The sequence below is a fragment of the Hyphomicrobiales bacterium genome, assembly GCA_039973685.1.
In the GTDB taxonomy this organism is placed as follows: Bacteria; Pseudomonadota; Alphaproteobacteria; order Rhizobiales; family JACESI01; genus JACESI01.
In genome coordinates this window covers 57,672-112,517 of record JBDWKL010000016.1, presented here as the reverse complement: position 1 = coordinate 112,517, position 54,846 = coordinate 57,672, and the positions used below count along the sequence as shown (strand labels likewise).

Annotated in this window: 66 protein-coding genes (2 of these 66 running past the window's edge); 39 read left to right on the top strand and 27 right to left on the bottom strand. The window is 46.3% G+C overall.

The features are described from left to right. The 4 genes from mnmE to hemE all read right to left on the bottom strand — a co-directional run. Positions 1-268, bottom strand: the 5' portion of a protein-coding gene (gene mnmE / locus ABJO30_04570) for a tRNA uridine-5-carboxymethylaminomethyl(34) synthesis GTPase MnmE (protein MEP3232081.1). It extends 1,091 nt beyond the left edge of the window; 268 of the gene's 1,359 nt are visible here — the first part of the coding sequence; its start codon is at positions 266-268; the stop codon falls past the left edge of the window. Positions 269-329: 61 nt separating this feature from the next. Continuing rightward, positions 330-1,595, bottom strand: a complete 1,266-nt coding sequence (gene rho, locus ABJO30_04565) for a transcription termination factor Rho (protein MEP3232080.1) — start codon at positions 1,593-1,595, stop codon at positions 330-332. Between the two features lie 152 nt (positions 1,596-1,747). Further along, positions 1,748-2,170, bottom strand: coding sequence for a protoporphyrinogen oxidase HemJ (hemJ, locus tag ABJO30_04560; protein ID MEP3232079.1), 423 nt, complete (start codon positions 2,168-2,170; stop codon positions 1,748-1,750). A 12-nt stretch (positions 2,171-2,182) separates the two neighbouring features. Continuing rightward, positions 2,183-3,211 carry a uroporphyrinogen decarboxylase gene (gene hemE / locus ABJO30_04555; protein MEP3232078.1) on the bottom strand — a complete coding sequence of 343 codons (1,029 nt, stop codon included), beginning with the start codon at positions 3,209-3,211 and terminating at the stop codon, positions 2,183-2,185. Positions 3,212-3,752: 541 nt separating this feature from the next. On the opposite strand from hemE, the gene ABJO30_04550 reads away from it, so the two are divergent. The 4 genes from ABJO30_04550 (at position 3,753) to dnaQ (ending at position 6,557) form a co-directional block, all read left to right on the top strand. Next, entirely contained in the window at positions 3,753-4,355 is a 603-nt protein-coding gene (locus ABJO30_04550) for a Maf family protein (protein ID MEP3232077.1), read from the top strand. Next, on the top strand, positions 4,355-5,194 hold the full coding sequence (locus ABJO30_04545) for a shikimate dehydrogenase (protein MEP3232076.1): 840 nt from the start codon (positions 4,355-4,357) through the stop codon (positions 5,192-5,194). Before ABJO30_04550 ends, ABJO30_04545 begins: the two co-directional genes overlap by 1 nt. Position 5,195: 1 nt before the next feature. After that, entirely contained in the window at positions 5,196-5,780 is a 585-nt protein-coding gene (gene coaE, locus ABJO30_04540) for a dephospho-CoA kinase (GenBank protein ID MEP3232075.1), read from the top strand. 72 nt (positions 5,781-5,852) lie between these two features. Further along, a complete protein-coding gene (gene dnaQ / locus ABJO30_04535) occupies positions 5,853-6,557 on the top strand; it encodes a DNA polymerase III subunit epsilon (protein ID MEP3232074.1) in 705 nt (234 codons plus the stop codon). A 53-nt stretch (positions 6,558-6,610) separates the two neighbouring features. Here the strand turns inward: dnaQ and secB are convergent, their stop codons facing one another. Both secB and ABJO30_04525 read right to left on the bottom strand, forming a co-directional pair. After that, positions 6,611-7,117, bottom strand: a complete 507-nt coding sequence (gene secB, locus ABJO30_04530) for a protein-export chaperone SecB (GenBank protein ID MEP3232073.1) — start codon at positions 7,115-7,117, stop codon at positions 6,611-6,613. Between the two features lie 80 nt (positions 7,118-7,197). After that, entirely contained in the window at positions 7,198-7,713 is a 516-nt protein-coding gene (locus tag ABJO30_04525; GenBank protein MEP3232072.1) for an FxsA family protein, read from the bottom strand. 240 nt (positions 7,714-7,953) lie between these two features. On the opposite strand from ABJO30_04525, the gene ABJO30_04520 reads away from it, so the two are divergent. From ABJO30_04520 to ABJO30_04505, 4 genes are all read left to right on the top strand, one after another. Next, complete coding sequence (locus ABJO30_04520) at positions 7,954-8,679, top strand: Tim44/TimA family putative adaptor protein (protein MEP3232071.1); 726 nt, start codon at positions 7,954-7,956, stop codon at positions 8,677-8,679. Between the two features lie 8 nt (positions 8,680-8,687). After that, a complete protein-coding gene (locus ABJO30_04515) occupies positions 8,688-9,794 on the top strand; it encodes an MltA domain-containing protein (GenBank protein MEP3232070.1) in 1,107 nt (368 codons plus the stop codon). Between the two features lie 15 nt (positions 9,795-9,809). Next, positions 9,810-10,430 carry a Smr/MutS family protein gene (locus tag ABJO30_04510; protein ID MEP3232069.1) on the top strand — a complete coding sequence of 207 codons (621 nt, stop codon included), beginning with the start codon at positions 9,810-9,812 and terminating at the stop codon, positions 10,428-10,430. 79 nt (positions 10,431-10,509) lie between these two features. Next, positions 10,510-10,881 (top strand): helix-turn-helix transcriptional regulator, encoded by a 372-nt coding sequence (locus ABJO30_04505; protein ID MEP3232068.1) that lies wholly within the window; start codon positions 10,510-10,512, stop codon positions 10,879-10,881. A gap of 16 nt (positions 10,882-10,897) precedes the next feature. On the opposite strand, the gene hslU is transcribed toward ABJO30_04505, so the two are convergent. From hslU to hslV, 3 genes are read right to left on the bottom strand one after another with little or no spacing between them, the layout of a single operon-like run. Next, positions 10,898-12,205: an ATP-dependent protease ATPase subunit HslU gene (gene hslU / locus ABJO30_04500; GenBank protein MEP3232067.1), complete on the bottom strand. Its 1,308-nt coding sequence runs from the start codon at positions 12,203-12,205 to the stop codon at positions 10,898-10,900. Then, on the bottom strand, positions 12,202-13,347 hold the full coding sequence (locus ABJO30_04495) for a hypothetical protein (GenBank protein MEP3232066.1): 1,146 nt from the start codon (positions 13,345-13,347) through the stop codon (positions 12,202-12,204). Before ABJO30_04495 ends, hslU begins: the two co-directional genes overlap by 4 nt. Beyond that, positions 13,337-13,912 carry an ATP-dependent protease subunit HslV gene (hslV, locus tag ABJO30_04490; protein MEP3232065.1) on the bottom strand — a complete coding sequence of 192 codons (576 nt, stop codon included), beginning with the start codon at positions 13,910-13,912 and terminating at the stop codon, positions 13,337-13,339. Before hslV ends, ABJO30_04495 begins: the two co-directional genes overlap by 11 nt. Positions 13,913-14,032: 120 nt before the next feature. Between hslV and ABJO30_04485 the strand changes: the two genes are divergently transcribed. The 9 genes from ABJO30_04485 (at position 14,033) to grpE (ending at position 20,756) form a co-directional block, all read left to right on the top strand. Next, positions 14,033-15,022 (top strand): NAD(P)-dependent oxidoreductase, encoded by a 990-nt coding sequence (locus tag ABJO30_04485; GenBank protein MEP3232064.1) that lies wholly within the window; start codon positions 14,033-14,035, stop codon positions 15,020-15,022. Positions 15,023-15,153: 131 nt separating this feature from the next. Beyond that, a complete protein-coding gene (hisB, locus tag ABJO30_04480) occupies positions 15,154-15,747 on the top strand; it encodes an imidazoleglycerol-phosphate dehydratase HisB (protein ID MEP3232063.1) in 594 nt (197 codons plus the stop codon). Positions 15,748-15,849: 102 nt separating this feature from the next. Next, positions 15,850-16,362 carry a DUF2628 domain-containing protein gene (locus tag ABJO30_04475; GenBank protein MEP3232062.1) on the top strand — a complete coding sequence of 171 codons (513 nt, stop codon included), beginning with the start codon at positions 15,850-15,852 and terminating at the stop codon, positions 16,360-16,362. Continuing rightward, positions 16,359-17,009: an imidazole glycerol phosphate synthase subunit HisH gene (hisH, locus tag ABJO30_04470; GenBank protein MEP3232061.1), complete on the top strand. Its 651-nt coding sequence runs from the start codon at positions 16,359-16,361 to the stop codon at positions 17,007-17,009. Before ABJO30_04475 ends, hisH begins: the two co-directional genes overlap by 4 nt. A 1-nt stretch (position 17,010) precedes the next feature. Further along, positions 17,011-17,745 (top strand): 1-(5-phosphoribosyl)-5-[(5-phosphoribosylamino)methylideneamino]imidazole-4-carboxamide isomerase, encoded by a 735-nt coding sequence (gene hisA / locus ABJO30_04465; protein ID MEP3232060.1) that lies wholly within the window; start codon positions 17,011-17,013, stop codon positions 17,743-17,745. Between the two features lie 115 nt (positions 17,746-17,860). Further along, on the top strand, positions 17,861-18,631 hold the full coding sequence (gene hisF, locus ABJO30_04460; protein ID MEP3232059.1) for an imidazole glycerol phosphate synthase subunit HisF: 771 nt from the start codon (positions 17,861-17,863) through the stop codon (positions 18,629-18,631). A 10-nt stretch (positions 18,632-18,641) separates the two neighbouring features. Then, on the top strand, positions 18,642-18,962 hold the full coding sequence (locus ABJO30_04455; GenBank protein ID MEP3232058.1) for a phosphoribosyl-ATP diphosphatase: 321 nt from the start codon (positions 18,642-18,644) through the stop codon (positions 18,960-18,962). A gap of 29 nt (positions 18,963-18,991) precedes the next feature. Continuing rightward, positions 18,992-19,948, top strand: coding sequence for a type I pantothenate kinase (gene coaA, locus ABJO30_04450; protein MEP3232057.1), 957 nt, complete (start codon positions 18,992-18,994; stop codon positions 19,946-19,948). A gap of 106 nt (positions 19,949-20,054) precedes the next feature. After that, on the top strand, positions 20,055-20,756 hold the full coding sequence (gene grpE, locus ABJO30_04445) for a nucleotide exchange factor GrpE (GenBank protein MEP3232056.1): 702 nt from the start codon (positions 20,055-20,057) through the stop codon (positions 20,754-20,756). A gap of 54 nt (positions 20,757-20,810) precedes the next feature. Here the strand turns inward: grpE and ABJO30_04440 are convergent, their stop codons facing one another. Next, a complete protein-coding gene (locus ABJO30_04440) occupies positions 20,811-21,251 on the bottom strand; it encodes a hypothetical protein (GenBank protein MEP3232055.1) in 441 nt (146 codons plus the stop codon). Between the two features lie 218 nt (positions 21,252-21,469). On the opposite strand from ABJO30_04440, the gene ABJO30_04435 reads away from it, so the two are divergent. Beyond that, the gene (locus tag ABJO30_04435) at positions 21,470-22,090 is read left to right on the top strand and encodes a TetR-like C-terminal domain-containing protein (protein ID MEP3232054.1); all 621 of its coding nucleotides are present in this window, start codon (positions 21,470-21,472) and stop codon (positions 22,088-22,090) included. 5 nt (positions 22,091-22,095) lie between these two features. Here the strand turns inward: ABJO30_04435 and ABJO30_04430 are convergent, their stop codons facing one another. Then, entirely contained in the window at positions 22,096-22,713 is a 618-nt protein-coding gene (locus tag ABJO30_04430) for an alpha-ketoglutarate-dependent dioxygenase AlkB (protein ID MEP3232053.1), read from the bottom strand. Between the two features lie 248 nt (positions 22,714-22,961). Here ABJO30_04430 and dnaK point away from each other — a divergent pair, with 248 nt between their 5' ends. The 12 genes from dnaK to ABJO30_04370 all read left to right on the top strand — a co-directional run bounded on the left by dnaK (position 22,962) and on the right by ABJO30_04370 (position 33,780). Then, complete coding sequence (gene dnaK, locus ABJO30_04425) at positions 22,962-24,890, top strand: molecular chaperone DnaK (protein ID MEP3232052.1); 1,929 nt, start codon at positions 22,962-22,964, stop codon at positions 24,888-24,890. 75 nt (positions 24,891-24,965) lie between these two features. Further along, a complete protein-coding gene (locus ABJO30_04420; protein MEP3232051.1) occupies positions 24,966-26,078 on the top strand; it encodes a glycosyltransferase family 4 protein in 1,113 nt (370 codons plus the stop codon). A gap of 127 nt (positions 26,079-26,205) precedes the next feature. Next, positions 26,206-26,970 carry a glycosyltransferase family 2 protein gene (locus tag ABJO30_04415; GenBank protein ID MEP3232050.1) on the top strand — a complete coding sequence of 255 codons (765 nt, stop codon included), beginning with the start codon at positions 26,206-26,208 and terminating at the stop codon, positions 26,968-26,970. 147 nt (positions 26,971-27,117) lie between these two features. Beyond that, on the top strand, positions 27,118-28,254 hold the full coding sequence (dnaJ, locus tag ABJO30_04410) for a molecular chaperone DnaJ (protein MEP3232049.1): 1,137 nt from the start codon (positions 27,118-27,120) through the stop codon (positions 28,252-28,254). 83 nt (positions 28,255-28,337) lie between these two features. Continuing rightward, positions 28,338-28,991: a methyltransferase domain-containing protein gene (locus ABJO30_04405; GenBank protein MEP3232048.1), complete on the top strand. Its 654-nt coding sequence runs from the start codon at positions 28,338-28,340 to the stop codon at positions 28,989-28,991. A 63-nt stretch (positions 28,992-29,054) separates the two neighbouring features. Then, positions 29,055-29,633: an NAD(P)H-dependent oxidoreductase gene (locus tag ABJO30_04400; GenBank protein ID MEP3232047.1), complete on the top strand. Its 579-nt coding sequence runs from the start codon at positions 29,055-29,057 to the stop codon at positions 29,631-29,633. Positions 29,634-29,654: 21 nt separating this feature from the next. Next, entirely contained in the window at positions 29,655-30,371 is a 717-nt protein-coding gene (pyrF, locus tag ABJO30_04395; GenBank protein ID MEP3232046.1) for an orotidine-5'-phosphate decarboxylase, read from the top strand. 21 nt (positions 30,372-30,392) lie between these two features. Beyond that, the gene (locus ABJO30_04390; protein MEP3232045.1) at positions 30,393-30,686 is read left to right on the top strand and encodes a DUF1330 domain-containing protein; all 294 of its coding nucleotides are present in this window, start codon (positions 30,393-30,395) and stop codon (positions 30,684-30,686) included. Positions 30,687-30,723: 37 nt separating this feature from the next. Then, positions 30,724-31,536, top strand: coding sequence for a 4-hydroxy-tetrahydrodipicolinate reductase (gene dapB / locus ABJO30_04385; GenBank protein MEP3232044.1), 813 nt, complete (start codon positions 30,724-30,726; stop codon positions 31,534-31,536). Between the two features lie 10 nt (positions 31,537-31,546). Beyond that, the gene (locus ABJO30_04380) at positions 31,547-32,164 is read left to right on the top strand and encodes a 2,3-bisphosphoglycerate-dependent phosphoglycerate mutase (protein ID MEP3232043.1); all 618 of its coding nucleotides are present in this window, start codon (positions 31,547-31,549) and stop codon (positions 32,162-32,164) included. Between the two features lie 17 nt (positions 32,165-32,181). Continuing rightward, the gene (locus tag ABJO30_04375) at positions 32,182-32,886 is read left to right on the top strand and encodes a M50 family metallopeptidase (GenBank protein MEP3232042.1); all 705 of its coding nucleotides are present in this window, start codon (positions 32,182-32,184) and stop codon (positions 32,884-32,886) included. A 234-nt stretch (positions 32,887-33,120) separates the two neighbouring features. Further along, a complete protein-coding gene (locus ABJO30_04370; protein ID MEP3232041.1) occupies positions 33,121-33,780 on the top strand; it encodes a hypothetical protein in 660 nt (219 codons plus the stop codon). On the opposite strand, the gene ABJO30_04365 is transcribed toward ABJO30_04370, so the two are convergent. After that, positions 33,777-34,634, bottom strand: coding sequence for a bifunctional helix-turn-helix domain-containing protein/methylated-DNA--[protein]-cysteine S-methyltransferase (locus ABJO30_04365; GenBank protein ID MEP3232040.1), 858 nt, complete (start codon positions 34,632-34,634; stop codon positions 33,777-33,779). The two genes, ABJO30_04370 and ABJO30_04365, sit on opposite strands and share 4 nt — an antisense overlap. A 110-nt stretch (positions 34,635-34,744) precedes the next feature. Then, positions 34,745-35,257, bottom strand: a complete 513-nt coding sequence (locus tag ABJO30_04360) for a DUF2244 domain-containing protein (GenBank protein ID MEP3232039.1) — start codon at positions 35,255-35,257, stop codon at positions 34,745-34,747. Positions 35,258-35,281: 24 nt separating this feature from the next. On the opposite strand from ABJO30_04360, the gene nth reads away from it, so the two are divergent. Together nth and ABJO30_04350 are read left to right on the top strand one after the other, a co-directional pair. Further along, the gene (gene nth, locus ABJO30_04355) at positions 35,282-36,028 is read left to right on the top strand and encodes an endonuclease III (GenBank protein ID MEP3232038.1); all 747 of its coding nucleotides are present in this window, start codon (positions 35,282-35,284) and stop codon (positions 36,026-36,028) included. Between the two features lie 22 nt (positions 36,029-36,050). Beyond that, complete coding sequence (locus ABJO30_04350) at positions 36,051-37,154, top strand: cis-3-hydroxy-L-proline dehydratase (protein ID MEP3232037.1); 1,104 nt, start codon at positions 36,051-36,053, stop codon at positions 37,152-37,154. On the opposite strand, the gene ABJO30_04345 is transcribed toward ABJO30_04350, so the two are convergent. After that, positions 37,151-37,345, bottom strand: coding sequence for a 2-hydroxymuconate tautomerase (locus tag ABJO30_04345; GenBank protein ID MEP3232036.1), 195 nt, complete (start codon positions 37,343-37,345; stop codon positions 37,151-37,153). The two genes, ABJO30_04350 and ABJO30_04345, sit on opposite strands and share 4 nt — an antisense overlap. A gap of 248 nt (positions 37,346-37,593) precedes the next feature. Between ABJO30_04345 and ABJO30_04340 the strand changes: the two genes are divergently transcribed. Next, the gene (locus ABJO30_04340; GenBank protein ID MEP3232035.1) at positions 37,594-38,526 is read left to right on the top strand and encodes a sulfite exporter TauE/SafE family protein; all 933 of its coding nucleotides are present in this window, start codon (positions 37,594-37,596) and stop codon (positions 38,524-38,526) included. Continuing rightward, complete coding sequence (locus tag ABJO30_04335; GenBank protein ID MEP3232034.1) at positions 38,526-39,311, top strand: TIGR02186 family protein; 786 nt, start codon at positions 38,526-38,528, stop codon at positions 39,309-39,311. Before ABJO30_04340 ends, ABJO30_04335 begins: the two co-directional genes overlap by 1 nt. A gap of 39 nt (positions 39,312-39,350) precedes the next feature. Here the strand turns inward: ABJO30_04335 and ABJO30_04330 are convergent, their stop codons facing one another. Genes ABJO30_04330 through ABJO30_04310 form a run of 5 tightly spaced genes read right to left on the bottom strand, consistent with a single transcriptional unit; the run spans position 39,351 to position 43,311 of the window. Beyond that, on the bottom strand, positions 39,351-40,028 hold the full coding sequence (locus ABJO30_04330) for a class I SAM-dependent methyltransferase (GenBank protein MEP3232033.1): 678 nt from the start codon (positions 40,026-40,028) through the stop codon (positions 39,351-39,353). An 8-nt stretch (positions 40,029-40,036) separates the two neighbouring features. Then, entirely contained in the window at positions 40,037-40,909 is an 873-nt protein-coding gene (locus tag ABJO30_04325; protein MEP3232032.1) for a hypothetical protein, read from the bottom strand. 5 nt (positions 40,910-40,914) lie between these two features. Continuing rightward, positions 40,915-41,592, bottom strand: a complete 678-nt coding sequence (locus ABJO30_04320) for a class I SAM-dependent methyltransferase (protein ID MEP3232031.1) — start codon at positions 41,590-41,592, stop codon at positions 40,915-40,917. Between the two features lies 1 nt (position 41,593). Beyond that, complete coding sequence (locus ABJO30_04315; GenBank protein MEP3232030.1) at positions 41,594-42,514, bottom strand: nicotianamine synthase family protein; 921 nt, start codon at positions 42,512-42,514, stop codon at positions 41,594-41,596. Beyond that, positions 42,511-43,311, bottom strand: coding sequence for a nicotianamine synthase family protein (locus ABJO30_04310; GenBank protein MEP3232029.1), 801 nt, complete (start codon positions 43,309-43,311; stop codon positions 42,511-42,513). Before ABJO30_04310 ends, ABJO30_04315 begins: the two co-directional genes overlap by 4 nt. A gap of 209 nt (positions 43,312-43,520) precedes the next feature. On the opposite strand from ABJO30_04310, the gene ABJO30_04305 reads away from it, so the two are divergent. Beyond that, positions 43,521-44,006, top strand: coding sequence for a pilus assembly protein N-terminal domain-containing protein (locus tag ABJO30_04305; GenBank protein ID MEP3232028.1), 486 nt, complete (start codon positions 43,521-43,523; stop codon positions 44,004-44,006). A 10-nt stretch (positions 44,007-44,016) separates the two neighbouring features. Here ABJO30_04305 and nudC read toward each other — a convergent pair whose 3' ends face one another. The 6 genes from nudC to ABJO30_04275 form a co-directional block, all read right to left on the bottom strand. After that, positions 44,017-44,955 carry an NAD(+) diphosphatase gene (gene nudC, locus ABJO30_04300; protein MEP3232027.1) on the bottom strand — a complete coding sequence of 313 codons (939 nt, stop codon included), beginning with the start codon at positions 44,953-44,955 and terminating at the stop codon, positions 44,017-44,019. A gap of 25 nt (positions 44,956-44,980) precedes the next feature. Continuing rightward, entirely contained in the window at positions 44,981-45,250 is a 270-nt protein-coding gene (locus ABJO30_04295; GenBank protein ID MEP3232026.1) for an HPr family phosphocarrier protein, read from the bottom strand. A 10-nt stretch (positions 45,251-45,260) separates the two neighbouring features. Next, positions 45,261-45,662, bottom strand: a complete 402-nt coding sequence (locus ABJO30_04290) for a PTS sugar transporter subunit IIA (GenBank protein ID MEP3232025.1) — start codon at positions 45,660-45,662, stop codon at positions 45,261-45,263. 119 nt (positions 45,663-45,781) lie between these two features. After that, positions 45,782-46,252 (bottom strand): HPr kinase/phosphatase C-terminal domain-containing protein, encoded by a 471-nt coding sequence (locus ABJO30_04285; protein MEP3232024.1) that lies wholly within the window; start codon positions 46,250-46,252, stop codon positions 45,782-45,784. 17 nt (positions 46,253-46,269) lie between these two features. After that, on the bottom strand, positions 46,270-48,138 hold the full coding sequence (locus tag ABJO30_04280; protein ID MEP3232023.1) for a sensor histidine kinase: 1,869 nt from the start codon (positions 48,136-48,138) through the stop codon (positions 46,270-46,272). A gap of 76 nt (positions 48,139-48,214) precedes the next feature. Then, positions 48,215-48,919, bottom strand: a complete 705-nt coding sequence (locus tag ABJO30_04275; GenBank protein MEP3232022.1) for a response regulator transcription factor — start codon at positions 48,917-48,919, stop codon at positions 48,215-48,217. Positions 48,920-49,654: 735 nt separating this feature from the next. Here ABJO30_04275 and ABJO30_04270 point away from each other — a divergent pair. Further along, complete coding sequence (locus ABJO30_04270; protein MEP3232021.1) at positions 49,655-51,277, top strand: phosphoenolpyruvate carboxykinase; 1,623 nt, start codon at positions 49,655-49,657, stop codon at positions 51,275-51,277. A 64-nt stretch (positions 51,278-51,341) separates the two neighbouring features. Here ABJO30_04270 and ABJO30_04265 read toward each other — a convergent pair whose 3' ends face one another. Then, positions 51,342-51,596, bottom strand: coding sequence for a hypothetical protein (locus ABJO30_04265; protein MEP3232020.1), 255 nt, complete (start codon positions 51,594-51,596; stop codon positions 51,342-51,344). A gap of 75 nt (positions 51,597-51,671) precedes the next feature. On the opposite strand from ABJO30_04265, the gene ABJO30_04260 reads away from it, so the two are divergent. The 3 genes from ABJO30_04260 (at position 51,672) to ABJO30_04250 (ending at position 53,863) form a co-directional block, all read left to right on the top strand. Further along, positions 51,672-52,196 carry a hypothetical protein gene (locus ABJO30_04260; protein ID MEP3232019.1) on the top strand — a complete coding sequence of 175 codons (525 nt, stop codon included), beginning with the start codon at positions 51,672-51,674 and terminating at the stop codon, positions 52,194-52,196. Positions 52,197-52,340: 144 nt separating this feature from the next. Continuing rightward, positions 52,341-53,171 (top strand): acetylglutamate kinase, encoded by an 831-nt coding sequence (gene argB, locus ABJO30_04255; GenBank protein ID MEP3232018.1) that lies wholly within the window; start codon positions 52,341-52,343, stop codon positions 53,169-53,171. Beyond that, complete coding sequence (locus ABJO30_04250) at positions 53,168-53,863, top strand: pyrimidine 5'-nucleotidase (protein ID MEP3232017.1); 696 nt, start codon at positions 53,168-53,170, stop codon at positions 53,861-53,863. The genes argB and ABJO30_04250 overlap by 4 nt, the downstream gene beginning before the upstream one ends. Here the strand turns inward: ABJO30_04250 and flhA are convergent. Then, positions 53,860-54,846, bottom strand: the final stretch of a protein-coding gene (gene flhA, locus ABJO30_04245; GenBank protein MEP3232016.1) for a flagellar biosynthesis protein FlhA. The gene runs 1,134 nt beyond the window's last position; only the last 987 of its 2,121 coding nucleotides appear in the window; the start codon falls outside the window, past its right edge; the stop codon is at positions 53,860-53,862. The two genes, ABJO30_04250 and flhA, sit on opposite strands and share 4 nt — an antisense overlap.

The following is a 54,846-nucleotide window of genomic DNA, read 5'->3' as shown; positions in this document are numbered from 1 at the left end:
CTCCATGACAATGCAATTCTATAACATCCTCACCAGTAAAACTGGCAGGCGCCTTGAAATACAAGACCAGTGCTTCATCTAAAAGCGATCCATTGCGTGCACTGAAGAGTTTACGGACAACAGCTTTGCGCGGATCCGGTATGGATACTTTCATTGTTTCGAGAGCGAATCGACAATGTGGGCCAGAAAGGCGAATTACAGCAACTCCAGCGGGAGGTAACCCACTAGATAAAGCATATATGGTATCTGATGAACCAAGGTCATACATAATATGGAAACTCGGTTAGTTTTAGATATTCCGGATACGAATCGAATTTACGTTCCGATGATTACGTGTTCATTGATTCAAAGAATTCGTCATTGTCTTTTGTCTGACGCAGCTTATCAATCAAGAATTCGATAGCATCGACAGACCCCATAGGATTCAAGATACGGCGCAACACATACATTTTCTTCAGCTGATCTTTATCAACCAACAGTTCCTCTTTACGAGTACCAGAGCGTTGAATATCAATTGCTGGGAAAATCCGTTTATCAGAAGCTTTACGATCGAGGATGATCTCTGAGTTACCAGTCCCTTTGAACTCTTCAAAGATCACTTCATCCATCCGGCTACCAGTCTCAATAAGAGCTGTCGCGATAATGGTAAGTGAACCACCTTCTTCAATATTCCGAGCTGCACCAAAGAAACGCTTAGGACGTTGCAAAGCATTCGCGTCAACACCACCCGTTAGAACTTTACCAGATGACGGAACCACTGTGTTGTAAGCACGACCAAGGCGCGTAATTGAATCGAGCAAGATCACCACATCGCGACCATGTTCCACCAAGCGTTTCGCTTTCTCAATCACCATTTCAGCAACTTGCACATGGCGTTGTGCTGGTTCGTCAAAGGTCGAAGAGACAACCTCGCCTTTCACCGTGCGCTGCATATCCGTTACTTCTTCCGGCCGTTCATCGATCAGAAGAACGATCAGATAGCATTCTGGATGATTAGCCGTGATCGACTTTGCAACATTCTGCAAGAAAACTGTTTTACCTGTTCTCGGCGGCGCCGTGATCAAACCACGCTGGCCTTTACCAAGAGGAGCCGCAATATCGATAACACGAGCAGAAAGATCTTTTCCTGTTGGATCGATCACTTCCATCTTCAAACGCTCTTCAGGATAAAGCGGCGTCAAATTATCGAAATGAACTTTGTGGCGGGTTTTTTCAGGGTCTTCGAAATTAAGCGTATTTACTTTCAACAAAGCAAAATAGCGTTCACCCTCTTTTGGGCTTCTAATTTCACCTTCTACCGTATCACCTGTTCTCAAAGAGAATTTGCGAATTTGCGTCGGAGATACGTAGATATCATCAGGGCCCGGTAGATAATTAGCATCTGGTGATCTCAAGAAAGCAAAGCCGTCTTGAAGCACTTCAACAACGCCTTGACCGATAATATCGATGTCTTCTTCAGCAAGCTGTTTTAATATTGCAAACATCAGCTCCTGCTTACGCATTGTGCTGGCACCTTCAACATTATGCTCTTCAGCAAATGACAAAAGTTCTGTTGGCGACTTTTCTTTAAGCTCTTGAAGCTTCATCTCGCGCATGGCGGACACCTATTTTTTAAATTGAGATTGCTCAAAACGAGCAAGAAAGACGGCGAATTTTCGCTCATCTTCGAAAGGAGAGGTCTATCGGCTACATCATGATTGTGAGAATTTCAAGGAAAAACTAAAGTCTTGAATTTCATCAGTCGCACTTAAAACGGTTTCACAACCACTAAAATGACAATCACAATCATCAAAATAGTTGGCATCTCATTCGCAAATCGAAAGAACTTCGCTGGTCTATTGTTTTGATCGCTAGCGAAATCTTTCATCCATTTTGCACAAAACATATGAAAAGCTGACATTAAGATAACGAGGAAGATCTTTGCATGGATCCAACCTTGTTCATGATGACTACCCAAAATCATCAACCAGATCCCAAAACCCCAAGTCGCAATCATCGCCGGTGTCATGATCGCTTTCAAAAGTCGTCGTTCCATTACTTTGAAAGTCTCTGATTGAATTGATCCAACCTCAGCATCCACGTGATAAACAAACAAACGCGGCAAATAAAAGATCGCAGCCATCCAACAAATTACTGAAATGATGTGACCAACAAGAACCCATTGATACATTCGTGAACTTCCTTATGCCTTGAACGAACGAACCGTTTCAATCATCAATTCTACATTTGCAATTGGTGTCGGCGGGGTGATGCCATGACCCAAATTGAAAATATGTGGACCCGATTTAAGCTCTTCGCAAATCATTTGCGTTTGATCTTTCAGCTTAGAACCACCACCAATAAGGAGCAAAGGATCTAGATTTCCTTGAACGCAAGTCTTCGTCTGAATTTCTTCGCGCACATAAGACAAGGGCACAGTCCAATCCACACCAATGCCATTGATATCCGTTTCATCAATGAACTTGGGTAATTTCACGCCAGCGCCTTTTGGAAATCCAATAAATCTCGTCCCAGGCTTCTCTCGTCTCACATTCTCAATGATCTTTTGAAGCGGGCGAATGCTAAATTGCTCAAAATCTTTTTCACCCAAGACGCCAGCCCAAGTATCAAAAACTTGTAAGCAATTAGCGCCAGCATTCACTTGTTCGATCAAATAACGGCTAGAAGCCTCTATGAGGATGTCTATCAGTTTTTGAAACGCTTCTGGTTCCTTCATGGCGAAAATACGCGCAGGCGCTTGATCTGGTGTTCCATGACCCGCAATCATATAGGTTGCGACCGTCCAAGGCGCACCACAGAACCCGATAAGAGCTGTTTCTGTTGGAAGCTCCGAGCGTAAACCAGAAACAGTCTGAAAAACGGGCTGAAGATGTTCAACAACACGCTCAACGCTTAGCTGATCAATATCGTCCTTTGTGATCGGTTCTAAAACAGGACCACGTCCTTCTTCAAAACGAACATCTTGGCCGAGTGCATCAGGGATAACCAGAATATCTGAAAACAATATCGCTGCATCAAAACCAAAACGACGAATTGGTTGCATGGTAACTTCGATAGCGTGTTCTGGTGTGTAGCAAAGATTTAGGAAGCTACCCGCTTGTTTTCTCAACTCACGATATTCAGGAAGATAACGACCAGCTTGGCGCATCATCCAAAGAGGTGGGGTCTCAAAAGTTTTTCCATCAAGGCTATCAAGAAGCTTCATCTTTATTTCCATACATTTGTAGATTCTCCGACTGCTTCGAAGATGGCTGTTCTCTCATGATTTCCAGCCTTCAAGCAACATAAATAGAATCTTATTTTATATGACTACTATTATTATACAGGGGAACTTTGGGAATTAGATTTCGTTCACATCTTCGTTTTTAATCCACAGCCATCCAAAAATGTGGAAACTTTTAGATCAGAGAATAATAGAATCGATGAAAACATAATTATTATATATATTTCAATGAGTTATGTTCTAATCGAGTTTGAACTCATAGGTAATAATTATCGAATAAGTTTGAAAGAACTAATTTTCCACGATTCCCACAATTTGTGAATGACTAATCAATAGCAATTTTTGCTGGGGGCAATTTTTCGAATAATTTTGGATAAAATTTTTGCCCACGTATCCCATCAAAGGTTTTTCACAACTCTTACACAGGCTTCATCTAAAGCCGTTAATAAAACGCAGAATCGCTTGCACGTTGAAATCCAACGCTTTCATCGATATGTCTGCATAAGAACATTGCGGAAAGCCCTATCTTATGTCCCTGATTTTAGCCTCAAAATCATCTGCCCGTAGCGCATTATTGAATAATGCTGGGCTTCAATTTGAAACGGAGGCGGCGGATATAGATGAACGCGCGATTGAGCTGCCTCTTCTAAATTCAGATTTCGGTCCCGCTGATATTGCGGAGGTGCTTGCGGAAGCAAAAGCGCTGGATGTCAGTAGCCGTAATCCCAGTGCTTATGTAATAGGCGCCGATCAAACCATGAGCTTTAAAGATCAAGGCGAGCTTCATCGTTATAATAAGCCGGTAGACGTGAAAGCCGCTCGCCAACAGCTTTTGGCGTTGCGTGGGCGCACTCATAATCTTCATTCGTCCCTTTGTGTCGTTAAAGATGGGACCACTGTTTTTCGTTATAGCGACGACGCCCATATGACCATGCGAGATGTAACGCCGGAATTTGTTGGCCGATATCTTTCACTGGTTGGCGATGCCGCTTTACAAAGTGTTGGTTGTTATCAGTTGGAAGGGCCCGGAATTCAATTGTTTGAGAATATCGAAGGCAGTTATTTCACAATTCTTGGGCTTCCTCTTTTGCCTCTGTTAGAGTTTTTAAGAACTGTCGGAGAAGTTGAATAATGACAAATGATCCAATTAAAGCCGGTGTTATCGGTTGGCCCATCCATCATTCACGCTCGCCAATCATCCATAACTATTGGTTGAAAGCGCAATCAATCAACGGAAGCTATGAAACAATCGCCGTTTCCCCAGAAGAAGCAGATGCTTTTTTCAAAGGGTTCAAAACATCTGGGCTTGCCGGTTTTAATATTACGCTTCCTCACAAAGAGGCGGTTATTCCTCACCTTGATCACATCGATGAAGCGGCGACAGCGATTGGTGCCGTCAACACGGTTTGGCTTGAAGAGGGGAAAATGTGTGGCAGCAATTCAGACTGGATTGGGTTTTCCGATAATCTTGATCATTTAGCGAGTGGCTGGGATCAGCGTAAAGAGCACGCTTTGATCTTGGGCGCGGGCGGCGCGGCGCGTGGTGTTATCTTTGCACTTATAAAACGTGGCTTTAAAAATATAACGGTTGCGAATCGAACCTTGAGCCGTGCTGAAGAATTAGCTGATCATTTTGGCTCAACTGTTCGTGCAATAGAGCTTCATCAAGCCGAGCAAGTCATTGAAAGTTCCACACTAATCATAAATACAACAAGCCTTGGCATGGATAAAAATCCGCCTCTACCCCTGACCTTGGAAGGGATAAGGCTAGATTGTCTCGTAACAGATATTGTTTACACGCCACTTGAAACGCCTTTGATAAAATTGGCGAAATCTAAAGGTAATCAAACCGTCGATGGTCTTGGTATGTTGCTCCATCAGGCAAAAATGGGTTCTAAGCTTTGGTTTGGTGGCGAACCAGTGGTGACCGACGAATTGCGCTCGATTGTTTTGGAAGATATGGGGCTTTAATATGATCATCCTTGGGCTCACAGGTTCAATTGGAATGGGAAAATCCACCACGGCGACCATGTTTCGTGAAATGGGCGTTCCTGTGCATGATGCTGATGCAACCGTGCATGATCTTTATGAAGGTGAACTTGTCGCGCCATTGGAAGCGGAATTTCCAGGTGTTGCAAAAAATGGCACGGTTGATCGTGCCGCTTTATCAAAATATGTGGTTGGCAATGAAGCGGCGATGAAAAAACTCGAAGCACTTGTTCATCCTGCCGTGCAGCAACGCGAGAAAGATTTTCTATCAAAAGCACAACAAGACGGCGCACCGATTGTCGTTTTGGACAACCCTTTACTGTTTGAAATGGGTAGAAGTGACCGTGTTGATAAAATTCTGGTCGTCACCGCCCCTGAAAATATCCAGCGCGAGCGGGTATTGGCTCGCGCTGATATGACGGCAGAGAAATTTGAACATATTTTATCCCGTCAAACACCAGACAGCGAAAAGCGAGAGCGTGGTGATTTTATCTTAGATACGTCACTTGGTATGGATGCAGCGAAAGAAACGGTTTCAAAAATCATCGCGCAATTATCTTCTGAATAAAAATCGATTGCCTGCATATTTCAGCCAATGATTGAATCAAGCAGACTATACTCATTGGAGGTGAGGTAAGTTATGCGCGAAATTGTCTTTGATACGGAAACAACAGGCTTTGATCCAACAGCGGGTGACCGTGTTGTTGAGATTGGCTGTGTGGAATTAATCAATCAGGTGCCAACCGGCAATACCTATCATGTTTATATCAACCCAGAGCGAGACATGCCTGAGGGCGCGTTCAAGGTTCATGGGCTTTCTGAAGAGTTTCTCTCAGACAAACCAAAATTTGCTGAAATTGCTGATGGGTTCATCGAGTTTGTCGGTGATGATGGCGTATTAATCGCGCATAATGCGAGCTTCGATATGAAGTTCATGAATTTTGAACTGAAAAAACTATCGTATCCTGCCTATAGCAATGACCGCGTTATCGATACGCTGGAAATTGCAAGACGCAAACATCCAATGGGGCCGAATACCCTTGATGCGCTTTGTTCGCGGTACAATGTTGATAATTCAAGACGCGAAAAACACGGCGCTTTGCTGGATGCGGAGTTGTTGGCTGATGTTTATATCGAGCTTATGGGTGGCAAACAGCGCGGGCTAGATTTTGCAACAGATGAAAAAGTAGCGACCACCACCCAAACAACCAACAAGCGTGAGGCACTTCAACGGCCAAACCCATTGCCAAGCCGTTTAACGCAAGAAGCCAGTGCGGCGCATCGCGCTTTTGTGGAAGAGCTTGGTTCCGAGACGCTATGGCACAAGGTCTGGGATAAAAAATAGGCGACCGAAGCCGCCTATCAAATTCATATTCGTAAATTCAAGAAACAAACGATTTAGTTCGTTTTATCGTTTGTACCTTCTTGCTCAAGGCGTTGGCGGTAAAGTGCTGCGAAATCAACTGGGTCGATCATGAGTGGCGGGAAGCCACCGTCGCGAGTACCTTCAGCAACGATTTGACGTGCAAATGGGAAGAGCAATCTTGGGCATTCGATCAAAACAACTGGGTGTATATGCTCTGCTGGCACGCCTGTAATTCTGAAAACACCAGCGTAAAGCAATTCAACATTGAAAAGCACATCGTCTTTTGTTTTCGCTTCGGCTTCCAGTTTGATTGAGACCTCATATTCAGTCTCACCCAAAGCTTGAGCATTTACATTCACTGCAATGCTGATTTCTGGTTGTTCCTGCTGACCCTGCAAAGACATCGGTGCCCGTGGGTTTTCGAAGGAATAATCTTTTACATATTGCGCAAGAGTATTGAGTTGAACCTGTGCGTTTGGATCAGGTGCACCAGCACCATTTGCTTCAGCTTCGGTCTTTTTAGCAGGTTTCTTAGCCATTATCGTCCTCATAAAATGTTCGCCGAGGTGCTAACACGCACAAGACAATGAAACAAGCTATTCGAGGAAATTGGCAGTAATTACTTGTTCCAAGGAGATTTGGGATCTGTCGGGCCAAACTCTGTTTCTTCTAAATCAATCACCGGTCCTTGTTTTGGACTGTTTGCTCCCCCAGCATCGTTATTTGCTCCAAAGGGATTGCCACCTTGTTCGGTTTGTCCATTCGGTGTGATCGTTTGAAATGATATTCTTGATTTTAAGAAAGCCCATATGCCATCGCGTATTGGCGGGATAAACAACAAAAATCCGCAGCTATCGGTGACAAAACCAGGTGTTAGGAGAAAAATGCCAGCAACAACCAGCATCACACCGTGAACAAGTGCCCGTCCGGGCATTTGGTTCGCTTTTGTTTGTTCTTGTGCTTCCCGCAATAATTGAAAACCTTGGTGGCGCAATAAAAGCGTTCCAAGAAAGGCTGTGACGAGAATCATGCCCAATGTAGGCCACAGGCCAATTATATCGCCAACCATAATGAAGACGGAAATCTCCAAAATAGGGATGGCAAGGAGTAAAAAAGGTAAAAAACTGAGGCGCATGATGCTTTCTAGAACAATTTTACAGAAATATGAGGCTTCATTAGTTGGCGAGTACGGTGGTTATATGCGATGTAGGCGTTGAATGAACAAAATACCAGCACATATAATGTAGACAACATTATCTCATCTATTGCTCAACACGTGATAGAAATGCCGGTAAGTTTTGAAATAAGATGCTTGGCGATTGTGCCGAGGCGCTATTTACATAGCTTTTATGAACGCAAACAAGAGTACAGGCCAATGCAGTTCGATTTTTACACTATTCTCGCTATCGTTATTACGGTTGTTGTAATTTTCCAAATCCGCAATGTGCTGGGAAAGCGCAACGGCAATGAACGCCCGCCGTTTGATCCCTATTCATCAAAGTCTGAAAGCAAGGCTGATAAAAACGGCAACGACAATGTGGTTGAGCTGCCCCGTCGTAAAGGAGCGCCTGAACCTGTATTGAACCCACAATTAGAAGAAGACCACAGTGTAACTGCAGTGATTGATCGTCTTTCTGAAACGGGTACGGCGTTGAATGATGGCCTCAAGAAAATTGTTGAAGTCGATGAAATGTTCGACCCGGAAGAATTTCTTGGAGGGGCAAAATCAGCTTATGAGTACATCGTTACAGCTTTTGCCGCTGGTGATCGCAAAACGCTCAAGAACCTTCTTTCTGCGGATGTTTTTGATGGCTTTAGCGCGGCGATTAAAGATCGCGAAGAACGCGAAGAAACAATCGACTTTTCATTCGTTGGTATCAACAAGGCTAATCTTGTGTCAGCTGACCTTATCAAAGGCATTGCCCGCGTTGAGGTGGATTTCAAAAGTGAAATCATTCAGGCCACAATGGATGAAGAAGGCCGCGTCGTTGATGGTGATCCAAATGCCGTGGATGAAGTTAAAGACCTTTGGACATTTGAGCGCGATACCACTTCAGGTGATCCAAACTGGAAATTGGTAGCGACTGAAACACCAGACTGAGGCTTAAGATGGTGACGTCTTCCCTTTTAAGCGATGCACTCACTTTTGATGATTTGCCTGGTTGGGCAGAGGATGATCACGCCGCTGCCCTCGATGCGTTCTTAAAGAGTGCCCAGAAAATGCAAGAAAAGCCCCCTAAAACGCGGGCGCTTGGTTTGAATGGCGAAGCTTTGTCAGAAATTGGCGGTTGGCTGATGTCACTTGATGAAGGTGTTTTAGGCAACGAAGCCCGTTTGTTTTTCGAAGATCATTTTGTCCCGCGGCTAATCCAGCCTTCAGAGAAGGCCAAAAGCGATGATCGTGGATTTGTGACGGGCTATTATGAACCTGAGGTTTTGGGTTCGCGGATAAAGTCAGAGCGCTTTAGTGCGCCCCTTTTACGTCGGCCTCATGATCTGGTTCGTATTGCTGATTTGGCAGAGGAAGATGTTCCTAAAGGTTGGGATCCTGAAATTCGTTTTGCTCGCCAGCTAGCAGATGGCATTGGGCCGTATCATAACCGCCAAGCAATTTCATCAGGGGCTGTTGCTGATCAAGAGCTTGAGATTGTTTATCTGGAAGACCCGGTTGACGCTTTTTTTATCCATATTCAAGGGTCAGCTCGTATCCGCTTAGATGAGGGCGGTATTATGCGGGTGAGTTATGCGGCGAAAACTGGTCATGCATATACAGCGATTGGCCGTGAGTTGATCAAACGCGGCGAAATTGCGCGCGAGAAAATGTCGATGGAGGCCATTCGCTCGTGGTTGGGTGATAACCCTGATCAGCAAGACGAAGTAATGTGGCAAAACCAATCGTACATTTTCTTTGATGAGATTGAGAACCTTGACCCCGAAGATGGCCCAATAGGTGCCGCCAACGTTCCTCTGTCATCAATGCGCTCAATGGCGGTCGATCGTTTGCTTCATACATTTGGTTCGCCAATTTTTCTCAATGCAAATTTGCAAGGCGGGTTTCAGCATTTGATGATTGGTCAGGATACAGGGTCTGCTATTGTTGGCCCTGCGCGCGGAGATATTTATTTCGGTAGCGGCCTTGAAGCGGAAAAAATTGCAGGCGCAGTTCAACATGCGGCAGATTTTTATCTCCTTTGGCCTAAAAATCAGCCCTTGTAATTCAGGCTAAAGTTGATGGCGAAAAGATCAGGAAAAAATCTAAGTTCAGAAGATCGCCGTTTGTGGAAAAAGGTCACAGATACGGTAACGCCTAGGAACATTAACTCAATAAATGTTGATGACGAGTTTTTGGCGGCTATGCAAAATACCAATAAATCAGCAAATAATGCACATATTTACATAAAAAAATCACCGCTCTCTAAAGTTGCAATGCCCTCTTATTCGCCGCCAGTTAGTCGGCAGAAATCACCGTCCTCAACAATGCCACCTTTGCTAGGATACAATAAGCGTGAGAAATCGCGGCTATCACGCGGCCACACAACTATAGATGGCAAGATCGATTTACATGGACTTACCCAAGATCAAGCTCATAAAGCTTTGCACATATTCGTTGGTCGGGCTGTTGCCAGTGGGTGGAAAAATGTGCTTGTTATCACTGGTAAAGGAACAACACATTATAACCACAGTTTAAAATCATATGGAGAATTCGGGCAAGAATCGCCAGGTGTTCTCCGGCGAAAAGTACCTTTGTGGTTAAGTGAACCTTCTTTAAGAAACATGGTTCTTGGATATGAAACTGCAAGCACATCTCATGGGGGGACTGGTGCGCTTTTTGTAAGACTAAGGAAAAAATAACAGCCCTTTCTAATGACGGTTAGGAAGGTTGTCTCCTCAAGAACCTATGAACATTTTTTATAGCTATGTGGATTAGACGATGACCCCATTTGGACAAAAAATCCGGCAGATACGCCGGACAAAAAATGTCAGTTTAAAAGAAATGGCTGAAGGAGTAGGTGTATCCAGCGCCTATCTGTCAGCACTAGAGCACGGTAAACGTGGCACACCGACTTGGGCGATGGTCCAGCGGATTATTGCTTATTTCAACATTATTTGGGATGAGGCAGAAGAACTTCAGCGGTTAGCCGAAATTTCTAATCCTCGTATTGTTGTTGATACAGCTGGCCTCGATCCAAAAGCCACAGAACTAGCCAATCGCCTATCAACGGATATTGGGCGGATTGAAGTGACAGTATTGGAAGATCTGATCTTAATGCTCGCAAAGGGCGCTGTGAACAGCCCCAGCTAATACCAGATTTAAGCCGCTATAAAATATAGCGGCTTAAATCGGCATTTTTGGCAAGATCACCAATTTCTCGATTTACGAATTCAGCGTCAATTTCCACGGTTTCGCCCGCGCGATCTGTTGCGGTGAAGCTGATGTCGTCGAGAATGCGTTCGATCACGGTTTGCAAACGGCGCGCACCGATATTCTCAACACTTGCGTTAATTGAAACCGACAAGTCTGCGATCGTATCAATAGCATCTTCTGTGAATGAGAGAGTTACCTCCTCAGTGCCTAAAAGAGCGACAGATTGTTTGATTAAGCTTGCCTCGGTATCGCTTAAGATGCTCACAAAATCGCCTTTGGTGAGTGCTTGCAGTTCCACACGAATTGGCAAACGACCTTGAAGCTCTGGCAAAAGATCGGATGGTTTTGAAACGTGAAAAGCGCCTGATGCAATGAAGAGAATATGATCGGTTTTAACGGGACCATATTTTGTTGAAACGGTTGTTCCTTCAACCAGTGGCAAGAGGTCGCGCTGAACACCTTCGCGGGAAACGTCGCCACCACGAGCACCGTCTCGCACGGCGATTTTATCAATCTCGTCTAAGAAGACGATGCCGTTATTTTCAACTGATTCCATCGCTTCAGTGACCACTTGGTCATCATCCAATAATTTATCGGATTCCTCAGCTAATAAAACTTCGTATGAATCGCGCACCATCAGTTTGCGGGTTTTCGTGCGACCGCCGAAAGCTTTGCCGAACATATCATTGAGGTTCATCACACCAATCGATCCGCCAGGCATACCAGGGATATCCATATTGGGCATCCCGCCGCCATTGTCAGCGACTTCGATTTCAATTTCTTTTTCATCCAGCTGGCCTTCGCGCAATTTTTTGCGAAAACTGTCGCGGGTTGCGGGGCTGGCTGTATCGCCGACGAGTGCATCAAGGACACGGTCTTCCGCCATTTGATGGGCTTTGGCTTCCACGTCTTTGCGCTTTTTCTCGCGGATGAGGCCGATGCCTACTTCCACAAGATCGCGGATCATTTGTTCCACGTCGCGGCCGACATAGCCAACTTCTGTGAATTTAGTGGCTTCGACTTTTAAGAACGGCGCACCAGCTAGTTTTGCAAGACGGCGCGAAATCTCAGTTTTACCAACACCGGTTGGGCCGATCATGAGGATGTTTTTTGGCATCACCTCTTCACGCATTGATCCTTCCAACTGCTGCCGCCGCCAACGGTTGCGCAGCGCAATGGCCACAGCACGTTTGGCGTCTTTTTGGCCAATAATGTAACGATCAAGTTCGGATACGATTTCGCGAGGAGAAAAATTTGTCATGCTGGTTGTTCTTCTTTGAGATCAGAAATTTGTGCAAGAGCGATCGGCGGCACACGGTTGGCAATTGCGCTTGGAACCATGGTCATAATGAGGCGTCGAAGCGGTGACCATCCAATGCCAAGGACCACCACCAAGACACCGATAAATAAGACGGGAACTGCAAATTGTAAGGAACTGTCTAAACCGAGTGCTTTGACGATTTGAGTGAAAGCCCCAGCCATATAGAGCAAGCTGGATACAAGAAATGCGCGTCGGTCTATGATGAGGGCGATCAAAGTGAGGATTGTAAACATTACCAAGATGAGAGGAATGCTAATTTGATCCCATGATCCCGTCGCCAAAATGGAATGGATCATTAGGGGTGCGGCCAATAGATGCAGCCAAAATGCATTTTCTGATAAACGGGTGACACGAATTCGGTCTTTGAGGTCGAACCTCATTGCGAAGAGGAAGACGATAAAGCCAAGTCCACCAATGACGAAACGCAGGTCATGTGCCGTAAGATTAGGCGTGATGCTATTTATGATTGAAACGCCTAGCCCAACCAGTGTGGCAGCAACCACTAACATTACAAATGGTAGGCGATATCTGGCGTAAAAGAGGGAAATGCCGATAAAGGCGCTCAAGAAGAATAAAGCGATACTTACCGCATTCAATTGAACACTTGATTGAACAAAGAGGCTCGCAGCAGGTGCCATGATTTGCATGCCGAACAAACCAGCCCATAAAGCAATCGCTAAACTTAAAAACAGGCTTGATAGGGGAAGCCGAAGTTTCCGCGTTACAATTTCAGCGATGACAATGCCAACAATCAAAAGAATGGCAGCACCCACAGCCCCTGACATAAATTCAATTAAGCTGCGTGCAGAATTTACACCTTTACTAAACGAGAGTGCATTGCCGGTGATTGCAAAATTCAAAACCGTAGCACCAACACTCAAAAACATTATGCCGAGTGCGATGAAGATGTCACGAAAACCACGGAGCAATCGAAACGGCTCGTCCCGCGTCTCAAGTTCTTGGAAGCGCGGGCTGTCGTCGTTTGCATGAACCCGTTTTGAAAAGGCATTAAGCTGTTCAGCCTGTTCACCAGTAATGATGCCTTCGCTGACTGCATTCGCAAGGTCGGTTTTATTCAGCATCCATTGTCTCCACGACGAGATTGTCATTGGTATAGACGCAAATCTCGGAGGCGATTTTCATTGATTTACGGGCAATTTCTTCGGCGCTCAAATCCATATCGCTGAGGGCGCGTGCTGCGGCGAGGGCAAAGTTACCACCTGAGCCGATGGCCGCAATCCCGCCTTCAGGTTCAAATACATCGCCCGCGCCGGAGATCATTAGGCTGACTTCCTTGTTGGCAACTAATAAAAGCGCTTCAAGATTGCGCAGATATTTGTCGGTGCGCCAGTCTTTGGCCAGCTCCACGGCTGCCCGCATAAGATTGTCTGGATATTGCTCAAGTTTGGTTTCTAACCGTTCTAAAAGCGTGAAGGCATCAGCGGTTGATCCGGCAAAACCTGCAATCACATCGCCATTGCCGATACGGCGGACTTTTCTGGAATTGGATTTTACAACGGTTTGACCCATGGAGGCCTGCCCATCGCCCGCAATCACTACTTTGCCACCCTTACGGATCATAACAATGGTTGTTGCGTGGACCTTGCCAAAGGCTGATGCGTGGTTGTTATCGCCTGAAAAGTTCATGTTTCCTCCTGCGGCCACCAGAGCGTCAGACTGATTTTAGTCTGATTTTTTGAGCCGTTGGTCAATTTCTGTCGCTTTATGTAATCACCTCGGCGTGATTTGCAAACAGCCGAGTGGGATATGCCTGTTAGGATCGCCAAAAATTTGGAGGATAATATGAAAGTCGGATTTATTGGTCTTGGTAATGTAGGTGCGAAACTTGCGGGCAGTTTGGTTCGCAATGGTTTTGATACGGTGGTGCATGATTTATCAAAAGAAGCGGCTGAACCGCTTGTCACCGCTGGCGCTGCATGGGCCAATTCACCGAAGGAGATGGCGGAAATCTGTGAGGTGGTTATCACCTGCTTACCAAGCCCAGCGGCCTGTGCGGCTGTTGTCGAAGGTGAAAACGGACTGATTGAAGGATTTTCCAAAGGCGATATTTGGCTTGAGATGAGCACGACGGATGAGGCGGAAGTAAAACGTCTCGGCGCTAAGTTGGAACCATTGGGTGTGATGGCGATGGATTGCCCTGTTTCTGGTGGGTGCCATCGGGCAGCAACGGGCAATATCTCAATCTTTGCTGGTGGCCCGCGTGAAAGTTTTGATCGGGCCTTGCCTCTGCTCACTCGCCTTGGACGCCGTGTTTTGCATACGGGGCCGCTCGGATCAGCGTCGATTTTGAAAGTCATGACCAATTATCTGGCAACGGCGAACCTTCTCACTGTTTGCGAAGCGCTCACCACGATGAAAGGCGCGGGGCTTGATATGGCGACCACCTATGAAGCGATCAAAATTTCGTCTGGCACGTCGTTCGTACATGAGACTGAGAGCCAAGTGATTTTGAACGGCAGCCGATGCGTCGACTTCACCATGGATTTGGTGCTCAAGGATATTGGCCTTTTCCAAATAATTGCAGAACGGGCAGGCATTGATCTTGAAATCTCGCCTTTGATTATTGATCTCATGAAAGATGGCCAAAACCGTTTTGGGGCACGGGCGCAATCAGACCGAATGATTGAACGGTTTGAAGAAGCAACGGGCCTTGAAATTCGTGCTGACGGCTTTCCGGCAGAATTGATGGATGATGAGCCAGAAGAAGAAGGCTATGAAATTAAGCCCGCGACGTGAAATCAGGCTGTAAATTGATGCTTCTGTGGTGACGGGGGCGAAAGTTGCTCTTCATTGAAAGCAATGTTAAGTCCCTTTTCATCAAAAATGGCTAGTTTCTGTCATTAGATAATTTGCAGAGAAGATGACCCATGCGTACTGGATCGATTAAAAGAACCACGAATGAAACTGATATTAGCGTTGAGCTGAACATTGATGGCACTGGCGCCTATGATGTTGAGACGGGCGTTGGCTTCTTTGATCATATGCTGGAACAACTTTCTCGCCATTCACTGATGGACCTTAAAGTGCGCGCCAAAGGCGATCTGCACATTGATGCTCACCACACATCTGAAGATGTGGGCATTGCCATTGGTCAAGCGTTCAAACAAGCGCTTGGCGACATGAAAGGCATCACCCGTTATGCTTCGCTCGATCTTCCAATGGACGAAACGCTAACCCGTGCGGCCGTTGATGTATCTGGTCGCCCTTATCTCGTTTGGTATGTGGATTTCACCCGCGACAAGATTGGTGATTATGACACGGAGCTTTTCCGCGAGTTCTTTATCGCTTTTGCACAAAACGCTGGCATCACGCTGCATGTTCAAAACATTTACGGCGAGAACAATCACCATATTGCAGAAACCTGCTTTAAAGCGGTTGCCCGTGTGTTGCGTATGGCAGCAACGATTGACCCACGCGCAGCAGATAGCTTGCCAACCACTAAGGGCAAATTGGGTGATTAGGGTCTAGACCTTAGAGTTTCATCGTCATTTCCTTGCACTTTCAGCTAAAATTCGCCAAATAGATATTAATCGCTTTGTCTGAATTGGAAGAGTAGTGAGCGCATGGCCGCTTATCGTGTTTTTGAATTTCCAAATGCTATGCCCGAGCAGGTGCAGGACGGCAGAAACGTCGAGCTGATACGCGACGGCTTTTCGGTCCTCGTGCTCTTGTTTCCTGTCCTTTGGCTTTTGTGGAATCGTGTATGGCTCGGCTTTGCGATTTACGTCGTTTTTCTTCTGATCTTTGTTTTAGCCAGTGAATTGATCAATCCGCTGATTGGTTTCTTTTTGAATAGCTTGCTGGGCCTGTATCTTGCCTTTGAAGGCACAAATTGGCGGGCGAAGAAATATCTTCGAAATGGCTGGCAGGAAGTGGACGTTGTTTTGGCGAGCAACTATGAGGAAGCAGAAATGCGCGCCTTTGCTAATCGTGATGATAGTGTCGTGCACGAAGTGCCAGAGCATCAAGAACAAATTCTTTCAAAACGTATTTCGCAGGCCCTGAAAAGGCCGCCATCAAAAACAAAATCAGTGATTGGGTCTTTCCCATCCCCTTCAACAAGGTCGCGTTCATGAAAATTGCCATAATTGACTACGGCTCAGGCAATTTGGCCTCAGCTGGCAAAGCCTTTGAGCGTGCCGCAAGAGAAGCAGGCTTGAACGCTGAGATTTCGATCACCTCAGATCCTGATTACGTCGCCAATGCAGACCGCATTGTTTTGCCAGGTGTTGGTGCATTTGCTGATTGCCGCAAGGGACTTGATAGTGTCGACGGAATGCTGGCATCCCTTAATGAAGCAATCATTCAAAAAGCACGTCCATTCTTAGGCATTTGCGTTGGCCACCAGCTTATGGCGAGCCGTGGGTTGGAGAAGGAAACAACAAACGGCCTTGATTGGATTAAGAGCGATGTTGTTGAAATCAAACCAAGTGACCCAACATTAAAAATTCCACATATGGGTTGGAACACGCTTGATGTGAAATTTGATCACCCAATCTTTGACGGCATTGAAACGGGTGAAAAGGGTCTGCATGCCTATTTCGTGCACTCCTACCATATGATGCCGACGGACGGCGATGTGGTTCTTGCTACCTCAAACTATGGTGGCGACATCACCGCGATGGTCGCCCATGAAAACCGCATCGGTACTCAATTCCACCCAGAAAAAAGCCAGACACTGGGTCTGGCTCTCATTGCTAATTTCTTGAAATGGAAAATTTAAGATGATCCTCTTCCCCGCCATCGATCTTAAAGACGGTGAATGTGTGCGCTTGAAGCTTGGTGATATGGATCAAGCAACGGTTTTCAATGATAATCCAGGCGCGCAGGCTAAGGCGTTTCAAGATCAAGGTTTTGAATGGCTGCATGTGGTTGACCTCAACGGTGCTTTTGCAGGCAAGCCCGTGAATGGCGATGCAGTTGATGCGATTTTGAAAAGCACAACCAATCCCGTGCAGCTCGGCGGCGGTATTCGTGATCTTAAGCAAATCGAGACGTGGCTTGATAAAGGCATCAAACGCGTCATCCTTGGCACAGTCGCGGTGCGTGATCCTGAGCTTGTTAAAGAGGCCTGTCGTTTGTTCCCCGATCAAGTGGCTGTCGGCATTGATGCAAAGGGCGGTTATGTGGCGGTTGAAGGGTGGGATGAAACATCTGAACTCACCACAATTGATCTAGCGAAGAAATTTGAAGATGCGGGTGTCTCGGCGATTATCTTCACGGATATTGACCGCGATGGTATTTTAAAAGGCCTCAATTTCCCATCCACCATTGCGCTCGGTGATGCGGTTTCTATTCCGGTTATTGCCTCAGGCGGTTTGGCGTCCATTGATGACGTAAAGCGCTTGATGGAACCTGATTGTGCGAAACTCGAAGGCGCCATTTCTGGTCGCGCCCTATATGATGGCCGCCTTGATCCAGCGGAAGCGATGGCGGTGATTAAAGGGACAGCATCATGACTCTCAAATCCCGCGTAATTCCGTGTCTTGATGTGAAAGGCGCCCGCCTCGCGCGCAACTACGTAGTAGTGAGCACGGGCAAACGTAAGAATCGACGCGATGGAGGATTATCCGTATGACTCTCAAATCTCGTGTCATCCCCTGCCTAGATGTAAAAGACGGTCGCGTCGTTAAGGGTGTGAACTTCGTTGATCTTATGGATGCTGGCGATCCGGTTGAAGCGGCAAAGGCTTATGATGCGGCGGGCGCTGATGAGCTGACTTTTCTCGACATCACTGCCTCATCTGATAACCGCGATACAATCTTCGATGTGGTGCGCGAAACGGCGGAACATTGTTTCATGCCGCTCACTGTTGGTGGTGGCGTGCGCAAGGTGGAAGATATTCGCAAATTGCTTTTGGCAGGTGCTGATAAAGTTTCGATCAATACGGCAGCCGTGAAAAACCGTGATTTCGTCAATGAAGCTGCCAACAAGTTTGGCAATCAATGCATTGTCGTCGCAATCGACGCGAAAGCCGTGGGTGATACTTGGGAAATTTTCACCCATGGTGGCCGTGAACCAACGGGTATCAACGCAATTGAATTTGCCAAAGACATGGCCGCACGTGGGGCGGGCGAAATTTTGCTCACCAGCATGGACCGCGATGGCACGAAGTCGGGTTTTGACAACAAAGTCACACGCGCAATTGCGGACAGCATTTCCATTCCAGTGATCGCCTCAGGCGGTGTCGGTGAGCTTGATCATTTTGTCGATGGTGTGAAAGAGGGCGGTGCGAGCGCTGTGCTTGCTGCATCGGTTTTTCACTTTGGTACTTTCACTATTGGCCAAGTGAAGCATCATATGGCAAAAGCTGGTATAGACATGCGACTTGACGGTCTTGCTTGAGGCAATTTTTATGACCAAATTCACCTTAGAACAATTGGACGCCATTATTGATGAGCGGGCGAAGGCCGGCGATGGATCGTCTTATACGGCGAGCCTTATTCATAAAGGCGTCAAAAAATGTGCGGAAAAACTGGGCGAAGAAGCAACAGAAGCGGTTATTGCGGCTGTTACAAACGATCGGGCGGAACTTACGAAAGAATCCGCCGATGTGCTTTATCACCTTTTAGTCCTACTCAAAGTTTCCGATATTGAACTTGATGATGTATTGAAAGAACTTGAACAGCGCACCGCGCAAAGTGGCCTTGCTGAAAAAGCGTCACGTGGTGAATAGAGCCAATTAGAAAAGATTGCGGGCAAGTGTTGGATAAAGCGGTAGACGATAAGCTAACGCCCCACCGTGTTTTTGAAAAAGAAACATGGGCGGCTTTACGCGCAGATCAAACCTTGCCTTTGTCATTAAATGACCTTGCCAAGCTGCGTTCCCTCAATGACCCCATCTCATTGGAAGAAGTGCAAGAAATCTACATGCCGCTTTCGAGACTGCTTTCTATGCATGTGGAGGCTGCTAAAAAACTTCATCGGCAGCGGCTTGAATTTTTGAATTTAGAACATACGCCAAAGACAGCGTTTGTGATTGGTATTGCGGGTTCTGTCGCGGTTGGAAAATCAACAACGGCGCGCATTCTTCAAGCTCTTCTGTCGCGGTGGCCAAGCTCGCCAAAGGTTGATCTGGTGACGACAGACGGGTTTCTTCATCCAAACAAAGTGTTGGAAGAACAAAATTTGATGAGCCGGAAGGGTTTTCCTGAGAGTTATGACTTACCCGCATTGTTGCGTTTTTTGTCAGATATCAAAGCAGGCAAAGCGCGGGTAGAAGCGCCGGTTTATTCGCATTTTTCTTATGATATTGTGCCAGACGAAAAAATCTATGTGGAACAGCCAGATATTTTAATCCTCGAAGGCCTCAACGTTTTGCAAACTCGCGCCTTGCCCAAGGATGGGGAAGCTGTTCCGTTTGTTTCTGATTGTTTTGATTTTTCGGTCTATATTGATGCAGATGAGAAAAACATCTCGCAGTGGTATCTAGAACGCTTCATGAAATTGAAGGACAGCGCTTTCCATAATCCAGAATCATATTTTCATCATGTCGCGGCCATGTCCCATAAAGAAGCGAGAGAAATGGGCGAGCATTTGTGGAATACGATCAATCGCGTCAATCTTGTCGATAATATTCAACCGACCCGACCACGCGCCAGTTTAATCCTGCGTAAAGACGAAAACCATATGATCGAATCAGTGAGTCTACGCAGGCTTTAGCGTCGATTATCGAAGAACTAATAAAATTACTGTTTTGGCGGGTTGATTTTTCCGTCCAAAAGACTGATATCCAGCTTAAATTGATCCATTAAAAATTGGGACAGCCATGTCTGACGAAAACACTCAATATCCAGACGAAGACGAAAACTCAAATGTTGAATCGCTCTTTGACAATCCAGAAGATGAGATGAGCGAAGAGGAATTCGACGCGGCAATTGAAAAAGAAGAGCAAGAAGCCGCTGCCGCTCCAAAGCCGCGTGATCCCGCAGATGTGATCGTGGCCCTCAACGAAGAAAATACAGAGCTTAAAAACAAAGCTATGTCCTTGCTTGCTGATATGGAAAATTTGCGCCGCCGTACAGAGCGTGAAGTTAAAGATGCTCGCCAATACGCGGTAGCAAACTTTGCGCGTGATATACTCAGCGTCAGCGACAATATGAGCCGTGCTTTGCAAGCCTTGCCAGATGATGCGCGTGAAGGCGCAGACGAAACGCTCAAAACCTTGCTTGAAGGCGTTGAGATGACAGACCGTGATTTGCAAAACCAATTGTCTAAAAACGGTGTTATTCAACTCTCTCCTGAAGGTGAAAAATTCGATCCGAATTTCCACCAAGCAATGTTTGAAGTGCCAAATACTGAAATTCCAAATGGTACTGTTGTGCAAGTGGTGCAGGCTGGTTACCAAATTGGCGAACGAGTGCTTCGTCCTGCAATGGTCGGTATTTCTAAAGGTGGCCCGAAAGTAGCGGCTGCGCCAGTAGCGGAAGAAGCGCCAGAAGCAAACCCATCGGTCGATAAATCAGTCTAGCGCTTTGCGCTAGACATTGTTATTTGGCTGGCTCTGTATTGCTTAGAGGTGTTTTTAGTTAAGATCGTAATCGCGATCGAATTCTTGGAACAAAGTTGGCTCATCAAGAAAGCGCGCTAATTCATCAGCAGCGTGTTTTAATGTTCCACCGCCAAATACGATCCGGAGACTTGGATCGATATTGCTCCGTTTGCATTCATTGACTAGTGCTTCCGTACTTTGGAGGCGCTGAATACGCTTTATATAATTTTTGGCTTGTTTTTTACGCTGTTGTAATGCGCATAAACGGCGACGCATTTTTTCAGCACTAATTTCATTGGTAGCCGTTAGCAGCATGTGCTGTTTTTTGACCGCACTTTTTATTTGCTTGTCGATCCTGCGGGCAATCATCAAGGCATCATTTTCATATGTTTTTAAAGAGGTAATCGTCTGGGACACGCAATCTTGTGCATGCCCATCGTGTCCCTGCGTTAATCGACTTGAAAAGTCCCACATATTTAGCCTCTGTAATATACTCGACTATATAAGTATAATCGACTTGAACGGGGTTCATTTCACTGGGTAACATTCTTGTGAACAATGTTCAATAGTAATATGGGCCCACATTCCAATTTTTAGTTGTCTTTGAATGGTATTCAATATCTCTTTGACTAACTGTATATTGCTGATTATTAACGGCTATTGAGTTTTTTCGCTCTAATGAAGAGAATTAAATGGAACAAAACTACCGGGATGAAATGAGAGAAAAACTCATCCTAGCGACAATCAATAGAATTGAGATATCAGGGACAAGCGGTGTACATGCGCGCGATTTGGCGAGTGAGGTCGGCTGTGCGGTTGGAACAATTTATAATCTTGTCGGCGACCTTGATAATCTCATCCTTCTGGTATGCGAGCGGACTCTTGAAGAATATCAGGTATTTGTGACAGATCAATTTCAGGAGCAGCGAAAAAACGGCGCAACAAACCTTCAATTGTTAGAGGCATTAGGTGCTTCTTATGTGGATTTCTCTTCTCTTCATCGTTTGCGCTGGCAAGCAATTTTTGAAGTTCGATATAAAGAAGATAGCGATTTTCATCAAATCTATGCAACAGAACAACGGCAACTTTTGCGCCTCATTACAGATGTTCTTGCCGACATTAGCGCTGGCGTTGATGAGAAGGAATTAGCAGATATTGGTCGCGCCCTTTGGGCTTCAGTTCATGGTATAACCATGCTGGCTGTGACAAATCCAAGAGGCGCCCTGCCTAGAGAAAAAATCCTTGCTCAATGTAATTTAATTATTCATCCCGTTGTTAAAAGCTTGGAAATACGCGCAAAGGCTAAAACCTAATCAACTTACTCAGGTTCTGTCACACGTCTAAGCGTTAAATTAATCCGCCCGCCATTTTTTAACAGTGTTGAAGTATCGGGGTAGATACGATCGACGCCGTGAAAACAAAGCCGGCTTTTTCCACCCATTATAATAATATCGCCGCTCTCCACCTTTAAAGAGGCGGTTGGTCCACCCCGCACGTCTTCACCTGCCCGAAAGCGACAAGTTTCGCCGAGAGAAATTGATATCACGGGTGCAGAAAAATCTTCTTCAGTGCGATCTTGATGCAACCCCATTTTGGCCTCGCGATCATAAAAGTTGATGAGGCAGGCTTCTGGTGGATAGGGGTAGTCCGAAAATTCTTCCCATACTTGTTGCACCTTTTGCGGCATATCAGGCCACGGAGCGCCGGTTACAGGGTGTGTCGGCTGATAGCGATAACCTCTTTCTGTGTCTGTGACCCATCCAAGCGGCCCGCAATTAGACATGCGAACTGACATTTTCTTGGCTGTTGTTGGCATTGTTGGCCGAAAAAGGGGGGCGGATTTGAGTAGTTCGCGAATCTCATCTCGCAGCTCTTCTTGCTCCTTGCGGGTAAGATATCCGGGTATGTGACGAACACCATTTGGTAAAATTAACATTTTCCTGCCTATCTGAGTAATTTTCCGCGATCTGGTGCTTGCAGTCCGCTACAGGTATTCTTATATACCTTCCGAACCGCGTAAGCGGGTGGGGCTTGTTGTTTATTGGTTGAAATTAACAACGAACTAGACCCAATTCCGCTACAAATATTGCATTAGAAGCCTGCTGGTTGAAAGACCAGGCCTTTAGGGGTTGTAGAACGCTTAAAAAAGGTTCACACAACGGCTTGCTTTTTAAGGAGACGAATATGGCTAAAGTCATTGGTATTGACCTTGGAACCACTAATTCTTGCGTTTCAGTAATGGACGGCAAGGAACCTAAGGTAATCGAGAACGCAGAAGGTGCGCGTACAACGCCATCTATGGTGGCATTTTCAGAAGACGGAGAGCGCCTTGTTGGTCAGCCAGCAAAACGGCAAGCTGTTACCAACCCTGAAAATACACTTTTTGCAGTGAAGCGTTTGATTGGTCGTCGTTTCGAAGACCCAACCGTTGGTAAAGACAAAGATCTCGTCCCATTCAAAATTGTCAAAGGTGACAATGGTGATGCATGGGTTGAAGCAAGCGGTGATAAATATTCTCCATCACAAGTATCAGCAATGATCCTTCAGAAAATGAAGGAAACAGCTGAAAGCTTCTTGGGCGAAACAGTAGAGCAAGCCGTGATCACGGTTCCTGCTTACTTTAACGATGCGCAGCGACAGGCAACAAAAGATGCTGGTAAAATTGCTGGCCTTGAAGTGCTTCGCATTATCAACGAACCAACAGCGGCGGCGCTGGCTTATGGTCTTGATAAAAACGAAGGCAAAACAATTGCTGTTTATGACCTTGGTGGCGGTACATTCGATGTTTCAGTTCTTGAAATCGGCGATGGCGTTTTTGAAGTTAAGTCGACCAATGGCGATACTTTCCTTGGTGGTGAAGATTTCGATATGCGTTTGGTCAACTATTTGGCTGATGAGTTCAAAAAAGAACAAGGCATTGACCTACGTGGCGACAAACTAGCGCTACAGCGTTTGAAAGAAGCAGCAGAAAAAGCAAAAATCGAGCTTTCAGCTGCGGCACAAACTGAAATCAACTTACCGTTCATTACAGCTGATGCGTCTGGTCCTAAGCACCTGACCTTGAAGCTAACACGTGCGAAATTTGAAACACTGGTTGATGATTTTGTTCAGCGTACAATTGGTCCGTGTAAGTCAGCTCTTAAAGATGCTGGTTTGAAAGCTGCTGAGATCGACGAAGTCGTTCTTGTTGGCGGTATGACACGCATGCCTAAAATCCAAGAAGCTGTAAAACAGTTCTTCGGCAAAGAGCCTAATAAGGGTGTGAACCCGGATGAAGTGGTTGCCATGGGTGCCGCTATTCAAGCGGGTGTTTTGCAAGGCGACGTTAAAGACGTTCTTCTTCTCGACGTCACACCATTGTCTCTCGGCATTGAAACGCTCGGTGGCGTGTTCACACGCTTGATCGACCGCAACACAACAATCCCGACGAAGAAGGGTCAAACTTTCTCAACCGCTGATGATAACCAAAATGCTGTGACAATTCGCGTTGCCCAAGGTGAACGTGAAATGGCAGCGGATAACAAAAATCTTGGTCAATTTGACCTTGTTGGTATTCCGCCAGCACCACGCGGTGTTCCGCAAATCGAAGTAACCTTCGATATTGATGCGAATGGTATTGTGAATGTGTCTGCGAAAGACAAAGGCACAGGCAAGGAACAACAAATTCGTATTCAAGCATCTGGCGGTTTGTCCGATGATGATATCGAACAAATGATCCAAGACGCTGAAGCAAATGCTGATGCGGATAAGAAGAAACGCGAATCTGTTGATACGATAAACAACGCTGAAACGATGATCCATTCTGCTGAGAAATCTTTGGCAGAGTTTGGTGATCAGGTAGGCGAGAGCGATCGTCAGGCGATTGAAGACGCAATTACAGCTTTGAAAACTGCGATTGAAGGCGACGACATCGATAATGATGATGTTCAAGCAAAATCAGAAACATTGGCACAAGCAAGCATGAAGCTTGGTGAGGCGATGTATCAGTCTGAGCAAGCTGCAGCTGAAGCAGATGCAGCAGCAGATGCAGCAGGCGATGACCATGATGACGACGTTATGGACGCTGATTTTGAAGACGTTTCAGACGATGATGAAGACAAGCGCTCAGCGTAGTTTTTTGATTGATTTTACTAGAAATCCTGGCACCTCTCAGAAGTGCCCGGATTTGTTGTTTAGTAGGATAAATCAATGATTGTGGTTCTTGCGCAGGCTTTTCCCCCGCGTCCAGGGGGCATACAAAACTTGCTGGCAGGAACGGCTGAATATATTGCAGAAGCCGGCCATGATGTGACAGTACTTGCTGATGGTGACCAATCAGCACAGCATTGGGATCGCGAAACGAAGACCCCCTATGACGTAGAACGTTTTGGCGGCATCAAATTTTTAAGGCGTCGTCGCAAACTAAAACGCCTAAACCAAATAGTGAGCGAACGACCCGTTGAGGCTATTTTCGCTGACAGTTGGAAAAGCTTGGAATTATTGAGCTCTTATAATTGCCCAATTGTCGTTTGGGCACATGGGAATGAGTTTTCCCAGACCTCCAAAAAGCACAAAAGAATATCCAATGCTTTGTTAAAAGCAGACCATATTATGTTTATCTCTTTAGAAACGAAAAGCCGTGCGGCGGCATTTTTATCTGAGAAAACATCCCATAGTATCGTGCATCCTCCAATCCACAAATCTTCTCCAGCATCTACGCAAGACACTCAAAAAGCTGCAGCAGTATGGCAGGATAGCTATCCAAAGCTGATCAGTTTAGCCCGCTTGGTTGAGTTGAAAGGTATTGATCGTGCAATTGAAGCGATGCCGGAAATCCTGAAACAATATCCTAAAGCAAAACTCATCATTGCTGGTATTGGAGAGGATCAAGGACGATTAGAAAATCTCGTAAAAGATCTAAAAATTGAACCTTCTGTTTCTTTTATTGGCTGGATAGAGGGAGGGTTTAAAACAGCTCTCTTAGATGAGGCTGATCTTTTTTTACAACCAGGTCGTCAGATTGCTGAAGAACGTGAAGGATATGGCATTAGCTATATTGAAGCCGCCCTTCATGGTTTGCCCTCGATCTCGGGAAACGCCGGTGGGGCACCAGAAGCGATTATTGATGGGAAAACGGGATTGGTGGTTGATGCCTCAACATCAGCTCATGTTGGACAAGCGGTACTGGCAATTCTCAACGATAAATCAAAACATAACGCCATGCGCAAAGAAGCGCGTGAACATGGACAAACGCACCTTTGGGAAAACAGAATTGTCGACGTCTTGAGAGCGGCAGGGCTGGAGCCAAAGGATAACTATTAAAGCGCACAAAGCTCTTGATCGTTGGAAGAAGCAACTCAAACTGGCTACAATTGGTTAAGACTAAAGAGACGGTGTGGGGTGATGTTTCATTCTTTCGTTCAAAATATATTCGCTATAAGAGACCATGATGCGTAATTTATCTTTATTCGTAATCACTAAGAATGAACAAGCTAATTTAGGCCGATGTCTTGAACTGGCAAAGCCACTTGTTGATGAAATTGTGGTTTTAGATTCTGGCAGTACAGATAAAACTCAAGAAATTGCGGAACAATTTGGAGCCAAGTTTTCATTCCGTCAGTTTGATGGATTTGGTCAACAAAAACGTGCTGCTGAATCCCTTTGTAAAAACGACTGGGTACTTAATCTCGATGCGGATGAATTTTTGACACCAGAAGTCATCGCCGAAATCACCCATTTTCTCTCCAGTGATATGCCCCAGCGTTATAATGGAGCGCGGGTGAAGACGGTTGGGATTTATCCTCACCATGAAAAACCGCGTTTTTTCGCTGATTATCATAATTATATTAGGCTTTATAACCGCCAACTTCTAAGTTACCCCGATCATCCGACCAAAGATGCAATTGTGGTGACGAGTGAGAAATGCATTCATCAACTCAAGAATATTATACTCCATCGTTCTTTTCCTGATCTCAAAACATTGAATGATAAGGCACGCGGTCGGACTAGGTTTTATTTTCAAAATGAAAAACCTAAATCCCACTTTTTCAATATTCTAAGAATGGTGTTTGAGTTCCCGCTGGCTTTTTTCAAATGCTATATTCTACGTCGGCATTTCACGGGTGGGCTCTACGGTGCAAAAATTTCTTATATATATGCGAAATATCGGTTTATTAGGATTGTTCAACGCGTTGTGAAACGTGCTCTGGTTTAAGTATGGATCGAGGTCTTAATCTCTCCTGCCCTATAAACCCGCAAATCCTTTGCAAAACGTGATGTCGTGAACTATATCAACATTACTTTGGATGGTCCTAACAAGTAGGTCCATGATATCAGGACAATTTGGGAAGTTTATCTTTAAATGGCACAAGCCGATTTTTATGAAACACTAGGCGTTTCTAGCGATGCTGATGAAAAGACACTCAAGAGTGCTTTTCGAAAGCAGGCTATGAAATACCACCCAGATCGCAATCCGGGTGATGATGCCGCTGAGGCTAAGTTCAAGGAATTGAATGAAGCCTATGAAACGCTGAAAGACCCGCAAAAGCGCGCTGCCTATGACCGATTTGGTCATGAAGCCTTCACCCAAGGTGGTGGCGGGCAAGGCGGTGGATTTGGCGGCGGCGATTTCGGTGGCTCTATGTCAGATATTTTCGAAGAATTCTTCGGCGATGTTATGGGTGGCCGTCGTGGCGGCGGTAATGCCGGACGTGGTTCTGATTTGCGCTTCAATATGGAAGTAACCCTTGAAGAAGCCTATGAGGGTAAAAACGCCGAAATATCCGTTCCAACATCGGTCACCTGTGACGGATGTACAGGTTCTGGTGCTAAAGCGGGCACCAGCCCGAAAACTTGCCCAACCTGTGGCGGCGCAGGTCGCGTGCGCGCAAGTCAGGGCTTTTTCTCTGTTGAGCGTACCTGTGCAACGTGTCAGGGGCGCGGTGAGGTGATTACTGATCCTTGTGATTTATGTCACGGCGCGGGTAAAGTCTCTCAAGACCGTACATTGTCGGTCAATATCCCAGCCGGTATTGAAGATGGAACGCGTATTCGCTTAGCCGGCGAAGGTGAAGCTGGAACGCGCGGTAATGTATCTGGCGATCTTTATATTTTCATCTCGATTATACCCCATGAGTTCTTCCAGCGTGAAGGGGCAGATTTGTTCTGCCGTGTACCTCTTTCAATGACAACAGCCGCCCTTGGTGGCCAGTTTGAAGTGGCAAGTGTTACGGGTGCAAAGACACGGGTTAAAATTCCTGAAGGCACACAAGCTGGTAAGCAATTCCGGCTTAAGAGCAAAGGCATGCCTGTATTGCGTTCGTCACAAATGGGCGACATGTATATCCAAGTTATGATCGAAACGCCGCAAAATCTTAGCCGCCGTCAGCGTGAATTGTTGGAAGAATTCGAAAGCGAATCTTCCGCCAATAACAGCCCTGAATCAGCAGGATTCTTTACTCGCATGAAAGACTTTTTCACGGGTGCCGATGGAGAGTAGCTCTTTTTTATCTCGCATAGGTTGCAAGGTGAGTTAAGGCCGCTTATATCCACTTAAGTATTAGATATGGCGTTTGAACTATTATGATTGATGACATCCTGCCAGTTAAAAGCTCGGTTAAAGCTTTTAGAAAACTAAAATTAAAGCCAGCTTCTGTTGTTAGGCGGGTTCGTCAAGATACGCGCTTTATCAAAAATTGGTTGGGAAACCCATTGAAAACGGGCGCAATTGTCCCATCAAGCGTAGAGCTTGCGAACGCAATGGCATCCTTTGTGCCTTTGGGTACAGATTTACCCGTTTTAGAAATTGGACCTGGTACTGGCGTTGTTACTCAAGCGTTGCTTGATCATGGTGTGAAGCCGGAAAAGCTAGTGGCGATTGAATATAGCGCTGATTTTTGCACGCTTATACGGGATAAATTTCCAGATATTGATGTGATCAATGGCGACGGCTTCAATGTTCAGGAAACACTTTCCAAGCATTTTGAAACTCAACCGCGCTTTGCAGCCGTAGTGTCCAGCTTACCACTTCTCAACAGCCCAAAGGACAAGCGGCAAGCATTGTTAGCCGAAATCCTCGAATTGCTCGACGGTAATCCTTTCATTCAATTTTCATATGGTTTGCGTGCACCAGTTGCCACGCCGCGCGATGTGAGTCTTGAAAAGACATCTTGGATCGCCCGTAATATTCCGCCTGCACGGGTTTTTGTCTATCGCGGGCAAAGTCAAAAGACCTAATTTCCGCCTTACGCTGTTTTGTTATATATCTCAGACTAGGTGTGGACTATTTTGGAGGATACTATGACGGCGAAAATTTTGGTAATCCCTGGCTCTATCCGTAAAGGATCGATAAACGATAAATTAGCGGAAGCATTGGTTGCGGATTTGAATAATCGTGACGCGAACGCCATCAAAGTGTCTCTTAAAGATTACCCCTTTCCCATTTACAATGCAGATATAAAAACGCCGCAAGAAGTAATCGATCTTGCCAAGAAATTTGCGGATGTTGATGGCTTAGTTTTTGTCTCGCCAGAATATAATGCGTCAATTTCTCCTTTATTGAAAAACGCGATTGATTGGGTGAGCACGTCAGGCATTGGCGATGGGCAAGGCTATGGCCCTTTTACCGATAAAGTCTGCATGATTGGGTCTGCTTCACCGGGAGATGGGGCTGGTCGTCGTGGCCTCTATCATTTACGGGCCGTATTGATGAATGTGGGTGCAGAGATTATCACGCCGCAAATATCTGTCGGACTTGCTGGCACTGCATTTGATGATGACGGGGCTTTGATCAATGAAACGGCGCGAAAATTCGCTGATAAAGCGGTTTCGGACCTTCTTCTTTCCATCAAACGTGTTAAAGCCGTTGCACGTTCTTGAACCTTAAATTTGTGAGCCTCCATGTCTGATTTTGATATCCGAAACCCATCTGCGCGCGACCGTCTTATTGTGCCGCTTGATGTGCCAACGGTTGATGATGCGCGCAATGTTGTGAAGGATTTAGGGGACAGTGTCAGTTTTTATAAGCTGGGGTTTCAAATATTGTATGGCGGCGGATTTGACCTGGTTACTGAGCTTAAAGATCAGGGCAAACAAATCTTCATCGATCTGAAGTTATTGGATATCGACAACACGGTGAAAAGCGGTGTTGAAAGCTTAAAACGTCTTGGTGGCACCTTCCTGACGATCCACGCTTATCCTCATGCCATGCAGGCGGCAGTTGATGCGCGCGGGGATGATGATTTGAAGCTCTTGGGCGTAACTGTCATGACCAATTTGGATGATGAGCGTTTGCAAGAAGCAGGTTACAAGGACAAAGCTGGGTCGTTGGTTATTAAGCGGGCATCGCAAGCAAATCAAATCGGTATGGATGGCGTTATTTGTTCAGCGGCAGAAGCAAGTGCAATCCGCGCAACAGTTGGTCCCGACCTTCTGCTTGTGACCCCTGGTATTCGTCCAGCAAATGCGAGTGCAGATGATCAACGTCGCATTATGACCCCCAAATTAGCGATTGAGAACGGAAGTAACTATTTAGTGGTTGGCAGACCGATCTTGAATGCTGATAATCGACGAGCTGCAGCGGATGCAATCGTCGCGGAAATTGAAGACGCACTTTAAAATTACTTTTGGGAGAGAGACATGGCTAAAGGATATTGGATTGCTCGCATGGATGTGAACGATGTTGAGCGTTATCAAGATTATGTCACGGGTGCAGCCACGGCCTTTGCAAAATATAAGCCTAAGTTTTTGGTGCGTGGTGGTGATGTAAGTGAGCTTGAAGGTAAAAGCCGCACACGCAATGTGGTCATTGAGTTTGAAAGCGTTGAACAAGCCCACGCTTGTTACAATGAACCGGAATATCAAGCAGCAAAAGCAATTCGCAACTCTGTGGCAGATGGTGAATTAATCATCGTTGAAGGCCATGACGGTTAAGCGCAACAAATAGGACTGTAGGTTTAACGTGTCAGACATGAAATTAGTGGTTGTAGGCGCAAGTGGTCGTATGGGCCTCGCCTTAATTAGAATGATCAACGAGGTTGAAGGCGTAACCTTAGTTGCAGCCGTTGAGCGTGAGGGCGCACCTGCTGTTGGCCAAGATGCAGGCGTGCTCGCAGGCTTGTCTGAACCGCTGGGTATCACCGTTACTGATGACGCACTAAACGCTTTCTTGAATGCGGATGGCGTGATTGATTTTACGGCACCAGCAGCCACCAACCAATACGCAGAATATGCAGCACAAATGCGCATTGTTCATGTGATCGGGACAACTGGTTGCTCTCCTGAGGATGAGGAAAAGCTGCAAGCAGCTGGCCGTCATGCTGTGGTAATTAAATCAGGTAATATGAGTTTAGGTGTAAATTTGCTGGCCGTCTTAGTGCGCCAAGCGGCCAAGGCACTAGATGCTGATTTTGATCTTGATGTCTTAGAAATGCACCATAAGCATAAAGTGGATGCGCCATCTGGCACCGCTCTTCTTCTTGGCGAAGCAGCAGCTGAAGGACGGGGCATCGATTTGGAAGAAAACTCTGTGCGCTCGCGTGATGGTTATACCGGCGCTCGCGAAAAAGGCTCTATTGGTTTTGCAACGCTCAGAGGTGGTTCAGTTGTTGGTTCCCATTCCGTCATATTGGCGGGTGAAGGGGAGCGGATTGAGCTTAGTCACATTGCAGAAGACCGCGCAATTTTTGCCCGAGGCGCTGTCAAAGCTGCACTATGGGGCATGGGTAAGAAACCGGGTTATTACAACATGGCAGATGTTCTCGGTCTGCCGAAAGATGTTTAAAGGAAAAGATATGCCACAAACACTCGTTCTCGTCCGTCACGGACAAAGTGAATGGAATTTGAAAAACCTCTTCACTGGATGGCGCGACCCTGATTTGACCGAAAAAGGCGTTGAAGAAGCAATCGAAGGTGGCCGTAAGCTGAAAGCCAAAGGCATCAGTTTTGATATCGCATTTACATCTGTATTGCAGCGTGCGCAAAAGACCTGTGATTTGATCCTCAATGAGATTGGTCAGCCGGATCTTGAGACCATTAGAGATCAAGCGCTCAACGAACGAGATTATGGCGATCTGGCTGGTCTCAACAAAGATGATGCCCGCGCAAAATGGGGTGACGAGCAAGTTCACATTTGGCGCCGCTCTTATGATACCCCGCCCCCAGGTGGTGAAAGCTTGAAAGATACAGGCGCGCGGGTTTGGCCTTATTTCTTGCATGACGTTTTGCCGCAAGTAATGGGTGGCAAGACTGTTCTTGTTGCAGCCCACGGCAATTCTTTACGAGCATTGGTTATGGCGATGGAAGGCCTAGCGCCAGAAGCAATTCTTAAAAAGGAAATCGCAACAGGCGTTCCAATGATCTATACGCTCAACGATGACACTAGCTTGGCAAGCGTTGAAATTCTCGACTAGTTTGAAGGATTAGTTCGTTGCTGCTGGCCAATTTTTTCAAATTTCACTGGCAGATGATCTTGATAACAGCAGGCATTATTGCCTGCTGGGATTTTGCGTTTGTATTTCCCGTCAAAATACTCGTTATTTTTCTCCATGAATTCGCCCACGGTGTTGCGGTCATTTTGACAGGTGGAACATGGGAAAACCTGTCCCTTAATGTAAATCAGGGTGGCCACGTTTTATTTCGAGGTGGCAACCGCTTTGTTATTGCTTCTGCTGGATATTTAGGGTCGCTGTTTTTTGGTGTCGTTTTATTCGTTGCTGCGGTGCGCACCAATTTCGATCGTTATGTTCTCGGCTTCCTTGGTGCCGTCATGATTTTAGTGGCGGCAATCTATTCACGAGAGATGTTTCCCTTGCTTTTTTGCATCTTGTTTGGTGTTGCGATGATCGTGATTGCATGGTTCGCGCATTCATTGGTGAGTGATTTATTGCTCAGGATTTTTGGCCTCGTAAGCATGATCTATGTGCCATACGATATTTTCAGCGACACCATACAACGTTCACATGTCAGATCAGATGCAAGAGTCATTGCCGAAGAAATTGGCGGTGCAACGGTTTTTTGGGGCGGCTTATGGTTGCTGATTAGTGTTGTCGTAATATTGGTGACGATCAAGTTTTGCCTCAGTGATGAAAGCAATTTGTTTTCAATTAGGAAAAAGAACCCGCCAGTAATTTGAAACTTAATAGCGTGTTCGAAGAACGTCGGCCGACTGAATAATTCAATAATTTCAAATAGATGTGATATTTTGTCGATAAATATAGTACGAAATATACCAAAGGAAAATATTACTAGGAAAATATATTTATTAATTAAGTAAATATTGCCCATAATATAGTATTTCCATCATAGACTCTCCTATTTGTGCTGTGTTACAGAAATTAACTGTAAAGGAGTTCTGGAGTGTCTAGATTTGCGACGTTTGTATGCATGTATTTGCGTGTTGCTATTCATGGGTTGGTCTCATGCCGCATTTGCACAATCATTCAGTGAGCGGGCTAAGGGGTATTTTAAACCTGAATGGCACGGCTTACTAACCCCCTGCGATGGTAATTGTGCGGTTGGTATATACGGCGGCGCTTTATTGGAAACGGGTCTGTTCGATGCTTTGACGGGTCGAGTGTCAATTACGGATATTGAATTCGATGATGATTTTTTGATTGCCGTAACTGCGTCGAAGCGCTTTCTTACACTGGCAAACCATGTGCACTTAGAATTAGAGATCGGCGCTGCTCAGCGATTTGGTGTTCAAGATGAGCAAGAGTTTTGGATTGCGCCCTATATCCGATATGATGGTTTTTTCTGGAACAAGTACCTATACACAAGCATCGCTATTAATACGGGTTTGAGCATTGCAACAGACGTTTCTGCGGTTGAAGAGGCTAGAGGTGGAGCTGCAGGGGGCGATAGAGTTTTGCATTTTCTGTCACCAGAAATTACATTTGCTTTGCCTGATCGAAGAGACATCCAAGCAACTCTCCGCCTGCACCACCGATCCGGGGCGTTTGGTGTCGTGAGCGATACAAGAGGCGGTGCGCAATATGTAACGTTTGGCTTGAGAAAGCACTTCTAGCCATCAGTTGAGACGCCAGTTTCCCATCCTAAAATCGCTTGTTTGCGGGTTAATCCCCAGTGATATCCACATAGTTTCCCCGTTGTCCCCAGTACGCGGTGGCAAGGCACAACGAATGAAATTGGGTTTTTGCCAACGGCTGTTCCCACAGCACGGGCTGCCCCTTTGGGTTTATCCAAGTGAAGGGCAATGTCGCCATATGTCGTGGCTTTGCCGAAGGGTATTTTGAGTAAGGTCTCCCAGACACGAACTTCAAAATCGGTACCAATGAAAACCACTCGTAGCGGTTGGTCTGGCTGCCATTCTTCACGGCTGAATATACGAGCAAGGTACGGTGCGGTTTTGGCACTATCCTGATTGTAGCTAGCATTCGGCCAACGGCGGGCCATATCTTCAAACGCTTCAGCTTCTTCACCCTCGTCGCAAAAGGCAAGGCCGGCGAGCCCTTGGTCGGTGACCATCACCAATGCTAACCCGAAGGGTGAGGGATGAAACGCCCAATAAATCGAAACGCCACCACCCTTGGCTTTATAAACACCGGGGCTCATGGCCTCGTGGGAGACAAACAGATCGTGCAAACGGCCCGGACTTGAAAGGCCAACCTCATAAGAGGTGTCCAGAATGCTGGAGGCATCACGGAGCATGTGTTTGGCGTGGTCCAGAGTGAGGGCTTGTAAGAAGGACTTTGGCGAAATACCGGCCCAACGTTTAAATAACTTCTGTAAGGAAAACGGATCTTCACCGATTGCTTTGGCCAGTGTTTCAAGGTCTGGCTGCGCTTTTGCATTCTCAGTCAAATATTCGATTGCGGCTCTTACCACAGCATAATCAAGCGAATTATCTAAGTGATCCATATCTGCTGAGATTTGTGACATAGCCTATTCCTTTCCAACGTGGCGAAAGGCTACTCAACCGCACAATTTAACACCACCCGAAACTTGTACATCCTGGCTTTTACACCCGCTTATCGTTTTGCTTCAAACAATGCAGCGCTAAAGGCTTTAGCGAAGGTGGTCTTATCGTCGGGATTTAGAAACTGCCCAAGGCTTGCCCGTTCGCCGCGCGCTGTGACGGAGATTTTCGTGACGATATCATCTTCATCGCGTGAAAGATGGAGTTTAACCCAGTAGGGATTGAATATAATTTCCTGAGTTTTCCCACGAGTAGAAACGCGCCGAATAATCAGAGCATCTTGGCGCACGATGATTTCTTCATAGGCTTTTGCTGAAAGATAATTGGCTCGAAAAGCGATATAAAGCAGCAGTACATCAAGGCCCAAAAATGCGAAGACTGGCCATGCACCAACCATGACATAGAAAAAGCCCATACAAAAACACGTGCCACCAAAAAGCAGCATCAAAATAATGAAACCGTTTTGGCTAAGTGAACGGTAGGGCCTAAGCGTTGCGGAGAAAATTTCCACAAACGGCTCACTGCTCTTTCCGTTTTCGCTTAAGGGCTTTACATCTGTAACCATAATAATTGCTAGTATAGAAATCTGATGACAGACGCCAAGCCAAAAATGAAAAAATCTACGCCTGCAAGCACCAAGGCTGCACCGAAAAAAAAGCGCATGCCTCGCCGTGCCTATAATGAGGCTGAAATTCGTCGGATTTTCAAACGGCTTGAAAAGCAAAACCCAGAGCCAAAGGGCGAGCTTGATCACGTCAATACTTATACCTTGCTTGTGGCTGTGGTGCTTTCTGCGCAGGCAACAGATATTGGTGTGAACAAAGCAACGAAAGAACTGTTCAAGATCGCGACAACGCCTGAAGAGATGGTGGCTCTTGGCGAAGACAAAGTTCGCGATCACATCAAGACGATTGGGCTTTATAAGGCGAAGGCAAAAAACGTCATCAAGCTCTCGCAAATGTTGATTGATGATCATAACAGCGAAGTGCCGCCAGACCGTGACATTATGGAGACCTTACCAGGTGTTGGTCGTAAAACGGCCAATGTGGTGCTGAACATGGCCTTTGGCCAGCTCACCATTGCCGTTGATACCCATCTTTTCCGCATTGGTAATCGCTGTAAGATTGCGCCGGGTAATACGCCTTTAGATGTCGAGCTCGCCTTTGACCGGGTCATCCCTGATGACATCAAATTTCACGCCCATCACTGGCTCATTTTGCACGGACGTTACATCTGCAAAGCGCGCAAACCAGATTGCCACAATTGTGTGATCGCTGATCTATGCAAATCGAAGGAAAAGACCCATGATGTGCCACCGGTTGGGTATGATTTTTAATATCTAATTTTTGGAGGGGTCGATGAAAATTACCGCAATTAAAGCATGGCAAGTTGATCTGCCTCTCAAAGAGGGCCGCTATAGCTGGTCTAATGGTAATTTCGTTGAGGTGTTTGATAGCACGGTTGTGGAAATCACCACCGATGAAGGGTTAAGTGGATACGCTGAATGTTGTCCGCTCGGTTCTGCCTATTTGCCATCTTACGCCATTGGTGTGCGGGCGGGCTTGCAAGAACTTGCGCCACATCTAATTGGCAAAGACCCGCTTAATCTTGGTGAAATCAACCGAACAATGGACGCCGCTCTGCGTGGACATCCTTATGCTAAGGCACCCTTGGATATTGCGTGTTGGGATTTGCTTGGCAAAGCGACGGGCCAACCCGTTTATTCCTTGCTTGGTGGAGCCGCTCAAGATGACGTTGTGCTTTATCGCGCGATCTCCCAACAAAGTGCGGATGAGATGGCGGCGAAGATCAAGACCTATTCGTCTGAAGGCTATACGCGGTTTCAATTGAAGGTTGGTGGGAATGCCAATGATGATATTGAGCGCATTTTTGCCACGCGGGAGGTTTTGTCCGCGCAAGATACGCTGGTTGCTGATGCCAATACTGGCTGGACCCGCCATGAAGCAGCCCGCGTTGTCAGCGCCGTGGCTGATGTGGATGTTTATATTGAGCAGCCTTGCCTCACCTATGAAGAATGCGTCTCGATTAGGCGGCGAACAGCAAGGCCATTTATTTTGGATGAGGTAATTGATAACGCGGGCAATTTGGTGCGCGGCCTTAGCGAAGATGCGATGGATGTAATCAATCTTAAAATATCAAAAGTTGGCGGTCTGACGCGGGCAAAGCTGATGAGGGATTTGGCTGTTGAATCGGGTATTCCCATGATTATCGAAGACACATGGGGTGGTGACATCACAACGGCAGCTATCGCACATTTAGCACGCTCCACACCAAGTGACTTCTGTTTTGCGGCGACGGACTTTAATAGTTACGGAACCGTGACAATTGCGGAAAACGCGCCACAACGGGTGAACGGTCGTATGACGGCACCAAATGAACCGGGTTTGGGTATCAAGCCAATTTTTGATGTTTTGGGTGAGCCGGTATTGAGCTTTAGCTAGTCTGGATATTTATCCAGCATAAGTTCGCCGCCTGCAGACCAATCTTCTTTTTCAACATCAGTGATGACCACTTGAACGGCTGCTGCATTGCCACCGGCTGTATTGATGAAAGCATGGGTTAGCTCTTGCGCCATTTTGCGCTTTTGGTCAGTTGTTCTGCCTTTTAGCATTTCAACGCGAATAATCGGCATGGCAGGTCCTTCGTGATGTTGAGTACGGTGATTTCATCATTCGTTTGAATTCACATCGGTATGGCACCACATGTCAATGAAGCATATAGCCAGTTTCAATCTGGAGTGGTTAAATGGATATTGCAACGAGATAGCAAGGCTTTGAAAGCTAAAAGTTTTAATGTCTGTATTGACTTGCCTTTGCTGTGGGTCTTTAACGGCTCTATCCCCGACGTTTTCTACTTGCCTCTGTTTATAAGGCTGCGTCCATGTATCTTTATCTACCGATTGCCGAGCTTCCGGTGAATGTGCTCATTTTTTTGGGCATGGGTGCGGCTGTGGGTTTTTTGTCGGGCATGTTTGGCGTTGGTGGCGGTTTTTTGATGACGCCCCTTTTGATTTTTTCCGGCATTCCATCTGCCGTGGCGGTTGCGACAGAAGCCAACCAAATTGTTGCCTCATCTTTCTCCGGTGCGCTTGTCCACTTTCGCAGAAAAAGTATTGATTTTAAGCTTGGCGGGTTATTGCTTGTAGGCGGCTTGGTTGGTTCGCTATTTGGTGTTTTACTTTTCGGCTTCTTAAGGCAAATTGGTCAACTCGATTTGATCATTAAACTCGCCTATGTCGGCTTTCTTGGCGCCATTGGTAGCTTGATGCTTTATGAGAGCGTTGGGTTTATTCGTCGATCTGCGCAGGCGGCAAAAGCTGGTAAGCAGTTAAAAGCCAAGATGCCGGGCCAGCACAATTGGATCCACGGCTTGCCGTTTAAAATGCGGTTTAAGCGGTCTAAACTTTATATTAGCGCAATTCCTGTTTTGTTGATTGGCGCACTTGTGGGTGTCTTGGCAGCGATCATGGGTGTGGGCGGTGGTTTCATCATGGTTCCCGCTATGATCTATCTACTCCGTGTTCCGACAAATGTTGTGATCGGCACATCGCTCTTCCAAATTATGTTCGTGACGATGTTCACGACGATCATTCAAGCTGGTTCAAACTTCACCGTTGATGTCATGTTGGCCTTTATCTTGATGGTTGGTGGTGTGATTGGTGCCCAATTCGGTGCGCGCACGGGCCAAAAGCTCAAAGGTGAACAACTGCGTGCTTTACTTGCCCTGATCGTCTTGGGTGTTTGTGTGCGGCTTGGCTATGAGTTGATTGCGACGCCGAGCGAATTGTTCTCCATCGGGTTTGGGGGGCACTAATGAACAGCATAGCGAAAATCATAGCTGCTTTGTTTGTTGGCCTTTGGATGCAGGCTGCCAGTGCGCAGCAATTGGTGACCGGTCTGACAAATGAGACGGTATTCATCACATCAGACTTCAACGGCACTGAACTGGTCATTTTTGGTACGATCAATGATATGCAAAAACCGGCAGGCGATACGGGCGAAGAAATTACCCTTGAGCGCTATGATGTTGTGATTGTAATGGAAGGTCCCAAAGAACCAGGCGTTGTTCGCAAGAAGCAACGGGCCGCTGGAATTTGGATCAACAAAGAAAATGTTGAGTTTGGCGATATCCCATCATCCTATTTAATGCAGACATCTGCTGATATGGAAAAGCCGGGCTTTGATGATGCTTTAAAGACTTTGCAAGTTGGCTTCAACCATATGCAGATGGGTGATATTTCCAATGTCGTGACCCATGGAGAGACAAGCGAATTTCGTGAAGCCATTATACGGCTGAAAATGGGAAACCAGCTTTATCGTCAAAATGTCGGCGTTGAGTTTCTAGGCGATAATCTGTTTAGAGCGCGTATTCAAATTCCGCCACTTGTGCCTGTTGGCATTCATCAAGTTCGCAGTTATTTGTTGCTTGATAATGAGCTGGTTTCCGGCTCAACCCACGCTATCAACATCCGCAAAACAGGCTTTGAACAAGCAACTTATAGTTTCTCTCGTAACTATGGTTATCTCTACGGTGTTATCTGCGTGATCATTGCGATGCTGACAGGCTGGCTTTCCAGCGTGATATTCCGCCGCGACTAAGTTACCAAAGTCTCGATGTTCAAAGATTGAGTAGAAAGCCTATCCGATTTTTTTATAGACATGCACGCGCGCTTTGTGGTGCGGGTCTGAAATTGGAAGGGCCGCAAATTCTTCGCCTTTTTCTAAAATCTTTATATCGCCTGATAAAGCGAGCGCTTCTACAACATCACTATAGCCATGTTCATAATAATGGTTATCGCTGATTGTATAGATAATATGGCCAGATGGTTTTAGAATACGGACGAAATCGCCGATGGTCTGCGCAACCATATAGCCACTAACCCCAACGCATACGACGCAATCAAAGGAGCTATCATCCAAGGGTAGTGATTTGGTGAGGTCGGCTTGAAAATCTTGCTTATAGATATTCTTCGTGCGCGCGACGTCGAGCATTTTTTGCGAAATATCGGTGCCTGTTAAATCATGGTACCCGTTCTCGCGCAGAAGAACGCCCATTAGGCCGGTGCCCGCACCAGCATCCAAAATGGATGCGTCTTTTGCAACGTGCTTTAAAACAAAATCGCTAGTGGCATCAGGACCATTCCAACCATAAAGGTCGTGCACATCACGGTCATAATCTTCAGCCCAAGCATCAAAACGTTCGCGAGCACGCTCGGTTTTTTCGGAAACTTTATACGCCCAGCCAACACGGTCTTGCCGGTTTTCTGGCAAGGTATCGCTTGCTACTTCTTGGTTTGCGCTGTCTTCAATCTGCATATTATCTCCTAAGTCGCCTCAAAGGGTTGCCAAGCCCAAAGACCAACATAGTTATCCGGTAGTTCTTCAAATCCAGTTTTCAGCGCAAACTCGCCTGCCCATGTGAACGCCAACATATGGGCGCCGACTGGCGATGTTTTGTAAAATTCGTAAATTTGTCGAGTTACAAAGAACTTCCCAATACCACTTGCCTGATGGTCGGGCAACACTACGCCATCTGCCATGTGATAGCTAAGCCCGCCATCATTCATTGTCCGGCAAAAGGCAATGCATTCTCCCTTGTAAAGAACCTGCACGGCAAAGGGTGTTTTCTCCATGCTGACACGGGTTGCATCGAGGTCTTTTTTGCCAAGGTTACCGATTTCGCGAAACTTCAAAAAGGTTTCTGCATCCACCATCTCATAGATGACGTCGTAGTCGGGCCCAAGATCGTCGCTTGGTTTTGGAAATGGATTTGGTTCTTCAGTTTGACGCACCCAAAATCCACGCTCGGGTGGATCAAGAAGTTTCAGGCCAGCAGATTGGTAAAGGTCAGACTTATCGGTAATTGCCATCATGTAACCGCCTGAAGGGGCAGTTTGGTAAAACTGATTGACTAGATTTTCAATCATTGCGGCTTGGATTTGATCATGCTGAGGATGGTCCGTGTCCACGGTCTCATCAGTCAAATAGTACCAAAGACCTCGATCACTAATAACACGAGCAAAGCCCACGAGCTTATCGTCATCTAACGCGTGGACGGAGAAGTCTGTGTTTGCGAGCCCTTGTTTCGCAGCGCAAACATTATAAGTGTTGCCAACCACCTTTGTTCTTAGCGCTTGGTAGGCTTCAAACTCAGGGGCGCCATCATGAATATTAAAAGAAGGTCTGGATTGTTCCATCGTGCTTAGGCTTGCTTGTTGAATGTTGCGATTTGAATCTTATCCCATCCAACCGTGTTGGGTGGGCAATCAAGAATGTCATTTACAGCGACAGAAAAACCCTGCGCTTCGATCAATCGGACGAGCTCTTCAGCGGGCGGTTCAATCTCATTGTCATAGCGATATTTCAATTTGTCTTCCGTCTCACGCGCACTACGCTGTGCCCCGTGCCATGTCATTTTTAAAAGCTGACCATCTGGTTTTAGCATTTGATGGGTTGCAGCCACCAAATCATCAAACAGTTGACCCTCAAAGGTGCCAAAGAAACCGATACCCAAAACAGCATCAAATTGACCTTCAAGGTCTGCCATATGATCGAAAACATCACCGGCAATAAATTGTATATCAGGGCAGATGCTTTCCGCTTTGGCGCGCGCTTCGACTAAGGCTGGGTGGTCGCTCTTTTCCAAGAATTCAAAAGAAGCAGCATTAAGATCGAGGCCGACATAGGCTTCAGGGGCTTCGCCAAAACGAAGCATATTATCGTAAAGCATCGGACCGCAGCCAAGGTTTAATACCTTCTTGCCTGTGATATGGCGAAATCCAGAAAGCCAAAATTCTGCAACTTCAGGAAAAGCAGCATTTTTCTTTTGAACGCTATCATAATAGTTAGCGATATAGGTGAGAGGGGCTTGTGTCGCCATTTTAACTGGATGTCCGCAAAATGAGGAAAGAGGAACGATAGGGTTCGCCAATTACTGCTAGAGGATCAAACCGATTGACGTCGACATTTGAAAGTTGATCAGTTTGAGCGGCTGGATAAAATAAACTGCCTAAGCGAAACGGGTCACGCAAGATGACCGGCGCGTTGTTTGGTACAGCACTTAGAAAGGCATTCAGCGTTTCAGATTTTGGAATGTGAATTGGACTATCAAGATCCACGCCCAAAAGCACCGCTGAAATGACCGCATCAAACTTTTTGAAAACATCACCGCCTTTAGCCAATTGGTTCAAACACGCGATGTTTTGTTTTTGCGGACTATGGGCAATGATTTTGTTGCCGAGATCAAAGGCGTCCTTATCAAGCTCGAAACACGTAACAAAAGCGTCCGTTTGTTCCGCGACACCAAGCGCTGTCAGAGGAAGAGGACCAGAACCAATAACGGCAACATTCTTGGCACCCTTGAGTGCCTTCAAAACAGGCTCAGTCAAAATCCAGTAGGACTGATGATCCATGATCTCAGCTAAATGTTGGGCAGGGTCTTCTAAGCCTAAAATTGTTTTTGCCGCATCAATCTCTTTGTCAAATTCATAGGCCGCTCTAATTTGGTGAAGATGCTCAAGCGCGCCCTTAATGCGATCATCGGCCAAAATACGGGCTGTATCATCACTGTCTGCTTGCTGCATTAAACCTTCAAGCTCGGCATAAATTGGTTCGAGTATTTGATACCAAGGCGAAACAGTTTGATAAGCGGTTTCGGCACTGCCACTTGAAAGATAGCTGCGGCTTCGTGCTTCCGTTGTCACGTCTCGCCCCCGCATCAACGTGAGGCGTTTTGCGTAAAAGGCGATGACATTTGTGATTTCAATTATTTGCTCGTCAAGTGAAGCAATTTCATTGGTCATTGACCACGCTCCAAAATGACAAGTGTAAAGCTCTTATGGGGCGGACCTTCCAAAACTTTATAATTGAGACCCGCCAAATGGTCTAAATCTACACTTGGATAGATAATCTGACCAGAACCGTCCGCTGTGCGAAAACACAGTAGTGTTTCTTCAGGCACGTGATCAAGAAAGTGTTTGACGATTTTTGCTTTTTGCTCTTGGACAGCACCGACCACCAAGCCGACGATGACGCAATCATAGTCAGAAAAGTCGGTAACGTCCGTGCTCTCATTGTTGATAATGTTGAGCGCGTCCATGCCAAAAATATTGGCGACTTCTCGCGCCTTTTCACAAGCGGCTTCATAGCGCTCCATACAGGAAACTTTGGCGCTTGGATTATTGCGTAAAAAGGCCATTGGGGATGTTGGAAACGGACCTGAGCCAACGAACAAGATGTTTTGCAGCTTATAGGGCGCTAGGGCTGTTGTTTCAAAATCCAATGCCTTGTCATACCAATCATGGCTCCGAAATTTTGCGGCCACATCGGCATTATGTTCAGCGATGATTTCGTCAGCCAGAAGCTTCTCGCGATCATATTCATAATGCGCACGTTTGGTGTGAAGTTGATCTCGGTTTTCTTGAAATGTTGTATCGCTCAAAACCAAGTCAACAGTTTCTTGGTCTGCAACGTCCAAAATGGGATCAAGCTTGGAATAGAGTTCTTCCAAACGATCAAGGTCATTAATTGGTGTTTCAGCGATTTGCTCGCAGAGCGAAATAATCTCGTTGTTGGAGTTTTGAACGTCATATTTCGTCATTTAGAATTCCATAGTGACTTAACTAACAAATTAAACCCATAGGGTGTCGTAAGTGAAGATGGGTGTTTGTGCAATGCAAAACAAGTCACGTTATTAAACAACAAACTGAGTTAAATTGCGGATTTAGAGCAGTTGGGTCTTCGGCGTCAATCATTCATTTACCATAACGAGGTAGCTTAACCGCAACTCAAATGTCGAAAGCGTAAAAAATGCTGTCAATTTTATCTCGTAATACTCGTATTTCCCTGCTCTCACTTCTTGTTGGCGCAGGCGCGATGGTTTCAACAATGCTCGTCGTAGATACAGCGAGAGCAACAGATTCACTAGAGATAACGGTAGACCACGCAAAAGTTATGCGTACGTCTAAGCCTGCATCAACGATTATCATCGGCAATCCAGGCATTGCAGATGCAACAGTGCAAGATTCCAACACATTGATCATTACTGGTAAAAGCTACGGCGTGACCAACATGATCATTCTGGGTGAAGATGGTCAGCCTATCGCTGATACGCTTTTAACGGTTAGAGCGGAAGCGGTAAACGCTGTAACGGTCTATCGTCGTACAGAGCGTGAAACGTTCAGCTGCTCACCAAATTGCGAACGCTCGCTTGTTCTTGGTGATGGCGCAACTACATTTGGTGAAGTACAAAGCCAAGTTGAACAACGCAATACATTTGCTGGTGGTGGTAACTAAGAGAACTCTCTTACATACCTTCTACAAAACTACGCATAAGTTGATGGGCGATCGCTGTTTCAGGCGGCGCCCAAAAACCTTCTGGGTGGGTGTTTTCCAAAATTGCACGGGTTTCATCGCGTGTGAACCAACGGCAAAGGTCTAATTCATCATCAAGCTTGATGTCTGTTGACGTTGCTTCTGCAAAACACCCAATCATCAATGATGAGGGAAACGGCCACGGTTGGCTGGAATGATAGCGCACGCGCTCACATTTAATGCCTGCTTCTTCCAATATCTCGCGCCGCACGGCCTCCTCTACAGTTTCACCAACCTCGATAAAGCCAGCAAGCGCTGAAACCATATTCTCAGGAAAATGCGGGCTGCGACCGAGAAGGCAACGATCTCCATCAACGGCAATCATGATTGAGACAGGGTCTGTGCGTGGAAAATGGGTTATGCCACAGGGTTCGCATCGCCGTGCATAGCCTGCTTGTATAGTCGTGGTTTTGGTGCCGCACTTTGGGCAAAACTGGCTGTTGCGATGCCAAGCAACCAAGGAGCGCGCTTGAGCAAGTGCGCCAATCTCTTGACCCCTTAACACCCCACCTCTGGTCGCCGAACGCAAATCGATTGCTTCCATGCCTGAGGGGAATTCTTCACGCGGGGCAATACCAAGTGCAAATTCTGGATCACCATTCTCAGTCAGGCCAAGCAGATGGGCTTGGTGAATATCCTCGCCCAATTTTTGAATATCGTGGGCGGTGAATTTTGCAACAAATGGCTTGGTTGATTTTACCAACTGTCCATGGCCAACGACGATATAAAACACAGCGTTCTCGTTGCTTACCAAAGCATCAAAATCAAGCGTATCGCGCTGCTCTCCAAGCCGATCAAGCGTGTTACCAGTAAAGCCATTCTTGTCGCTCAAATCGCAGGCAGCATTGAAGAAATCTATTGTTTTGCTCACAGCGCGTCTTTCATAAAATTGAAGATTATTCGCCTTCACCAAATTTATCAGCCACCAAATCACTGAGTGCTTGCATCACACTCTCTGCGTCAGCACCCGTCGCGGTAACATCGATGGTGCAACCCGGTGCTGCTGCTAACATCATTAATCCCATGATGGATGTGCCGCCAACTGAGCTTCCATCGCGACTGACGGTGACATTTGCATCGTGATTTTCAACGCATTTCACAAACTTGGCAGACGCGCGGGCATGAAGGCCGCGAATATTACAAATTGTCAGTGTTTTTTCGATCATTAAAGAAGGATCATTCCGCTGCGAGGACGTGGCTTGCAACATGGATATATTTGCGGCCCGAATCTTGAGCCTCAATCAACACATCAGCCATTGGTTGTTCAACGCGAACGCTGGCAAGTTTTACCAACATAGGTAGGTTGATACCTGCGATGACTTCAATACGTCCTGGTTCCATCGCCGAAATGGCAAGATTGGAGGGTGTTCCGCCAAACATGTCTGTTAGGAGAATGGCGCCGCGCCCGTTATCAACTTTTTTGATCGCTGCTAAGATGTCATCATGCCGTTTTTCGACATTATCATCGGCCTCAATACAAACTGTTTCACAGTGTTCTTGCGGTCCAACGACATGTTCCAGCGCAGAGCGAAACTCTTCCGCTAATTTCCCATGTGTTACGAGAACCAATCCGATCATTATGCGCTCCGACGCGATGTATCGCTATTCATCATTGGCAGCCGCCTTTTGAATTTGCAGGTCTGTTAAAATGGATCAAAGTTTGAAATTAGCAAGCTAAAAATGCAAAAATCTCGCTTTTAAGCGAAATCAAGTGGGCTTTTGTTGGCTTGGGGGAAAGCTTTTAAGAGTGTTCGGATAATTGCCGATGCATCTGGATTACGTTCAGCAATATATATCCTGCGAATATCGACGCCAGCAATGGTAACATAATCCAGCTTTTCATCCGGCATACGTTCAAGCGATTGGAGCGGTACAAGGTCAACCACCAAATCAACCCTGCATTCGCGACGGGCCTCAACATTGATGATGCCAACGCCACGCATTTCGATTTTACCGAACAGATTATCGGGTGCTTTGCCAAACAAGCCGTCAGCATTTGATGCAAGGATAACTTGGTCATCAGCAATAAGGTGACATTGCGCGCGTGATTGTTCTGCTTCATCGAGTATTCTCAGAGCGATGGATGATTTGCCACTGTTTGAAGGGCCGCGCAGCAGGACGCCAAAACTTGATAATTGAACAAGGGTCGCGTGAATTGTATCTGGCATTGTGGTGAGACTCTAACCTAGCTTGCAGGTAAGCGTACAACGAAACGAGCACCGGCGCGAACATCAATCCCATTAATGTCTTTTGCCATGATGTTTTCAGCATAGATGGTGCCATTGTGTGCCTCAACAATTTGTTGAGTGATGGATAGCCCAAGCCCTGAATTGTCGCCGAAGGATTCATGTTCGGGGCGGTCTGTATAAAACCGCCGAAAAATACGTTCAATGGCTGCCGGATCAATGCCAGGTCCATTATCTTCGACCTTGATCACGATATCTCGGTCTTCTTTGACTCCAGAAACGACAATTTTGCCATCTTCTTTTGGAACGAATGAGCGAGCGTTATCAATCAAATTGTTGATCACCTGCCCAATGCGCCCGTCATGACCTTCAATTTGCAAAGAGCCGGCCTTTTGCGGCGGTAAAACCAGCTCCACCATCACTTGCTCGCCATGTACTTCATTGGTGAATGAGATGAGAGAGGTGAGAAGTTTTCTAATAGAAACAGGGTCGGCCTGTTCACGCGCCAGCTCAGCATCCAATCTGGAAGCATCTGAGATGTCTGTAATCAGTCGATCCAACCGCAGCACGTCGTGATGGATAATTTTGAGCAATTTCTCGCGGTTCTCCTCAGACTTTGCAAGCGGCATTGTTTCAACGGCGCTACGAAGCGAGGTGAGAGGGTTTTTGAGTTCGTGAGAAACGTCAGCTGCAAAATTGCCAATCGCATCTATTCGTCCATAAAGTGCATCGGTCATATCACGAATGGACTTCGACAATTCGCCAATTTCATCTGAGCGGGCACCAAAATGAGGGATTTTTGTCCGTCGTGCTTTGGAGCCCGTTGTGCGCACTGTATCAGCGGCATTGGCAAGACGTCTGAGAGGGCTTGCAATCATTGCCCAAAGCACAATCGACAAAATAATTGTAACTGCCGCTGCAACAAGGAACACGCGGAAAATTGCCATGCTTTCAGAACGAACCGTATCGTCGATGTCATCCCCTTCAGTTGAAAGCAAAAGTGAACCTAACACGGCCCGATACCGTTGGACGGGAACGGCGACGGAAACAATGAGTTCACCCTCTTCGCGCACACGAACGACGCTTGAATCACTGCCTTTCAGAGCAAGTTCTACTTCAGGGTAATTGCGCCCGTTCTTACCGCCATGATCTTGATAGGTGGGAAAGCTGGTGCGTTGAAGGCTGTTGTGAACAAAGCTCCCGATACGGTCCCAAAAGGGCTCTGGCTCTGGGTTTATACTTGGTAGGTCAAACCGCAGAATATCGCCACCGCGATAGAGGAATTTTGAATCAACGATTAACTCCCCACTACGATCATAAATACGCGCCCGCAGTTTTGTCGGTTCGATGAGTTGGCGCAAAACAGGGACGACCTTTTGCGGATCAATTGGAAAGTCTAGGCTTTCAATTTCAGGCAATATAGTGCCGTCTGGTCCGCCAACCTTAAGGGCCAGCAGTTTTTCTGGGTCAATGGTAATGGCATCGCGCTCAACATTTGCCGAAGCAGATAGCGCGCCTGCGATAATTCTACCTTGAGTAAGCAAGCTTTCCACCCTTGCCTCAATCAAGCCTTTGCGGAATTTATTGGAAAGCTGAATGCCCGACACGAGAACAATAAGGGCAACAAGGTTTAAAACAATGATTTGCCGCAATAAGCTGGAAAAGGCGGTGGCAGTGATCCATTGAATAATGGAACCCACGATCCCTTTGCGTTTCTTTTTTGAGATCGCTTTAGGCTCTACTTGTGGGGAATCTTCGGTGACAATATCCGCTGGTTGTGACGCGGTTAAGAAACGAGATAAGCCCGAAAAGCGGGTGGGCTTTCCGGACTTAGCGTCCACATCTGTTTGATCCAGCTCGGCGACCATAAACGGTCCATCGTCCTTATAGGTGGTGTTTCAATAGTGCTGTTGAAAACAAGATACACTGAATAGCGCCGCGATTCTATCCTTCCTTGAAACGATAGCCGACACCGTAGAGTGTTTCTATCATCTCAAAGTCATCGTCTGTTACTTTGAATTTCTTTCTCAGGCGCTTGATATGGCTGTCAATTGTACGGTCATCAACATAAACTTGGTCATCATAAGCTGCGTCCATCAAGGCATTTCGGCTTTTCACGACGCCTGGTCTTTGTGCTAGCGCGTGCAGAATTAAAAATTCGGTCACAGTCAAAACGATGTTTTGCCCATTCCACGAACAAGTATGGCGTTCTGTATCCATGACCAAACCGTCGCGATCCAACACGGTGTCGGCTTCTTCTGCTTTTTGAGGCGCTGAGGGGTCTCTTGGTTGGGAGCGACGCAAAATAGTTTTTACCCGTTCCACAAGTAGGCGTTGGGAGAATGGCTTGGTGATGAAATCATCAGCACCCATTTTCAAACCGAATAGTTCGTCGATCTCATCATCTTTGGATGTGAGGAAGATGACAGGCATTTCGCTGTGTTGGCGAACGCGGCGCAACAATTCCATGCCGTCCATGCGGGGCATTTTTATATCAAAGACAGCGAGATCAGGTGATGCTTGCTCGAACCCAGAAAGCGCTGCATTGCCGTCTGTATATGTTTGAACAGTATATCCTTCAGCTTCTAGCGCCATGGAAACGGAAGTTAATATGTTCCGATCATCGTCAACTAAGGCAATCGTGGGCATAGATAGTTCCCTGTATTTATGAGAGCGAATTCAAAATGTTTAATCCGCTTTTGGCCGAGGTTAGCAAAACCTAGAATGCAAGTTCTACTTCTATATAGGGTATGTCAGTCGAATTATGGGAAAAGTATGGCAGATCATTTTATGGGCGGCTGGAAACTGGATATTAGTGGTGTCAAAAATTATGTTTCTATTGGAGCTAAGTGATTGAAAGTAAATTAAGTTTGGCAAAAAATAGACCGCCAATTAAATAGAGCGTTGCTATTTTAATTTCAAATTCAGCCACCATCGGGTGGCTTTGAAGACACTTTGAGCAAAGTTCTTGCTTGTGCTGGTTTGACCTTCAATTTCTAAGGCCTGAAGCTCTTCGTGCAAGAATATGATTTGAATGTCCTGTGAGAAATTTCTGGGCGCTTTTCTTGTCTAAGTTCTTCATACAACTAGCCATAATCCATTATGAGCATTCACTTTTGCCATTATAAATCAGGTTTATTTTATCGAAAGCCAAATTAAGTATTGGGTTGGTTTAATGATATTATTTTTAGTCAAAAATTATATTCAGCCGTATTATTTCACCCTCAAATTTTGAATTTATTAATCTTAACAGTGGGCTTTATTGGCTGATACGGCAATTGGCCTGCTTGCTTAAAGCTGCATCAAACATTCTAACCTTCATTAAAGCGAGGCGTCGGACGCTTAGCAACGATGCGCAATTAGATTAGATCATGGAGCAGAAACATGAATATTGGTGTTCAGCACGGCATTTGGAACAAAGATTTTGCAGCGGATAAATTTGGGTTGGAGTGTGTCGGCACAATTCATTGGAATTATGCGACAGCTGAACTTTATGAGCAGTCGCTTAGAAAGCGTGAAGGCGAATTGGCCGCTGGCGGTGCGCTGGCTGTTGATACTGGCCAACATACAGGCCGCTCGGCACAAGATAAATTCATTGTTCGTGATGCAAACACCGAAGGCCAAGTTTGGTGGGATAATAATAAAGCGATGGAACCGAGCAAGTTCTCTGTTTTGTGGCAAGATATGCTCGCCTACGCCAAAGGCATGGAGCTTTACGCACAAGATTTGAACGGCGGGAACGACCCAGAAAACCGTTTGTCTGTTCGCGTTTTCACAGAATTTGCATGGCACTCACTCTTCATTCGTAACATGTTGGTACGTCCAGAGCGTTCTGAGCTTGAAGATTTCGTGCCAGAAATGACAATCATCGACCTTCCAAGTTTTACCGCTGACCCTGAGCGTCATGGTTGCGAAAGTGAAACAGTGATTGCTGTCGATTTGACACGCAAAGTTGTTTTGATTGCTGGCACGTCTTACGGCGGCGAAATGAAGAAATCTGTATTTGGTGCGCTGAACTATCTCTTGCCAAAAAAAGGCATCATGCCGATGCACTGTTCAGCAAATACAAACGACGATGGCGAAACAGCCGTGTTCTTTGGCCTATCTGGTACAGGCAAAACCACTCTATCGGCTGATCCAAACCGCACCCTTATCGGTGATGATGAGCATGGTTGGAGTGACGAGGGTATTTTCAACTTTGAAGGTGGCTGCTACGCAAAAACCATCAATTTGACCCGCGAAGCTGAACCTGAAATCTTCGACACAACAAGCCGCTTTGGCACAGTGCTTGAAAATGTGATGATTGATGCGGATACACGCAAGCCTGATTTCTTCGATAGTTCGAAAACAGAAAATGGTCGTTGCTGTTACCCAATTGATTTCATTTCGAATGCAAGTGAAACGGGTCGTGCACCGCATCCAAAAAATATCGTGATGCTAACAGCCGACGCCTTTGGTGTTATGCCTCCAATCGCGCGTTTGACACCGGCGCAAGCCATGTATCACTTCCTTTCTGGCTACACAGCGAAAGTTGCGGGCACAGAAAAAGGCCTTACAGAACCAACAGCGACATTCTCAACATGCTTCGGCGCACCTTTCATGCCGCTTCACCCGTCTGTTTACGGTGAGCTTTTGAAAGATTTGATTGCAAAGCATGACGTGACTTGCTGGCTTGTGAACACGGGTTGGACCGGTGGTGCTTACGGTGAAGGATCACGTATGCCAATCAAAGCAACGCGTTCATTGTTGACGGCGGCTCTTGATGGTTCTTTGAACAATGCAGACTTCCGCACAGATGCAAACTTTGGTTTTGATGTTCCTGTTGAAGTAAGTGGTGTGGATACATCAATTTTAACACCGCGCAGCACATGGTCTGACGCTTCAGCTTATGACGTTCAAGCTGAGAAGTTGGTTACAATGTTCATTGAGAACTTTGGCAAATTTGAAGAGCACGTAAACGCTGATGTTCGCGCTGCTGCCCCTCATTCTGCTATTGCCGCTGAATAATCAGTCTAAAATACAAAATAAAAGGGCCGCAAATTTGCGGCCCTTTTTATTGTCTTCAATCAGTCTATTTAGAGTTGAAAGCTGGCTGTAGTGTGCTTGGCAGTGAGCTTCTTGGATTGAAACGGCCAAAACTAGAGGCTGCTTGCTCCGTTGTAAAAAGGGTCACGTTACGGCCACCATTTTTTTCTTGCGCTAGTTCTGCAATGTTTTTGTATACGTGGATATCGGCGTTAAGGCCAATATTTTCAGCTGCGGCTGGTGCAGCAAGAATGCCAAGTGACAAGCCAAGTGATCCGATTGTAAGAGCTAATTTTTTCATTTTTCATTTCCCAATCTCGTTAGGTGTTCTGGGTGCACTTTTTGGGTGCTTTCCCTGTTGTATTAGAATTGGGTGGTGATCTGGCCTTTATCAAATCACCCTTGCATCACAAAAATCGGCGTGCTGTGTGATTTAACCGCGCAGCTTAAGTTTTATTTAAGCCCGGTGGCGCAGATTGCGGTCATGAAACAAATGCTAGCAATCACTCTTCAGCCCTTTTCATCCACTAGACAAGACGTTGTGTTTTTCACCCCGTCTATGGTCGGCTTGACGCTTGTTTTGTTGGTTGGGTTCACGCTCGGGTTTTTAATACCCCACGGGGCAGTAGATCCTTATGACAAGCTAGTCCATGGCACGTTTTTCTTGGCTTTCTTGTTTTTTTCAGGAACGGCAATCAGAGACATCGCATTATTTCCGGTGCTTGGCGTTATTGTTTTGGCGGTAGGCAGTGAGATTATCCAAGGCATGGTGCCCGGGCGCGTCGTTTCTATTGCGGATATTTATGCAAATGGTGGCGGGTGCCTGCTTGGGCTAATGATTTTGCGCTATAAGGCAGCTTATATCGCTTTGATCGATAACCTGCCGTTCCTCCGCTCGTAAATATGACAATAAGCCCTGTTAGTTGTCTTCATTTGTGAAGACTGTTAAACCGCTTCATCCAATTTATATCGTGAGTGACTTATTGTGAGTGACGAGACTGAATTTTTAGAACAAGCAAAGATTATCTCCAAGGCCCTGCCTTATATGCAGCGTTATGAAGGCGCGCGTATTGTGGTGAAGTTTGGCGGCAATGCGATGGGCGATGATGCGCTGCATAAGGCATTTGCGCAGGACATGACATTGCTTCGCCAAGCAGGTGCTGATGCTGTAGTCGTGCACGGCGGTGGCCCGCAAATTGGCGCCATGTTGGATCAACTTGGCATTAAGAGCGAATTTAAAAACGGTCTACGAGTGACAACAAAAGAAACTGTTCAAGTGGTTGAAATGGTTCTTGCAGGCTCAATCAATAAAGACATTGTTCAGTCGATCTGTACTGAAGGCGGTTATGCGGTCGGTCTATGTGGCAAAGACAGTAACATGATGAAAGCGCGCAAAATGGTGCGCACGGAAGTTGACCCAGAAAGCAACATTGAAAAAGTCGTTGATCTGGGTTTTGTCGGCGAGCCAATTGGTTTTGAGGCAACGGTATTCCAGCTTTTGTTTAATACGGGCATTATTCCGGTGATTGCGCCTGTCGCATCTGATGAAGATGGCAACACCTATAACATCAACGCTGATACTTTCGCAGGTGCGGTTGCTGGCGGCTTGCAGGCAGAGCGCCTCTTGTTTTTAACGGATGTTGCCGGTGTGCTTGATAAAACGGGCGAGTTGATAAGAGAGCTAAGCGTTGATCAGGCGCAAGACTTGATCAAGGACGGCACGATATCTGGCGGCATGATCCCGAAAGTTGAAACCTGCATCGCAGCGATTGAGCAAGGGGTGAATGGTGTGGTGATTGTGGACGGTAGAAAGCCACACGCCGTTCTTCTCGAGATATTTACTGAACATGGCGCTGGGACATTGATCACTCCATGACGAACCTGACACGCTTTAAAGATGTCGATGCTTGGATTTTCGACCTCGACAACACGCTTTATCCTCGCTCATGCGATCTTTTCGCGCAGATGGATGTGCGGATGACGGCCTTCATTGAGAATCTGCTGAACTTGCCGTTTGATGAAGCGCGTAAAATTCAAAAAGATTATTACCGCGATTATGGCACCACGCTGCGCGGGTTGATGATTGAGAAGAAAATCAATCCGAAGGACTATCTCGATTTTGTCCATGACATCGACTATGCGCCGGTTAAAGATGCGCCAGATCTGCGAGCCGTATTGGAAAAGCTTCCAGGCCGCCGTGTGATCTTCACCAATGGCGATGTTCCTCATGCCAAACGAACAACGGACCGCTTGGGCATTACGGATCTTTTTGATCATGTTTTCGATATTGTCGCATCTGATCTTATGCCAAAACCACACCGTGCGCCCTATGAGCAGTTTTTAGATGTGACAGGCATTGATCCAACGCGTGCTGCATTCTTTGAAGATTTACCGCGTAATCTGGCCGTGCCTCATGAGATGGGTATGCGTACAGTGCTGATAACTGATCCACCGACAGGCTCGGTGCCGCGTATGGAATGGGAAACAACCATTTCCAACGAAGACCATGTTCATCATACGACAGATGATCTGGCCGCATTCTTGAAGCAGGTTTTGGAAGCCCTTTAAATCGTCCCAATTGTTTTAAGTTTGGCGCGTGGGTGCACTTCTGCTTGCGACAGGATTGCTGTTTGAGGCCGGAACCGATCCACGATGGAACGCACATGGCTGCGTATGCCAGGGCTTGCCAGAAGAACAGGGATTTCACCCGTTCTTGCCGCCTCTTCAAAGCCATCACGGACTGCCACCACAAATTCCTGTATTTTCGACGGCGCGATCGCCAATTGCTTATCTTCACCATCACCAACGAGTGCTTCTGCGAAAGCCGTTTCCCATTCAGGGGAGAGCGTAATCATTGGTAAATAACCAGCAGGCGAGGTGTTTTGTGCGGTGATTTGGCGCGCCAAGCGAGAGCGTACATGTTCGACCAAACCAGCCGTTGTGTTGATGGCTCCTGCTGCTTCTGCAATGGCTTCCAAAATGCTTGGTAGATCGCGAATAGAGACCCGTTCTGACAACAAACCTTGAAGAATGCGCTGGATGCCACTCACGGTGATTTGGCTCGGCACCATGTCATCAACCAACTTGGTTTGTTGTTCGGTCAAATCTGTCAAAAGGTCTTGCACGAGTGAGTAAGATAAAAGTTCAGAGACGTTGGCTTTCATCACCTCTGATAGATGGGTCGACACCACTGTTGCAGGATCAACCACTGTATAGCCGCGCGCGTCAGCATCTGGGCGCTGTTCTTTACCGATCCATGTTGCAGGCAACCCAAAGGTTGGTTCGATTGTTGTGTGGCCCTGCAATGTAACTTTATTGCCTGTTGGGTCCATCACCATCAATTTATCAGGATAAACTTCGCCACTACCGGCGGAAACTTCCTTGACCTTGATCTCATAATTATTTGGTTGTTGCTGCAAATTATCGAGTAGGCGCACAGATGGCATAACGAAACCGAGGTCATTGGCGAGCTGACGGCGCAGCGCTTTAATCTGTTCGGTCAATCGATCTGAGCCTTCGCTGTCATTGATCAAAGTCAACAGCCCATAACC

Excerpts from the sequence above, each read along its gene's own strand:
- rho (MEP3232080.1), bottom strand. The coding sequence starts at position 1,595 with ATGCGCGAGATGAAGCTTCAAGAGCTTAAAGAAAAGTCGCCAACAGAA.
- hemJ (MEP3232079.1), bottom strand. The coding sequence starts at position 2,170 with ATGTATCAATGGGTTCTTGTTGGTCACATCATTTCAGTAATTTGTTGG.
- ABJO30_04550 (MEP3232077.1), top strand. The coding sequence starts at position 3,753 with ATGTCCCTGATTTTAGCCTCAAAATCATCTGCCCGTAGCGCATTATTG.
- ABJO30_04545 (MEP3232076.1), top strand. The coding sequence starts at position 4,355 with ATGACAAATGATCCAATTAAAGCCGGTGTTATCGGTTGGCCCATCCAT.
- coaE (MEP3232075.1), top strand. The coding sequence starts at position 5,196 with ATGATCATCCTTGGGCTCACAGGTTCAATTGGAATGGGAAAATCCACC.
- dnaQ (MEP3232074.1), top strand. The coding sequence starts at position 5,853 with ATGCGCGAAATTGTCTTTGATACGGAAACAACAGGCTTTGATCCAACA.
- secB (MEP3232073.1), bottom strand. The coding sequence starts at position 7,117 with ATGGCTAAGAAACCTGCTAAAAAGACCGAAGCTGAAGCAAATGGTGCT.
- ABJO30_04525 (MEP3232072.1), bottom strand. The coding sequence starts at position 7,713 with ATGCGCCTCAGTTTTTTACCTTTTTTACTCCTTGCCATCCCTATTTTG.
- ABJO30_04520 (MEP3232071.1), top strand. The coding sequence starts at position 7,954 with ATGCAGTTCGATTTTTACACTATTCTCGCTATCGTTATTACGGTTGTT.
- ABJO30_04515 (MEP3232070.1), top strand. The coding sequence starts at position 8,688 with ATGGTGACGTCTTCCCTTTTAAGCGATGCACTCACTTTTGATGATTTG.
- ABJO30_04510 (MEP3232069.1), top strand. The coding sequence starts at position 9,810 with ATGGCGAAAAGATCAGGAAAAAATCTAAGTTCAGAAGATCGCCGTTTG.
- ABJO30_04505 (MEP3232068.1), top strand. The coding sequence starts at position 10,510 with ATGACCCCATTTGGACAAAAAATCCGGCAGATACGCCGGACAAAAAAT.
- hslU (MEP3232067.1), bottom strand. The coding sequence starts at position 12,205 with ATGACAAATTTTTCTCCTCGCGAAATCGTATCCGAACTTGATCGTTAC.
- ABJO30_04495 (MEP3232066.1), bottom strand. The coding sequence starts at position 13,347 with ATGCTGAATAAAACCGACCTTGCGAATGCAGTCAGCGAAGGCATCATT.
- hslV (MEP3232065.1), bottom strand. The coding sequence starts at position 13,912 with ATGAACTTTTCAGGCGATAACAACCACGCATCAGCCTTTGGCAAGGTC.
- ABJO30_04485 (MEP3232064.1), top strand. The coding sequence starts at position 14,033 with ATGCCTGTTAGGATCGCCAAAAATTTGGAGGATAATATGAAAGTCGGA.
- hisB (MEP3232063.1), top strand. The coding sequence starts at position 15,154 with ATGCGTACTGGATCGATTAAAAGAACCACGAATGAAACTGATATTAGC.
- ABJO30_04475 (MEP3232062.1), top strand. The coding sequence starts at position 15,850 with ATGGCCGCTTATCGTGTTTTTGAATTTCCAAATGCTATGCCCGAGCAG.
- hisH (MEP3232061.1), top strand. The coding sequence starts at position 16,359 with ATGAAAATTGCCATAATTGACTACGGCTCAGGCAATTTGGCCTCAGCT.
- hisA (MEP3232060.1), top strand. The coding sequence starts at position 17,011 with ATGATCCTCTTCCCCGCCATCGATCTTAAAGACGGTGAATGTGTGCGC.
- hisF (MEP3232059.1), top strand. The coding sequence starts at position 17,861 with ATGACTCTCAAATCTCGTGTCATCCCCTGCCTAGATGTAAAAGACGGT.
- ABJO30_04455 (MEP3232058.1), top strand. The coding sequence starts at position 18,642 with ATGACCAAATTCACCTTAGAACAATTGGACGCCATTATTGATGAGCGG.
- grpE (MEP3232056.1), top strand. The coding sequence starts at position 20,055 with ATGTCTGACGAAAACACTCAATATCCAGACGAAGACGAAAACTCAAAT.
- ABJO30_04440 (MEP3232055.1), bottom strand. The coding sequence starts at position 21,251 with ATGTGGGACTTTTCAAGTCGATTAACGCAGGGACACGATGGGCATGCA.
- ABJO30_04435 (MEP3232054.1), top strand. The coding sequence starts at position 21,470 with ATGGAACAAAACTACCGGGATGAAATGAGAGAAAAACTCATCCTAGCG.
- ABJO30_04430 (MEP3232053.1), bottom strand. The coding sequence starts at position 22,713 with ATGTTAATTTTACCAAATGGTGTTCGTCACATACCCGGATATCTTACC.
- dnaK (MEP3232052.1), top strand. The coding sequence starts at position 22,962 with ATGGCTAAAGTCATTGGTATTGACCTTGGAACCACTAATTCTTGCGTT.
- ABJO30_04420 (MEP3232051.1), top strand. The coding sequence starts at position 24,966 with ATGATTGTGGTTCTTGCGCAGGCTTTTCCCCCGCGTCCAGGGGGCATA.
- ABJO30_04415 (MEP3232050.1), top strand. The coding sequence starts at position 26,206 with ATGCGTAATTTATCTTTATTCGTAATCACTAAGAATGAACAAGCTAAT.
- dnaJ (MEP3232049.1), top strand. The coding sequence starts at position 27,118 with ATGGCACAAGCCGATTTTTATGAAACACTAGGCGTTTCTAGCGATGCT.
- ABJO30_04405 (MEP3232048.1), top strand. The coding sequence starts at position 28,338 with ATGATTGATGACATCCTGCCAGTTAAAAGCTCGGTTAAAGCTTTTAGA.
- ABJO30_04400 (MEP3232047.1), top strand. The coding sequence starts at position 29,055 with ATGACGGCGAAAATTTTGGTAATCCCTGGCTCTATCCGTAAAGGATCG.
- pyrF (MEP3232046.1), top strand. The coding sequence starts at position 29,655 with ATGTCTGATTTTGATATCCGAAACCCATCTGCGCGCGACCGTCTTATT.
- ABJO30_04390 (MEP3232045.1), top strand. The coding sequence starts at position 30,393 with ATGGCTAAAGGATATTGGATTGCTCGCATGGATGTGAACGATGTTGAG.
- dapB (MEP3232044.1), top strand. The coding sequence starts at position 30,724 with ATGAAATTAGTGGTTGTAGGCGCAAGTGGTCGTATGGGCCTCGCCTTA.
- ABJO30_04380 (MEP3232043.1), top strand. The coding sequence starts at position 31,547 with ATGCCACAAACACTCGTTCTCGTCCGTCACGGACAAAGTGAATGGAAT.
- ABJO30_04365 (MEP3232040.1), bottom strand. The coding sequence starts at position 34,634 with ATGGATCACTTAGATAATTCGCTTGATTATGCTGTGGTAAGAGCCGCA.
- ABJO30_04360 (MEP3232039.1), bottom strand. The coding sequence starts at position 35,257 with ATGGTTACAGATGTAAAGCCCTTAAGCGAAAACGGAAAGAGCAGTGAG.
- nth (MEP3232038.1), top strand. The coding sequence starts at position 35,282 with ATGACAGACGCCAAGCCAAAAATGAAAAAATCTACGCCTGCAAGCACC.
- ABJO30_04350 (MEP3232037.1), top strand. The coding sequence starts at position 36,051 with ATGAAAATTACCGCAATTAAAGCATGGCAAGTTGATCTGCCTCTCAAA.
- ABJO30_04345 (MEP3232036.1), bottom strand. The coding sequence starts at position 37,345 with ATGCCGATTATTCGCGTTGAAATGCTAAAAGGCAGAACAACTGACCAA.
- ABJO30_04340 (MEP3232035.1), top strand. The coding sequence starts at position 37,594 with ATGTATCTTTATCTACCGATTGCCGAGCTTCCGGTGAATGTGCTCATT.
- ABJO30_04335 (MEP3232034.1), top strand. The coding sequence starts at position 38,526 with ATGAACAGCATAGCGAAAATCATAGCTGCTTTGTTTGTTGGCCTTTGG.
- ABJO30_04330 (MEP3232033.1), bottom strand. The coding sequence starts at position 40,028 with ATGCAGATTGAAGACAGCGCAAACCAAGAAGTAGCAAGCGATACCTTG.
- ABJO30_04325 (MEP3232032.1), bottom strand. The coding sequence starts at position 40,909 with ATGGAACAATCCAGACCTTCTTTTAATATTCATGATGGCGCCCCTGAG.
- ABJO30_04320 (MEP3232031.1), bottom strand. The coding sequence starts at position 41,592 with ATGGCGACACAAGCCCCTCTCACCTATATCGCTAACTATTATGATAGC.
- ABJO30_04315 (MEP3232030.1), bottom strand. The coding sequence starts at position 42,514 with ATGACCAATGAAATTGCTTCACTTGACGAGCAAATAATTGAAATCACA.
- ABJO30_04310 (MEP3232029.1), bottom strand. The coding sequence starts at position 43,311 with ATGACGAAATATGACGTTCAAAACTCCAACAACGAGATTATTTCGCTC.
- ABJO30_04305 (MEP3232028.1), top strand. The coding sequence starts at position 43,521 with ATGCTGTCAATTTTATCTCGTAATACTCGTATTTCCCTGCTCTCACTT.
- ABJO30_04295 (MEP3232026.1), bottom strand. The coding sequence starts at position 45,250 with ATGATCGAAAAAACACTGACAATTTGTAATATTCGCGGCCTTCATGCC.
- ABJO30_04290 (MEP3232025.1), bottom strand. The coding sequence starts at position 45,662 with ATGATCGGATTGGTTCTCGTAACACATGGGAAATTAGCGGAAGAGTTT.
- ABJO30_04285 (MEP3232024.1), bottom strand. The coding sequence starts at position 46,252 with ATGCCAGATACAATTCACGCGACCCTTGTTCAATTATCAAGTTTTGGC.
- ABJO30_04280 (MEP3232023.1), bottom strand. The coding sequence starts at position 48,138 with ATGGTCGCCGAGCTGGATCAAACAGATGTGGACGCTAAGTCCGGAAAG.
- ABJO30_04275 (MEP3232022.1), bottom strand. The coding sequence starts at position 48,919 with ATGCCCACGATTGCCTTAGTTGACGATGATCGGAACATATTAACTTCC.
- ABJO30_04270 (MEP3232021.1), top strand. The coding sequence starts at position 49,655 with ATGAATATTGGTGTTCAGCACGGCATTTGGAACAAAGATTTTGCAGCG.
- ABJO30_04265 (MEP3232020.1), bottom strand. The coding sequence starts at position 51,596 with ATGAAAAAATTAGCTCTTACAATCGGATCACTTGGCTTGTCACTTGGC.
- argB (MEP3232018.1), top strand. The coding sequence starts at position 52,341 with ATGCAGCGTTATGAAGGCGCGCGTATTGTGGTGAAGTTTGGCGGCAAT.
- ABJO30_04250 (MEP3232017.1), top strand. The coding sequence starts at position 53,168 with ATGACGAACCTGACACGCTTTAAAGATGTCGATGCTTGGATTTTCGAC.